Here is a 57,671-nt window from a genome sequence, read left to right on the forward strand (position 1 = left end):
AGGCTGTTACAAATGAAATAAATCGTTGAAAAAAACGGACAGCACCAAGAAAAAAGTTTGCAGTGTATCGGTAATAATTATGGTTTTTAATCCACCTTTAAATGTATACGACCAAATTAAGGCCAGTGAAATTAAAACTGTTAACCAAAATGGAATGCCATAATTATCGAAGATAAAGCGTTGTAAAACAATCACCACCAGGTATAATCTTGTTGCAGAGCCTAATGTTCGGCTCAATAAAAATATAGATGCTGCTGTTTTATAACTGTAGTGGCCTAATCTTTTCTCTATGTAGCTATAAATAGAGGTTAAATTCATCCGGTAGTAAAGTGGAAGCAAAACCGTGGCTATGATGATAAAACCAACTGCATTGCCGAGTACGAACTGGAAGTATTGAAACTGGTTTCCGCTCGGTGCACCAACCTCGCCTGGCACAGATATAAAGGTAACACCTGATAGGGCTGTGCCAATCATACCAAAGGCCACGAGGTACCATTTAGAATTTCTGTTGGCTATAAAAAATGTAGAATTGTCGGATGAGTTTTTTGAAGTTACAAATGAAATAATAATCAGCAATAGAAAATAACCGATCAGAAAACATAAGAGAATGGTTGGAGACATAGTTTTGTGTTAAGCTGATAAATGTAAGAAATTCGGATTTAATGTCAATGGGTTTAGTTTTGCTATTTGGTTGATAGCTGATTTGGATTAAGGTGACGCACTACATGAGTTTAGTTTTATTATTTGGTCGATAGCTGATGGTTGATAGCCGATTTGCATAGACATAACGCCCAAAGTATAGGGCTCAATGGGTTTAGTTCTGCTATTGGGTTGATGGTTAAATGGTTGATAGTCGATTTGCATAAAGATGACACCAAAAGTATATCGGGGTTAATTAACCATCTGCTATGTAAATATCACTTCGCAATTGCCAGTTACCGATAAATAAAGAGAACTAAATGCTGAAACATCAAGACATGAACTATGATCCATTTAACTATTAACCAATAAACTAATGCCTATTGAACTAACAAAGCATTTTACCTATTTTTGCATTATGAATTTTTCATCCAAACTGCTCGAAGATGCGGTAAACGAATTCTCGAAACTTCCTGGTGTGGGGCAAAAAACGGCTTTACGCTTGGTCTTACATCTTTTAAATAAAGAACAGGAGGAGGTAAATCAGTTTGGCAATACATTTATAAAGCTTAAACAACAGATTAAACACTGCACTACCTGCCATAACATTTCGGATTATACCGTGTGCGAAATCTGTACTTCGATTAAACGCGATAAAGAAACCATTTGTGTGGTAGAAGATACCCGTGATGTAATGGCCATCGAAAATACCGGACAATACTTTGGGGTTTACCATGTTTTGGGTGGGTTAATTTCGCCTATGGATGGGATTGGTCCTTCTGATTTATTTATAGAAGGATTGGTGTCGCGGATGGCAGTAGGAGGAATTAAAGAAGTAATTTTAGCGTTAAGTCCTAATATGGAGGGCGATACCACGCTTTTCTACCTTTATAAAAGATTAAAAGAATTTAATGTTCCTGTAACTACCATTGCAAGAGGTATTGCTTTTGGTGGCGAGTTAGAATATACCGATGAAATTACGCTCGGCAGATCCATTGTAACCCGCGTGCCTTACGAAACAGCAATGATGAAATAATGGTACAGCGTTTCCTGGTTTTCTCCCTGCTAATTTTATCCGGATTGTTTGTTCAGGCACAGGTTAAAATTCACTCACATAACGATTATACCCATCAAAAACCTTTTTATGATGCTGTGCAAAACAAGGCTTTTTCTATAGAAGCTGATGTTTTTGTAGTTGGCAATTCGTTAATTGTGGCACATAGTAAAAAAGAAATTAAAACAGGCAATACTTTAGATGCGTTGTATTTAAAACGGATAAAAACCTTATCTCACAGTAATGAATATTACGCTTTTCAATTGATGATTGATATCAAGGGAGATTGGGATTCGACATATCGTTTACTGAATAAGGATTTAAAAAAATATCAGCAATACTTTAATAAGCAGGGTAAAAATAGCATTGTAGTAATTAGTGGAAACCGCCCGGCTGATAGCAGTTTTCATAATTACCCAAATTTATATTTCGATGGTTTGCCCAACCATATTTATAGCCAGGCCGATTTAGCGAAAGTGGCAATGATCAGCGATAATTTTGCCACTTATTCCAAATGGAAAGGTGTTGGAGAAATTTCAACAATGGATAAAGCTAAATTGTTAAACCTGATTCAAAATGCGCATAAAATCGGTAAACCATTCCGTTTTTGGGGTGCGCCCGATACTAAAGCTTGTTGGAAGCTGTTGCATGAAGCTTGGTACAGATATCATCAATACCGACGAAGTTACCGAAGCCACAAACTATTTTAAACCAAACTAATCAAATCGTTCTACTCAAAATGAATCTAAAAAATAAAGTAATCATTATCACCGGAGCATCCAGCGGAATTGGAAAAGCCTGTGCCCAAGAATTTGCCAAACGTGGTGCCAACCTGGTTTTAGCTGCCCGTCAATATGTAACACTTTGCGAAATTACTGCCGGACTGGAAAAAAAATATGGCATCAGGGCGGTGGCTGTTCAGGCTGACGTGAGTAAAGAAGCAGATTGTGAACTGATTATTAGACAAGCTTTGGTTTCGTTTCAACAGATTGATATTTTGGTTAATAACGCTGGTTTATCAATGCGTGCGCTGTTTAACGATTTAGATTTATCGGTACTTTAAAACCTGATGGATGTAAACTTTTGGGGAACAGTATACTGCACAAAATATGCCTTGCCTGAAATTCTTAAAACCAAAGGAACGGTTGTAGGTGTTTCATCAATTGCAGGTTTCCGCGGTTTGCCGGGCCGAACCGGTTATTCGGCCTCTAAATTTGCAATGAACGGTTTCATGGCATCCCTACGCACCGAATTATTAAAAACGGGTGTAAATGTGTTATTGGCCTGCCCGGGCTTTACCGCATCAAACATTCGCGTAACCGCTTTATCTAAAGATGGTGCCGCACATGGCGAAACCAGTATGGATGAAGGTAAAATGATGACATCAGAAGAGGTAGCAAGCATTATTGCCGATGGGATTGAACAACGCAAACGCACCCTCATCATGACCGGACAAGGTAAATTAGCCGTATGGATGAATAAACTCTTTCCGGCTTTTGTTGATAAAAAGGTTTTTGATTTGTTTGCGAAAGAAAAGAATCCGCTGATTAAAGGATAGTGTATTGCGGTTAATGTTTAGTAAATTAAACTGCATTGGATTTAACTTCAATTACTTGTAATTCTGAGTGGAGTCTAAGATCAATTATTAAAAATCCACTTTTACAACAATTTCGTTTATTGAGTGAAGAGATAAATCTTTATTATGTACAAATCCCTTGTTTTATTAATGCTTCTTTTTCAAACGATACTTTCTTCTGCACAGGTTAAAAAAGTAAAAAATATCAATTATGCAGCCAATGCTGATGAGGCCAATACGCTGAATATTTTTTATAAAAATGACAGTATAAAAAACAAACCTGTTCTCATTTTTATTCACGGTGGCTCCTGGAGCAGTGGCAAAAAAGAAACCTATTGGTGGTTGGGCAGAAACTTTGCACGTAAGGGCGTTGTTACCGTAATCATCAATTACCGTTTGGCACCAAATGTTCAGTACGAGAAAATGGGCGATGATTGTGCCTTAGCAGTTAAATGGGTAAAAAGAGCACATTGCTGATTACGCAGCAAGCCCGGATAAAATTTTCGTAATGGGCCATTCTGCAGGCGCGCACTTAGGTGAACTGATCAACGCAGATCCTAAATACTTTAAAAAGCTGGTATCCAAAATCCGATTAAAGGATTAATCCTGAACGATCCTTTTGGCTTAGATATGCAGGAATATTTAACCACAGCAGAAAAAGATCATTTTTACTTCGATTTCATCAGAACTTTTACTGATCAATCTGCCGTTTGGAAACTGGCTTCACCATTAAATTATGTAAATAATATTAAAAATCCGCATTTACTCTTTTTTGGAAGCAAAACTTACGGAGCCATTAAATTACAAACGCCAAGGTTATACGAAAAACTTAAAGCCAACAACATTCCTGTAGAAATTAAGGAAATTAAAGGCAAAAGCCATGTACCAATGATTAGTCAGATGATTTTTGGTGGAAATGATTTGTATAAAGATATTGTTGGGTTTATACAAAAGTCATCTTTATAAGAGTTGTCAACTTTCTAGCCTATTTGCTATTCAAGTAGACAACTCTGGAGAACATGCAACTAAGGCGATAGTAATTTTATTGCACCGACCCAGGTTCCATAAACCTGGCAGCAGCGGGCATCCCGATTCCTTCAATCGGGATAAAGCGTATGGCGGGAAGCTATAACCGATTAGCATGGCATTTGCTTTCCAAAAACAAAAAAAAGTTTAACATAAGAAAAAGAAACTTACACCGTACGGCTAACCTGATCGAGTTTGCTATAATCCATCACCATTTTACCTTCTTCATTGTGGTAATACATTTTCTCAAATCGGGCATCCATTTCTATTTCCTCATCCTGATAACTGGTTCTGGTATGGATGGTTTGCGAAAAGGTATCGTCAAAAGCTTTAAGGATTACAAAAACTTCTACTTCGGCAAGCTGCAATTCGGTTAATGATTTCTCGTAAAACGGACTTTCTTCGGTTATAGGATGCACGAGTGTCCAGTTTAAAGAAAGAATCCCAATTTTATCACGTTCTAAAGCCAACGGATAAAATCTCCGCACTTGTTTATTATCAACCGTTTCGTTATACGACATTACCATTTGCACTTCTACTTCAATGAGTTGATTGCGGCGTAAATTTACTAAACGGCACATTAAACCGTGGCCTTTTTCGTAAGGGGCAATAACCATTTTTTTACTGAAACTCACTTTAGAAGTGGGCCGACTGAAACGGCCATATAATAATCCGGTGGCCAGTGCAAAAGCGAGCAAACCCAGCATACTTTCAAAAGCTGCAAGCACACTGGTAACAAAACCTTGTGGCAAAATATGGCCATAACCTACGGTAGAAATGGTTTGGGCTGAGAAGAAAAAGGCATCAAAAAACTGATCGCGAAATGTAACGCCATTAGCACCATTTAAATTTTCTATTCCTACTGCATTGTATAAAACTGCAAAAATCGTATTTACGACAAGGTAAGCGAGTAGGATGACGAAGAAAAACCGCGGCCAGCTTCATGGTAACCAATCGGGTATAAGTATCATCGAACTTAAACCATGGCAAGCCTGTACGTTCGATATTTGCAGAACCATCGGGGTTTAGCATGCGCTGATTTTTGGTTACCGGATTGGATCCGAAGCCCAAATCATCATTAAACTGTACTTTTCTTTTGAAGAAAGACATATATTTTTAGAAAGATTTTGGAATATTAAAAAACTATATCAATATTTGCTTTATACAAACATGATAATTAAAAACTTAAATAACAATTGGTGGTGGCATAACGAAATTCGTTAGGCAAATTCTATTGTTATATATTTTAAAATATTTTAAACACAATGAAAAGGATTGCCCAAAAAGCAATCCTTTTTTTATGCCTTCCCCTCCCGTGGAGGGGTGTCCGGAGGACGGGGTGGTTAAGGAGCAAAATAATAAATGGTCTGTGAGTACACAGACCATGGAGATAAATGAGAAATGAACCACAGATAAAAAAGATGAACACGGATAAAATCTGTGTGTATCCGTGTTCATCTGTGGTTAAATAAGATTGAACAATAAACATGAAAAAAATATTAAACCATTTATTCGAGAACAAGAGTTTTAGCAGGGAAGAGGCAAAGAACATTTTAATTTCCATTTCTGAAGGGGCTTTCAATTCTTCGCAGATTGCAGCTTTTATAACTGCCTATGCCATGCGCAACATCACCGTGCAGGAGCTACAGGGGTTTCGTGATGCGATGCTTGATATGTGTGTGAAAGTAAACTTATCGGGTTACGATCTTATTGATCTTTGTGGAACGGGTGGCGATGGTAAAGATACTTTTAATATATCTACCTTATCATCATTTGTGGTTGCAGGTGCAGGGCACCATGTGGCTAAACACGGTAACTATGGCGTATCATCTGGCTGCGGTTCTTCTAACGTGATGGAACATTTAGGTTATACTTTTACTAATGATGAGGATACCTTAAAACGCAATTTGGATAAAGCGGGTATTTGTTTCTTACATGCACCATTGTTTAATCCCGCTATGAAAATTGTGGCACCTATCCGTAAAGAACTGGGTGTGAAAACATTTTTCAACATGTTGGGGCCAATGGTTAACCCCGGGCAGCCAAAATACCAGATGGTAGGCGTATTCAGTTTAGAGCTGGCCCGTTTATATGCTTATTTATATCAGGATACTGATAAAAGTTACACCATTGTACATGCCTTGGAAGGTTATGACGAGGTTTCGTTAACCTGTGATGTGAAAACCTTTTCGAATAAAGGAGAGCAGATTTTAACGCTTCAGGATATGGGTTTTGAGCGGGTTGAGGTAAATGCCATAAAAGGTGGAGATACTGTAGAATCATCAGCAAAAATATTTATGGATGTGTTAAATGGTGAGGCTACAGATGTGCAAAACAATGTGGTGCTTTGCAATTCGGCATTGGCAATTAAGACTATTAAACCTGAATTATCTTTTGCCGATTGTTTTTACGCAGCGGAAGAATCGTTAATGAGCAAAAAAGCATTGGAGAGCTTTAAAAACCTATTGGCATGCTAAAATTAAAAGTTTGCGGAATGCGTTTGGCAGCCAATATTGCTGCGGTTGCAGAGCTTCAGCCAGATTATATGGGCTTTATTTTTTATGAAAAATCGCCGCGCTTAATCAGTGATGTTTCTGCTGAATTGATTAAGTACATTCCTTCTGAGATTAAAACTGTAGGCGTTTTTGTAAATGAAGATATTGAAAAAGTAAAAGATAAGGTAAACACTTTGAAGCTGAAGGCTGTTCAGTTACATGGCAGCGAATCGCCCGAATACTGTGAAACATTAAAATTAAGCTTTACTGCTTTGGAGGTAATCAAAGCATTTGGAATAGATGAGGATTTTGATTTTACAGCATTAAAACCTTATTTAAATGTTGTTGATTACTTTTTGTTTGATACCAAAACCAAAGCACACGGTGGATCGGGAAAAACATTTGATTGGTTAGTATTAGATCGATATAAAGATCAAAAGCCTTACTTTTTAAGCGGTGGAATTGACCTTGAACACACCGAAGCAATAAAAAACATAAATGATGAGCGTTTATATGCGCTTGATATTAATAGCAGGTTTGAAATTGAGCCTGGTTTGAAGGATGCCGGGAAGATTAAAGAATTTATTAAAGAAATGAACACGAAATAATGTCATCCTGAAGGTGATTAAGTATAAGTTGATCCGTTATTCTCAACTTGATTGGGAATAGTAATCCTATAGGCTTTAAGATTCCCGCCTGTGCTGGAATGACGACTTATCTTGAGCAGCTTTCAATGTGGCAAACTAGTTGATAAAAATATTATGAAATACAAAGTAAACGAAAAAGGATATTATGGAGATTTTGGAGGTGCGTACATCCCCGAAATGCTTTATCCAAACGTAGAAGAATTGCGTCAAAACTATTTAAAGATTATTGATGATGCCGATTTTCAAAAGGAATTTCATCAATTGTTAAAAGATTATGTTGGCCGTCCTTCCCCTTTATACCTTGCTAAAAGATATTCTGAGCGTTTTGGTGCCAATATTTTCTTAAAAAAGAGAGGATTTAAATCATACCGGAGCACACAAAATCAACAATACCATCGGGCAGATTTTATTGGCCGAAAAATTGGGCAAAAAAAGAATTATTGCCGAAACAGGAGCGGGGCAGCATGGGGTAGCTACGGCCACAGTTTGTGCTTTACGTAACCTGGAGTGTGTTATTTACATGGGTGAGGTAGATATTGAACGCCAGGCACCAAATGTAGCCCGTATGAAAATGTTGGGCGCAAAGGTTGTTCCGGCAAGTTCGGGAAGTAAAACTTTAAAAGATGCCACCAATGAGGCCATGCGCGATTGGATTAATAACCCGGTTGATACGCATTATATTATCGGTTCGGTAGTTGGTCCACATCCATATCCTGATATGGTTGCCATTTTCCAGTCGATTATTTCTGAAGAAACCAAAAAGCAATTGTTGGAACAAACCGGCAGCGATCAACCTGATTATGTGTTGGCCTGTGTAGGTGGTGGAAGTAATGCCATGGGTATGTTTTACCACTTTATGGATGATGAAAATGTAAAGCTGATTGCTGTTGAAGCTGCCGGAAAAGGGGTATCGAGCGGGTTTTCTGCTGCAACCACTTATTTAGGTAAAGAAGGTGTATTACACGGAAGCAGGAGCATTTTAATGCAAACGCCAGATGGCCAGGTTGTAGAACCACATTCGGTATCAGCCGGATTGGATTATCCGGGTATTGGACCACAGCATGCACATTTGTTTAAAACCGGTCGTGGCCAGTATGTTTCCATTACCGATGAAGAAAGTTTAGATGCTGGTTTGCTTTGTACACAATTGGAAGGAATTATCCCGGCCATCGAAAGCGCACACGCTTTGGCTTATTTAGAAAAAATGGAGTTTAAAGGGGGCGAAAATGTAGTGGTTTGCCTTTCAGGCCGTGGTGATAAGGATTTGGATACTTATATTAAATATTTTAACTTATAACCCCTAAATCCCCTGAAGGGGACTTTTGAGGTAATTTTTCACACAATTAATAGCCCCTTTAGGGGTTTGGGATATGAATCGAATTAAACAACTCTTCCAGGAGAAGAAAAACATATTATCAATTTATTATACTGCCGGTTATCCAAATACCGGCGATACCTTGAAAATTGCAGAGGCTTTGGAGAAATCTGGTGCAGATATGCTTGAGATCGGGTTTCCTTATTCGGATCCTGTTGCCGATGGACCGGTAATTCAGGCCAGCAGTAAACAATCGCTCGATCAGGGCATGACGCTTAACTTGCTTTTTGAGCAGTTGAAAGATTTACGTAAAACGGTGAGTATTCCTGTGTTATTAATGGGTTATGTTAATCCTGTTTTGCAGTTTGGTGTCGAAAAATTTTGTGAGGCTTGTGCCGAAGTAGGTGTTGATGGTTGTATAGTACCCGATTTGCCGATGGTAGAGTACGAAGAGTTTTATCAAGATTGCTTTGAGAAACATAACCTGAGCAATGTGTTTTTAATCACGCCTCAAACCGCTGAAGAGCGTATCCATAAAATTGATGGTCTAACCAATGGATTTATCTATCTGTTATCCTCATCAGCTACTACAGGTAAAAACCTCGAGGTTGGAGATACTACAGAAGCTTATTTCGGCAGGATTAAAAACCTTAACCTAAAGAACCCAACCATGATTGGTTTTGGGATCAGTGATAAACAAACTTTCGATAAAGCCTGCTCTTACGCAAATGGAGCTATTATTGGTACCGCATTCGTTAAAGCCATTGCTCAAGGAAATTTAGAGGAGCAAGTGAGTAGTTTTATGAAAGCGTTTAAAGCTTAATTGTTTACCACAAAGGCACTAAGATTGCATATTTTATTCTTTGTGCCTTTGTGGTTATTTATTCCTTGCCCATATCATCATTCCCAACCTGATTGGGAATAGTAATGCTCTGGTAGGGTTTTTATGCTGCATTAGGATTTACGCCTGAGTGGGAAAAACGACTTATCTTATTAAGCTTTAGTGGTATTCCTTCCTAGGCCATATCGTCATTCCCAACTTGATTGGGAATCGTAATGCTGTGGTAGGATCTTTATGCTGCATTAATGTTCCCGCTTGCGCATGCAAGTCCAACTACCTCAATATAAACTTCATTGCCTTTGTGCCTCTGTGGTTATACCCCTTTCTGCACATCGAGGCAAACAAACTGCCAAATTGCGCATCATTATCCTAAACCTGTCAATCTGAATAGCACATCTGTCAGTCAGTTTTGCCACGCAGAAAATCACATTTCATCATCTCAATAAAAAATGTTTTAAATTAATAATATGCGTTTAACAGCTTTAATCGCTGATTTACACCTGCCAAACTGTGCCTACAAATGTTTATGACAAATGAATGATTGTGAATTCTGTAATTGGTTCTACATTTGTTTAACGGTGTTAGATTATTTACACCTAATATTCCAATCATGGGAAGTAAAGAAAGAATTCTACGTTTAAAAGATGAAACCAGAACAAAAATTCTGGATGCTGCCTTGAACATTGTTCAAACTGAGGGTTGGCAGGCATTGAGTATGCGTAAAATTGCCGACCAGATTGAGTATACTGCACCAATTATTTACGAGTACTTTTCTAACAAAGATGGCATCTTACTGGAACTTACCAGACGGGGTTATTTGATGTTGGCCAAAGATATCCGCGAGGCCCGCGACAAACACGAATCTCCGGAAGATAAAATGGAAGCCATGTGGATTGCCTACTGGAACTTCGCTTTTAACCATAAAGAATTTTATCAGTTGATGTATGGTGTGGATATGGTTTGTTGTACAGTAAAAAATTCAATGCCCGAAGCCGAAAACGTAGGTGGTATGCTTGGCGATGTAATTGAATCATTATTCGAGAAGAAACCAGTATCAGATGATGATATCTGCATGAAGTATTACACTTACTGGTCTATCATCCATGGCTTGATTTCCATTAACCTGGTTCGCCCTAATGGAAGAACAACCGACGAACTAAACCAACAAATTTTAAAAGATGCCATCAAAGGCATTACATTATCCATTAACAGCTAATTTTTTTTTATCCCTTAATTTAACACTGTTAAATTATTTATACACTTTAATTCCAATTAAATTTAATCATATGAAATCTCTACATCGCTTGTATCCCTTACTTAACACCGTTAAATGGTTTAATAGTATTAAGTTATTGTTAACAATTTCTCTTCTTTCCATTGTTTTGGTGAGTTGCAAATCTGCTCCCGATCAGGCTGCAGCTGCACCACCGCCACCAGTTTTACCTGTAACCTCGATTAATGCGAGTACAGAAACTACGTTTGTAGATTATCCGGCATCGATACAAGGTGCTGTTGATATTGATGTACGGCCGCAGGTTAGTGGTTATTTACAAAGTGTACTGGTTAACGAAGGTGCTTATGTAACTGCAGGCCAAACGCTTTTTAAAATAAACGAAAATCCTTTCCGCGAGGCTTTAAACAATGCAAAAGCAAGCTTACATGCTGCTGAAGCTGCAATTTTAAATGCACAGCTGGAAGTAGATAAGTTAACCCCGCTTGTGCAAAATAAGGTAGTATCTGATTTTCAGTTAAAAACTGCTAAAACAGCACTTAAAATAGCACAGGCTAATGCCGAGCAGGCTAAAGCCGGTGTGGCTTCGGCACAAATTAATTTAGGTTATACCAATGTTAAGGCTACCGTAAGTGGTTACATTGGCCGTATCCCTAAAAAACAGGGCAGCCTGGTTTCGCCGACTGACCAGGTTGCTTTAACGCAGTTATCTGATATACATGAGGTACATGTTTATTTCGCGCTTGCGGAAAACGACTTCAATAACTTTAATGTAAACTACCCTGGCAAAACCCCTGCCGACAGGATTAAGCATTTACCTGCTGTTGAACTTTTATTATCGGATAACAGTGTTTACCCGCTTAAAGGTAAAATTGATATGATTGATGGTCAGTTTGATAAAAACACGGGTTCTATTACACTCAGGGCTAGTTTCCCTAATGCAAGTGGTGTGCTCCGCTCGGGTAATACGGGCAAAATCCATTTAGGGTTACAACATGATGATGCCATTCTGGTACCGCAATCGGCTACGGTAGAAATGCAGGATAAGGTATTTGTATTTACCGTTGGCGATAGCAGCAAGGTTAAAAAACAGGCCATTGGCATTGTGGGTAAAGCAGGTGAAAATTACCTGGTTAACAGTGGTGTTAAAGCGGGCGACCAGATTGTATTGAGCGGCATTGATAAATTACAGGAGGGCATGGTTATCCAACCTCAAAAGGCAGCTGATAAGGTAGCTGTGGCAAAAACAAAAAACTAATACAACACTTAAAGTTTAAGAAGTCATGTTTCAGAAATTTATAAACAGGCCGGTACTTTCAACAGTAATTTCCATCTTATTGGTAATTGTTGGTATACTTGGCTTATCAAAGTTGCCCTTAGAGCGCTTTCCAAATATCGCACCTCCGTCGGTATTGGTTACTGCGGTGTACCCTGGGGCAAATGCCGAAACCATTTTACGTTCGGTAACTCCTTCGCTGGAGGAAGCAATTAACGGTGTGGAGAACATGACATACATGACCTCCAGCGCCAGTAACGATGGTACCCTGGCCATTACAGTGTACTTTCAACAGGGAACAAACCCCGACCAGGCTGCTGTTAACGTTCAAAACCGTGTATCGCAGGCTACAAGCCAGTTGCCTGCAGAGGTTGTGCAATATGGTATCACCACTACCAAGCAGCAAAACAGTTTTATCGGTGCAATTGGTGTTTACTCTGAAGACCCTAAGAAATATGATGCGGTTTTTGTAAACAACTATGCGCAGATTAACATTATACCGGAGCTTAAACGTATCCCTGGTGTAGGTTCTGCAAGTGTATTTGGGGGTATTAAAGATTACTCGATGCGGATTTGGTTAAACCCAAGTCAGTTGGCTACTTATAAAATAACGCCTAATGAGGTTATCAGTGCCATACAGGATAAAAACCTTGAGGCTGCTCCGGGCAGGCTTGGCGAACGTAGCGATGAGGCTTTTGAATATGTAATTAAATATAAAGGTAAGCTTACCAAACCTGATGAGTATCAGAATATCGCGATCCGCTCTAACGCCGATGGTTCTATTTTGCGCTTAAAAGATGTGGCCCGTGTAGAGCTGGGTGCTTATAGTTATGGTAGTGTAAACCGTTTAAACGGGCACGATGGGATTACGATTGGTGTAATTCAGTTATCGGGTTCGAATGCGAATGAGATACAGATTTCGATTGATAAACTGTTGGCTAAACTATCTAAAGATTTTCCGGCAGGGATTAAATATAACCAGTTTTACCGTACCAAAACGGATCTTGATGAATCCATCAACCAGGTTGAGCATACTTTGATTGAGGCTTTCTTGTTGGTGTTTATTGTAGTATTTATTTTCCTTCAGGATTTTAGGTCTACTTTAATTCCGGCTATTGCGGTTCCGGTTGCTATTATCGGTACTTTCTTTTTTATGCAATTGTTCGGTTTCTCTGTTAACCTTTTAACGTTGTTTGCACTTGTACTGGCTATCGGTATTGTGGTTGATGATGCGATTGTGGTGGTAGAAGCGGTGCATGCCAAAATGGAAGAAGACCCCACGCTTTCTCCTAAGGAGGCCACAACCCAGGCCATGAGCGAAATTACGGGGGCAATTATATCGATTACACTGGTTATGGCTGCGGTATTTTTACCGGTAGGTTTTATGACGGGTTCTACTGGTATATTTTACAAACAGTTTGCTTTAACTATGGCTATTGCCATTATTATATCGGCTGTTAACGCTTTAACTTTAAGCCCGGCGCTTGCTGCTTTATTTTTAAAGAATAAGCATGCCGATGGGCATAAAGCACCTAAGAAAGGCTTTGTAGAAAAGTTTTATGCTGGCTTTAACGGTAGCTTTAACTATATGACTAACCGCTATGTTGGCGGCTTAAAGGTGCTTATCCGTAATAAATGGTTAAGTATGGGCGGGCTTTTGTTAATTGTATTGGTTACGGTTTTCCTGGTAAGCAGAACCAAAACTGGTTTTATCCCTACAGAGGATCAGGGCTTTGTGGCTATTGCGGTTGCAAGTCCATCGGGAACTTCGTTAGCGAATACGAACAAAATGTTAAAACAGGCCGAAAAGGAGTTAAGGGCTATGCCATCGGCAAGGTTCGTAATGTCGTTGGCTGGTTATAACTTTTTAACGGCATCCAACAGTTCGTCGGCAGGACAGATTTTCTTATTGTTGAAACCGAATGAGGAGCGGGGCGAAGTTAAAAACATTGATGAGATACAGAATATTGTAAGGGCCAAAATGGCGGCTATATCTGCTGGTACTTTCTTTGTATTCAGTTTTCCTACGGTGCCTGGTTTTAGTAACGTTGAGGCAATGAATGTGATGTTGCAGGATAAAACAAACGGCAGACTGGATAAATTTAGTGGTGTAGCGAATAACTTTATTGCGAAGTTAATGGCTAAACCTGCAATTGCTTATGCTTTTACTTCGTACAAAGCAGATTATCCGCAGTTACAATTGGATGTTAACGATGAAAAGGCTGATCAGCTGGGTGTAAGTAAAAAGGATATTCTGCAAACGATGCAAACTTATTTCGGTACTGCACAGGCATCAGATTTTAACCGCTTTGGTAAATATTACCGTGTGGTGGTGCAGGCTGATATTGCCGACAGAACTGATCCTTCGGCTATTGACCGTGTGTTTGTTAAAAACAAAGCTGGCGAAAGTGTGCCAATTGGTACGCTGGTTAAATTAACCCGTGTATATGGTTCGGAAACGGCTTCGCGTTATAACTTGTTTAACTCTATCGAGGTTAATGCAATTCCTAAACCTGGCTTTAGCTCGGGTGATGCGATTAAAGCGATTGAGGAAACGGCCAAAGAACAATTGCCAACTGGTTATGCTTACGAATTTTCGGGCCAAACGCGTGAGGAGATTTCTTCGGGCGGGCAGTCTACAGTGATTTTCCTGTTGTGTTTGGTATTTGTTTATTTCTTATTATCGGCACAGTATGAGAGTTATATCCTGCCATTGGCGGTAATACTTTCTATCCCTACTGGTATATTCGGTGTGTTTGTGGTATTGGGTTTAACTGGTATCGAAAATAACATTTATGTACAGGTAGCGCTGATTATGCTTATCGGTTTGCTGGCCAAAAATGCGATTCTGATTGTGGAGTTTGCGGTACAGAGACGAAGGGCAGGGCTTAGTTTGGTAGATTCGGCCATTGAGGCTGCGCGTTTAAGGATCAGGCCGATCATCATGACATCACTTGCGTTTGTATTCGGCTTATTCCCGATGAGTATTGCAACGGGTCCATCAGCACAGGGTAACCACTCTATCAGTATCGGTGCTGCGGGTGGTATGGTTTCGGGTGTAATTTTAGGTTTGTTCATCATCCCGGTACTTTTCGTGATCTTCCAGGCTTTACAGGAAAAACTATCAAAAAAATCATCAAATGAGGTTGTTCATCACCATGGAGAACCTGTAAATAATCATGCAGTTTATGAAACGGTTTAATCTAATTACCATCCTGCTCCTTGCTTTAATATGGAGCGGATGTTCGGTTTCGAAAGATACAGCTTTGCCTAATGTGGTGCCTGGCTTGTTTAGAAACTCATCACCTAAAGATTCTTCGAGTGTGGGCTCTCATGCCTTTGAAGAGTTTTATTAACGACCTTACTGTGCAAAATTTAATTGATACGGCTTTGGTTAAAAATTACGATATGCAAATTGCATTGAAAAATATCGATGCAGCTGAGGTATTGTTTAAACAATCGAAACTGGGCTATTTGCCTGAGCTTAAACTGCAGGTTGCTGCAAGCTCGAGCCGCCCATCAGATAATAGTTTAAATGGCTTAAGTTTAAACCAGTTTACGGGTTCTACGCACATTGAAGATTACAATGCTAATTTGGGTGTGGTTTGGGAAGCGGATATCTGGGGTAAAATACGCAATCAAAAAGCTGGCGCTTTAGCCAGTTTTTTGCAAACAGAAGAGGCACGTAAGGCTGTGCAAACGCGTTTGGTAAGTAATGTTGCCCAAGGCTATTATAATTTGCTGATGCTTGATGCGCAGTTGGAAATTGCTAAAAAGAACCTTAAACTGAATGATAGTACACTTAGGATTATCAATTTACAGTTTGATGCGGGGCAGGTTACCTCACTGGCCATACAACAGGCGCAGGCTCAACAGTTAAATGCAGCACAGCTGATACCGCGTTTGGAGCAGAATGTAACTTTACAGGAAAATGCTTTGAGTGTATTGATTGGTACTTTGCCTAAGGCGATTAACCGCGATAGCCGTTTGGATAAAATGAATATTCCGCAGGATTTAAATGCTGGTTTCCCATCGTCGATGTTGAGCCGCAGGCCTGATATTAAAAGTGCCGAACTGGCTTTAACAATTGCCAATGCTAAGGTTGGGGTTGCAAAAGCAAGTTTATACCCATCGTTGGTTATTACCGCAAGTGGTGGCATCAACTCGTTTAAAGCAAGCAACTGGTTTAACGTGCCTGCATCGTTATTCGGCCTGGTTGGTGCGGGGATTACGCAACCGATTTTCCAAAGAGGGCAGTTAAAAACTTCTCTTGAACTGGCTAAAATAGACCGTGAGAAATCGGTAATCCAGTTTCGCCAGTCGGTATTAAATGCTGTAGGGGAAGTATCGGATGAGTTAACGAAAGTAGAGAAACTTAAAGCGCAATATAGTATTGCCGAAAAAAGGGCACAAACTTTACAACAGGCTTCTAAAAATGCCAGTATGTTGTTTAAAAGTGGTATGGCTAATTATTTAGAGGTTATTACCGCACAAGGCAATCTACTACAAAGTGAACTGGAGTTAACTACCATTAAAACTGAACAGCTTAATGCTGTTGTTGGTTTGTACCGCTCGTTAGGGGGGGGATGGCAGTAAGCGTACATCGCTCGTGATTGCTGAGGTTTTACTAGTGTAAGCTGAAGTAATTTATAAAAAGAATTTAAAGCAATTTTTTTACAAAGACACTAAGATTGCCAGGTATTAACTGGTGATTTTGGTGTTTTTGTTTTTTTAAAGTATTAGGGGATGCATTCATTCGTCATCTCGACCGTATTGGAGAGATCTTTGGATTTGCTATCACTATAAATCCGTCATTGCGAGGCTGGGGGAGAGCGAGCCGAAGCAATCTTTGTTGTAAATCCCTATTACTGTCGTCATTCCCGCGCATGCGGGAATCGTAATGCGGTTGCTATTTTGGCTAGTTTGCTCGGGCTTGCCATTCTCGCAGTCTTGCCTCGGCTCACCGCCACCGAGGGGGCTCTTACTTTTGGCTTGGCCCAAAAGTAACAAAAGTCCAAGGCTTGGAACTGATGTCGAATAAATTCGTTAAAGCTTTTTAGTCGTCAGCACAAGTTCCGCCGAAGGGGGCGGAAAGTGTGTGCTGCCTTAATTCAATGATGAAAGAAAAAGGTAATGATAAAGCTTTAACGTTTTCTCCTTCCATCATTTCCTATGCCGGAAAGCAGGGAGGAGATAGCATAATTCAAATAGCGAGGTGCAAATAGCATGATGCAGGGAATGCGTTAAATTCGTCATCTCGACAGTAGTGGAGAGATCTTTGAATTTGCTATCTATATAAATTCGTCATTGCGAGGCTGGGGAGAGCGAGCCGAAGCAATCTTTCTAGTAATGTTTTTAACACGGCCGTCATTCTCGCGCATGCGGGAATCGTAATGCGGTCGCTCCGCTGGGTCTTGCCTCGGTTACCGATGTAAAATCGGTACAGGTCAGCCGCCGCCGAGGGGGCTTTTACTTTTGGCTTGGCCCAAAAGTAACAAACCTGAGCGCAGCGAAAGCATGACTACCTATAAAAACAACAAACAATAAGGCATAACTGAAAGGCTTGGAACTGATGTCGGATAAATTCGTTAAAGCTTTTTGGTCGTCAGCACAAGTTCCGCCGAAGGGGGCGGAAAGTGTGTGCTGCCTCAATGCAGTTATAGAGGAAAAAGGTAATGATAAAGCTTTAACGTTTTCTCCTTCCATCATTTCCTATGCCGGATGAGCAGGGAGGAGATAGCATAATTCAAATAGCGAGGTGCAAATAGCATGATGCAGGGAATGCGTTAAATCCGTCATTGCGAAGCTGGGAGAGAGCGAGCTGAAGCAATTTTTGTTGTAATGTTTCTAACACCATCGTCATTCCCGCGCATGCGGGAATCGTAATGCGGTCGCTATTTTGGCTAGTTTGCTCGGGCTTGCCATTCTCGCAGTCTTGCCTCGGCTCACCGCCGCCGAGGGGGCTCTTACCTTTTTCTTGATAAAAAGGTAACCAAAAATCAAGGCTTGGAACTGATGTCGGATAAATTCGTTAAAGCTTTTTGGTCGTCAGCACAAGTTCCGCCGAAGGGGGCGGAAAGTGTGTGCTGCCTCAATTCAGTGATGAAAGAAAAAGGTAACGATAAAGCTTTAACGTTTTATCCTTCCATCATTTCCTATGCCGGAAAGCAGGGAGGAGATAGCATAATTCAAATAGCGAGGTTCAAATAACATGATGCAGGGAATGCGTTAAATCCGTCATTGCGAGGCAGGGAGAGAGCGAGCCGAAGCAATCTTCTAGTAATGTTTCTAACACGGCCGTCATTCTCGCGCATGTGGGAATCGTAATGCTTTCGCTCCGCTCAGGCTTGCCTCGGCTCACCGCCGCCGAGGGGGCTCTTACTTTTGGCTTGGCCCAAAAGTAACAAAAACCCAAGGCTTGGAACTGATGTCGGATAAATTCGTTAAAGCTTTTTGGTCGTCAGCACAAGTTCCGCCGAAGGGGGCGGAAAGTGTGTGCTGCCTCAATGCAAGGATGGAAGGAAAGGTAATGATAAAGCTTTAACGTTTTCTCCTTCCATCATTTCCTATGCCGGATGAGCAGGGAGCATATAGCATAATTCAAAAAGCGAGGTTCAAATAGCATGATGCAGGGAATGCGTTAAATCCGTCATTGCGAGGCTGGGGGAGAGCGAGCCGAAGCAATCTTTCTAGTAATGTTTCTAACACGGCCGTCATTCCCGCGCATGCGGGAATCGTAATGCGGTTGCAATTTTTGCCCTTGGCTCGGGCTTGCCTCGGCTCACCGCCGCCGAGGGGGCTCTTACCTTTTTCTTGATAAAAAGGTAACCAAAAATCAAGGCTTGGAACTGATGTCGGATAAATTCGTTAAAGCTTTTTGGTCGTCAGCACAAGTTCCGCCGAAAGGGGCGGAAAGTGTGTGCTGCCTTAATGCAACGATGGAAGGAAAGGTAATGATAAAGCTTTAACGTTTTCTCCTTCCATCATTTCCTATGCCGGATGAGCAGGGAGCAGATAGCGAAGTGCAAGTAGCGAAGTGCAGATACAGGCATATGTAAATTGATTATTCTAAAACTATGAAGGAAAGCATTCATCCATCATCTCGACCGTAGTGGAGAGATCTTTGGATTTGCTATCACCAAGTTTCTACAACGGTCGCAGTTGATAGTTCTGAAGTCGCAGTAGGTAGTTCTATACTCGCAGTAGGTAGTTCTGAAGTCGCAGTAGATAGTTCTGAAGTCGCAGTAGATAGTTCTGAAGTCGCAGTAGGTAGTTCTGAAGTCGCAGTAGATAGTTCTGAAGTCGCAGTAGATAGTTCTGAAGTCGCAGTAGATAGTTCTGAAGTCGCAGTAGATAGTTCTGAAGTCGCAGTAGATAGTTCTGAAGTCGCAGTAGCTAGTTCTGAAGTCGCAGTAGATAGTTCTGAAGTCGCAGTAGATAGTTCTGAAGTCGCAGTAGATAGTTCTGAAGTCGCAGTTGATAGTTCTGAAGTCGCTGTAGATAGTTCTGAAGTCGCAGTAGATAGTTCTGAAGTCGCAGTAGATAGTTCTGAAGTCGCAGTAGATAGTTCTGAAGTCGCAGTAGGTAGTTCTGAAGTCGCAGTAGATAGTTCTGAAGTCGCAGTAGATAGTTCTATACTCGCAGTTGATAGTTCTGAAGTCGCAGTTGATAGTTCTGAAGTCGCAGTAGACAGTTCTGAAGTCGCAGTAGATAGTTCTATACTCGCAGTTGATAGTTCTATACTCGCAGTAGGTAGTTCGGGTCTGTTCAATAAACTGTGTCAAAAGAAAAACAGCAACAGGTTTTTATTTCTGTTGCTGTTTATTCTGAAAATTGGAGTGGGATGAACATTTCTATTGAATTGGTTTTACACTTTTACGTTTTTAAATGTGATGCCCGAAATCTGTTTATATTGAGGACTGGTTGATCCAAAAACAGATTTGACATAGTTTTTTACATCTAAGGCCAGGGCAACTAAGCCGGTTTCGGCATCGTAAAGTATTTTGTCGCGATTAAGGCGAAGGGTACTTAATTGGGAGGTATTGGTCACTACTTCGCGGTTTTTCTGCAATAAATCACCATATAATGTAGTAAGTGTAGCCAATTGTAAATCTACTTCATTGGGTGCGTATTGTGGTATGGTGGCCAATACTTTAATTTGTTTGTCGAGGCTATCAATAAGGTTGTCGTAACCAAGTTGTGCAGCTGTTTTCTGGTTCACAATGGTTCCTTTCGCCTCGAGTGCTTTCTTTTCTTCTTCGGTTAGTTTTGGCGATGCCCTTTGGCCGTGGATCTTCCGGTTATTGGTAATCGCGTTATCTAAAACCTGTAGGGGTACATTAACTGATTTTACCGCATTCAAAACCCTGGTGCTTAACGTTTTCAGTGGTTCAAATGCAAGGTCGCGGGCAGCAATGGCGTTGCTGTTTTTCGCAATCAGATCGTTTACCTGTTCATTTACGGCCCTGGCTGCGGCTGCTTTCTCAGTTAAGCTGTTAAGCTGAATGTTTGCATTGCTCGGATTGTAAGGGGCGCCGTAACCTGTTAAGTAGGTGATTAACATTTCGCCGTTTACCACGTTTCTGCCGTGGCCTGTGTCATTGGATTTAGACATAAGATAATTTTTAAAAAGTAAAATAATATTATTAATTATTTGTAAGGTAGTATAATTTTCTTTACAACTAAAAATATAGGTTTATTTTTTTTATTAGGTTACGGGAAACCGTATGGAATGGGTGTTAAAAATTAGGAGGTTTGATTGTATAAACATTTATAACCTAATATTATTATGGCCAGTTACAGATTAAATTTGAACCAACAAGCCAATGGCGATTATGAGGTTCACGAAGCAGGATGTAGATATTATCCTGAGCAAAATTATGATGAGCTAGGTGCGTTCAGTTCTTGCGAGCCTGCGGTAGCAGAGGCAAAAAGAAAAAACTCTTCTTTGCATCGGATTAATGGATGTTATTGGTGTTTGGAGCCGTGCCATACCACTTAAAGGGGTTGTGATTTTAAATGGTAATATCTGAGAGATGGCTGTGGTTTTTGTTACTTTAAATGATTACAATAAAAGAGTGAACCCCTAATAGCTTATAGTCTCATTAAGTAAATAATATAAATCAATTGTAAAGCAATGGATTAAGACAATAATATGCTAAAATGAACTGATAAAAGTGCTGACACAAATAATTTCCATATTTTAGTGCGGAATGTTTAAGAAAAAATGAATAATATAAGAGAGATCGAAAAGACCCTTTGGGCAGCTGCTGATAAATTACGTAGTAATATGGATGCAGCAGAATATAAACATATTGTGTTAGGGTTAATTTTTTTAAAATATATTTCTGATGCTTTTGCCGAATTACACGAAAAATTAGTGAATGGACAAGCAGAGTTTACAGGTGCAGATGCTGAAGACCCAGATGAATATTTGGCGTACAATGTTTTTTATGTGCCTGAAAAGGCTCGATGGGCATTTTTGCAAGCAAATGCAAAACAACCAACTATTGGCGTACTCATCGACCAGGCGATGGATAGCATTGAGAAAATCAATGACAACCTAAAAGGTATTTTACCTAAAAACTATGCCGACCCTGATTTGGACAAACCTCGTTTGGGCGAATTGCTTGATTTGATCGGAAACATTGGTTTTGGTGGCGAAGGCCATAAAGGAAAAGATTTATTGGGGCAAGTGTATGAATATTTTTTAGGCATGTTTGCCGATGCTGAAGGAAAGAATGGTGGCCAATTTTACACTCCACAAAGCATTGTAAAAGTTTTGGTTGATATGCTCGAGCCATACAAAGGCAGGATTTATGACGGCTGTTGTGGTAGTGGAGGAATGTTTGTACAAAGTGAAAAATTTATTGAAAGCCACCAAGGGAAAATCGGTGATTTAAGTATTTACGGACAGGAGAGTAACCCAACTACTGTGAAGTTGGCTAAAATGAATTTGGCTATTCGTGGCATTGATGCTAATATACAATTTGGCGATACATTTACCAACGACTTGCATCCCGACTTAAAAGCTGATTATATAATAGCGAACCCCCCATTTAATATTAGTGACTGGAAAGGTGAGGCAGTTAAGAGATGACAAACGTTGGAAATATGGAATACCACCGGTTGGTAACGCCAATTATGCTTGGTTACAACATTTTATTCATAAACTAAGCCCTAACGGAACCGCTGGTATTGTTTTGGCCAATGGAAGTATGAACAGTAATACAGGAAGTGAGGGTGAGATCAGGAGAAATATGATTGAAGCCAAGGTGGTGGACTGTATGGTCACGCTACCCGCAAATTTATTTTACAATACAACTATTGCAGCATCATTATGGTTTTTGGCAAAAAACAAAACCAATGGGAAATTCAGAAACCGTGAAAATGAAATTCTTTTTATAGATGCCCGAAAATTGGGCATAATGATTAATAGAAGAAATCGCAGGTTGACCGATGAAAATGATGGAGAAAGTAATGATATAAAGCTTATAAGCGAAACCTATCATAAATGGAGAAATGTAAACGGTGGATATGAAGATATTGCAGGATTTTGCAAATCTGCCACCATGGAAGAAGTGGTGCAAAACAATTATGTGTTAATGCCAGGAAGATATGTTGGAACGGAAGAAGAAGAAACAGATGCAATACTTTTTGATGAAAAAATGCAAAATCTTACCGCAAAACTTTCAGTTCAGTTTAGCAAAGACAATCAATTGGAAAATACTATTCGCGAAAACTTAAAGGGAATTGGTTATGGGTTCTGACGAATGGAAAGTTTATTCATTGGAAGATTTGTGTTCTAAAATAACTTCTGGAGGAACACCAAATACTCAAATAAAAGAATATTACGGTGGAAATATTCCTTGGTTGAAAACACAAGAAGTAACATTTAATAGAATTTATAAAACTGAAACTTTTATTACAGAGGATGGACTAAACAATTCTTCAGCAAAGTGGATACCTATCAATGCTGTTATTGTTGCAATGTATGGAGCAACTGCTGGCAGAATTGCAATAAATAAAATTCCGCTTACAACAAATCAAGCTTGTTGTAATTTGATTGTAGATGCTCAAAAAGCAAACTACAATTTTATTTATTACAATCTACTTTCAAGATTTACAGAAATTGCAGGAATGGCAGTTGGTGGTGCACAACCAAATTTGAATGCAGGTATGATAAAGGATTTAAAAGTATCATTACCTGAAATAAATATTCAAAATCGAATTTCTTCAATACTTACTTCTATTGAAGAAAAAATTGAGAACAACATAAATACAAATGAAACCCTTGAAGAAATTGGAAGGACAATTTTTAAAGAATGGTTTTTAAATTTCAATTATCCAAGTTCTGATGGAAGCAGAAAACATAGTGAATTTGGAGAAATTCCATCTGACTGGGAAATTGGTAAATTAGGCGATATTTATAAAACCACTTCAGGAGGAACACCAAGCAGAAGCAAACCTAGAGTATTACAATAACGGAACCATTGGTTGGATAAAATCAAAGGAACTTAATAACACGTTTATCTTAAATACCGAAGAAAAAATTACAGAAGAGGCTCTGAAAAATTCATCTGCAAAGCTACTTCCAAAACATTCTGTTTTAGTTGCTATGTATGGTGCTACAGTTGGTGAAATTGGAATTACAGTCCAAGATTTCACCTGCAATCAGGCAATCTGTGCTTTTCTTCCTAATGAAAATTATCCTTATACTTACATTTATCATTTCCTATTACAAAGCAAGCAGGATATAATTGGACAAGCCGTTGGTTCAGCACAACAAAACATTAGTCAGCAACTTTTACTTCAATACAAATTGTTAATTCCGCCAAGTGAATTGGTGAAAGATTTTCATAAAATCATTGAACCCTTATTTGAGAAAATAAAAGACAATATTGAAGAGAACGAGACACTTAAAGAGTTAAGAGATGGCTTACTGCCAAAATTAATGTCTGGACAGATTCCAATAAATATTTCAAACGCATAATTTAAAGTATGGAATTAGACGATTTGATATATGAAGAACACGAAGACTTTAATCAGTATCTTGATGAAACTGAAAATGAAGTTAAAATTGCGAATATCGAGTTTAGAGCTAGTAAAGTACTGTATACTTTAGAAAAAGAAACTTATCGAATTGCGTTAACCGACTATTTAAATCAACAATCTGAAGAATTCAAACAAAAGGTTTTTGACAGCTATCCAACGCCAATAGCGTACTATTTCAGGCAAACTCATTTCGGCTTTCTTGATAATAACAACAGGCTTCATTTGCTTCGTTCTACTTGGGAGGCTATGATATTTGTTCTTTATGCAATAGTTGTAGGAGAAGCAAGAAAGAAATCATTTCCACTCAGAACAGCGGGGATTCGAGAAGCTGATTTGTATAATTTTTCAGTAGATAAAAAGTTAAGCATAATAGAAAAAGTTCTCACTTATGATAGAGATAATGCTATTGGTCTAAAGTGTGGGGCTTTATTTGATGTTGAAGAAATAGTAAAAATAAAAACAGCTCAATTATCAAAGAAACGGATTTCAGCACGTTGCCGCATTATCTGAAGAACAGGCAGCTGCATTATTTGCAGAACTAATTCCAGAAGTCTTAGGAGCTTTAAAATCAATTGCCGAAATAGAAAATATTGAAATTTTCCATTTTTTAAACACAGATGGAAATCCTTTTTTCCTTAGATGTGAAACTTTTATTGGACAATCTCCTAATAGAACATTAAAGACTTATATAATTACACCGGCTCAATTAGCATTTACAAGTGTCGAATTAACGAACATGAATGTATTAGCCAAAATTGAGGATGATATATTTTCGATTTCACCTTTTTTACATTTCAAATCTGATGATGATGGGCACTTAACTAACCTTTGCTATCTGCATCAATACAATCCTGTAAATGTATTAGAGTTCAAATTTGAAATAGCAAGAAGAGCCGCATACTACATGGAACCTATTGCAACATTCAATGACAGAATACTCGAATTGCGAGTTTTATCAACTTAATATTTGCAAATGAATATACTCAGAGAAGAAGAAATAGAACAAATTGCTTTGCAAACGTTGCAAGAGCAAGGCTATGAAATTATAAATGGTGCAAACATAGAAAGATCTTACAACGAAGTTGTTTTAACTAATCATTTGCAAAATGCTATTGATAAAATAAACCCTGAAATCCCTGTCGATATAAGAGAAGAAGCATTCAGAAATGTGTTAAGAGTTCAGTTTACAACTTTATTGGCAAATAACGAAGCGTTCCATAAATTACTCACAGAAGGTGTTGATGTAAAAGGTAGAGATGGCGAACAAATTAAGACGTTTAAAGTGTGGTTAATAGATTTTCAAAATCCAGACAATAACGATTATGCAGCCGTTAATCAATTTACAATTTTAGAAAACCACAACAACAAAAGACCTGATGTAATCATTTTTGTAAATGGCTTACCATTAGTTGTAATAGAAATTAAAAATGCAACAGATGAAAAAGCAGATATAAAAGCTGCATTTAATCAATTGCAGACATATAAACAAGCCATACCAACAATTTTTAATTTTAATAGTATTTTAATTGCAACAGATGGCTGGTTCGCGAAAGCAGGAACAATTACTAGTGATTATAGTCGTTTTAGCGGTTGGAAAACCCCTGTTAAGAAACAGGAAGTATTAAGGATTGCAGAAGAACCACCTTCAACATATAATTCAACTTTGTTTGCGAAAGAGCCTGCGAAGATAGAAATGAATGTCCTACTAAAAGGTATGTTGGATAAAAACACACTTATAGATCTAATTAGGTATTTCATCGTTTTTGAGAAAACAAAGGAAAAAACAGTAAAGAAAATAGCAGCTTATCATCAGTATTATGCTGTAAACAAAGCCATTCGTTCGACTATAAGAGCTGCATCTGTAACAGGTAATCAACGGGCTGGCGTGGTGTGGCATACTCAAGGTAGTGGAAAAAGTTTAAGCATGGTTTTTTATTCAGGTAAAATGGTGCTGGCACCAGAATTGAATAATCCAACCATTGTTATTTTGACTGACCGTAACGACTTAGATCAGCAACTTTTTGAAACTTTTAGTAACTGTCAACAATTAATCAGGCAAACACCAGTACAAGCAGAAAATAGAAATCATTTACAAAGTTTATTATCCGTGGCATCCGGCGGCGTAGTTTTTACTACCATTCAAAAATTCATACCCGATGAAAAAGGCGGTACTTATCCAAAGTTATCAGACAGAAGAAATATTGTGGTAGTTGCCGATGAAGCACATCGCAGTCAGTATGATTTTATTGATGGATATGCTAGGCATATGAGGGATGCTTTGCCAAATGCCTCATTTATAGGTTTTACAGGAACGCCAATAGAGAAAGAAGATAAAAATACACAAGCCGTTTTTGGTGATTATGTAGATATTTATGATATACAGCAAGCTGTTGAAGATGGTGCAACTGTTCGTATTTTTTATGAAAGTCGCTTAGCTAAGATTGAACTTAACCCCGAGGAACAAAAGATAATAGACCAACGAATAGAGGAAGTTACTGAAGAAGATGAATTAACCGAACGTCAGCAACGTTTTGCAAAATGGACACAGCAGGAAGCTATTGTTGGGAGTGATAAGCGTTTGCAACAAGTTGCTGCCGATATTGTAAAACACTTTGAACAACGTAGTGAAGTATTTGATGGGAAAGGGATGATTGTATGTATGAGCCGCAGAATTTGTGTGGCTTTATTTGGTGCGATTATTAAAATAAGGCCTGAATGGTATAGTGGAGAAGACGACAAAGGTGCCATTAAAGTAATTATGACTGGTTCATCATCCGACCCGTTGGATTGGCAAGAACACATTAGGAATAAACCAAGAAGAAAGGCTATTGGAGACCGATTGAAAGACCAGAAAGATACTTTAAAGTTAGTTTTAGTTCGGGATATGTGGCTAACTGGTTTTGACGCACCTTGTTTGCATACTTTGTACGTTGATAAACCAATGACTGGACACAATCTCATGCAAGCTATAGCTAGAGTAAACCGCGTTTTCAAAGATAAGAAAGGTGGTTTAATTGTAGATTACTTGGGTATCGCACAAGATTTAAAGAAAGCTTTGAGTGTTTATACAGCTAGTGGTGGTAAAGGTAAAATAGAGTTCGATCAGGAAGAAGCTGTTGCCAAAATGGAAGAATTATATGAAATAGTTGTGGATTTGTACCACGGTTTTGACTATAAGAAATTCTTTGATTTACAGCTAAGAGAAAAACTTAGTTTCCTTTTAGATGCGACTGATTTTATATTGGGTTTAGATAAAGGGCAAGAACGTTTCAGTACTCATGTTTCTAACCTTTCAAAAGCATTTGCTATTTCAGTTCCTCATCCGAAAGCTTTAGCAATTAGAGATGATTTAAGTTTCTTCCAGGCTATTAAAGCAAGGATTTCTAAGCTGAGAGAAAGTAACAAAAAGAGTAGTGATGAAGAAGTAGAAACAGCGATTCGACAAATTATTTCTGATGCACTAATTTCAACTGAAGTAATCGATATTTTTCAGGCTGCAGGTTTACAAAATCCTGAAATATCAGGTTTGAATATTCTTTCTGACGAGTTTATGGCTGAATTAAGGGATATGCCAAGAAAGAATTTAGCCTTAGAACTTTTGAGAAGGATATTAAATGATGAAATTAAAAAACGCTCAACGAGGAATATCATTCAAAGCAAGAAATTTTCTGAAATGCTTGCTGAGGCAATAACGCGATACCAAAATAATGCAATAACTGCTGCCGAAATCATAGAAGAATTAATCAGATTAGCTAAAGATTTAAAGGACGCTGATAAACGTGGTGACAATTTAAATCTTGATTTTCGGGAATTGGCTTTTTATGATGCATTAGAAGTTAGTGATAGTGCCGTAAAGGTTTTGGGTGATGAAATATTAAAAACCATTGCCAGAGAACTAGTTGAAAGCGTTAAGAATTCAGTAACTATAGATTGGGAGAAAAAGGAAAGTGTTCAAGCGAAAATGAGGGTAATAATTAAAAGGATCCTCAAAAAATATGGTTATCCTCCAGAAAAACAAGAACTGGCTGTGAAAACAATTTTAGATCAAGCTAAAATTATTGCAGATGAATTTTCTAATAATTTTTAATTAACGCCTGATTGAGTAGATAATGAAATCAAAAGACGCTAAGATTGTACCTGCTAAACAGATTGGAGCAAAAACTATTTTTAAGTCCTTCGGACTTTTAAGAGACGCTGATGGTGTAGATGAACTCGACAAGGAGTCTTACTAATAGATATCATTCTCTGGGGGATGCTAAAGAAGTTTTAGGCAGTGTAGCGAATATTAGCTCATTGTTTGTTGAGTTTGTAAAGCATTTATATCAGCAGGGGGTGGCGTAGAATAAAATATAATAATAATCTAAATCGAATAATTCGAGAGCTAATTTTTATGAAAGTTAGTTGTTAACAAATCTCAAAAAAATGACAGAAAAGAAAGTTGAAGTAGTTCAAGTAAGAATTAAAACTATTGATGAAACCGAATTTAAGTTTGAACAGATTCTACTAAATCCTGATTTTCATAATGTAGATATAAAAATTGGAGGCAGCCATAGGTCATTGGTCTATGTGCAGGACTATGAAGATTATTGTCTCGGCCTCATTCAATCTACTAAAATGGACTCTACTCCACCAAAGCGTAATATTCTTACTAATGAAACATTAGCATTGGGCCTAAAACGTGAGGAAGGTTTATTGTACGGCAATGTTTTTCTTTTCGATAAGCTAAAGCAGGTTCTACTTTATGAGGTTACAAGAGATGGATTATTTATTGGTCAATTGGATGATTTGTTTTATTCTCTAATAAGAGATTATCCAATAGTTAAGATTGATATAAAATTCATTCCACTTATGAATGCTAACGCTATGCAAAAACTATTATCTATGGGCGATCGAAAGGCTATTCATATCCAGTTTGCCCATCCTGATGAAATGTTAAAGAAAATAAAGGGTGAACAGAGTGCTATAAAAGAGATAATAAAACCAGGGAAAGATATTGGCGCAGAATTAATCGATGTTATTTATAAAGTGACTACAACCAAAGGTAAATATCTTCACAATGGAAAAATTAACAATATGCTTGAATACATTAATAACAAATTTGATTTGTTAAGAGATAATGTTAAAAAATTTGAAATTAAAGGTTATGAAGAGGATGTAGAGAAAATTACTGAAGTCGATTTTATTAGAGATAAAATGATAGAGAAAATTAAATATTCTGATGGCAAAAATATGTCAGATCTTAAACCGACAGCTCGAAAACAAGAAATTATTTTAGCTTATGAACGTTTAAGACGAGATATTTATCAATATTTATAATAATGACTTTTCAAAAGATTATTCAAAATTATTTGGGATTATTTTCTGCCTTATTGATGTTAACTCTCAATTTGATTTATGATTGGAGTACAAATATCGATATGGACAAGATTATGGATAAATCTATAGATATTTCATCAATTAGTTTTGGGTTTCTTCTAGCAGTTTTGGCTATACTTGTTCAGGCGAATAATCAAGCCATCACAAGTTTAAGAGCAAGTGGTAGTTATCCTACCTTAATTTCATTAAATAAAAAAGCTGTAATATCCTGTGGATTGCTAATTGTAGCTGCACTAATTTTCATAGGATTTGATTTGTCTAGTTATATGGGAATAATAGCTAATCACAGTGTTAGAAATATTTTTGATTCAATTTGTCTCAGTATTTTAATTCATCAACTAATTGTAGTGTTTTTATTTTTAGATATATTCTATGCAATAATCAAAGAAGGTTAAATAATAGTCTATTTAAATACAACTTTGGCTGGTGTCATGAGTGGTAAAGAATGTTAATTTGAGAAATAGGGAGGCACCAAGACCATTTTAAGTAAAGAATTTTACAAGTAAAAAGAAAAATTATATATATAATGCTCACAGAAAATCACATTACAGAATTATTTGTAACCCACTTAAAAAAAAATAATTACACAGAAATAACGGCGCTCACTACCAAGCAAAAAGGCTTCGATATTACCGCTATTAACCCTGATGGTAAGAAATTTTATGTAGAAGTTAAAGGCGAAACCAGTGCCAATGAAAATTCCAAACGATATGGTAAGTATTTTACTGGAAAACAAATATGGTCACACGGAGCGGTTGCGTTATTTACGACGCTAAGATCAATGGATAAACCAGAGCATCAAGATGTTCAATTTGCAATGGCATTTCCGATGAATCATGAACCGATGATGTTATACATTAAGAAATCAATGGATAAGTTAGGCATTCAGGTTTATTTTGTATCGGAGGATGAGGTGAGAATGCTTTAACAGCAAAAAGCTCAATCATCACTGATCGGGCTTTTACTTTTATAGTTATTTTTTTATTTATTCTTCAATATCTCTACTTTCTCTCTTTCGCTAGCCAATAATCTTTCGTACAATTCTTTGTTCGCATCCAGTGCTTCCATTAACTTATCAATGGGATTAAAGTTCAAAGTACAATTATTATTAACCGAACCTGCATTATCATGAAGGGTGCTTGATATTATATTAATAACAGCTTCTTCGCTAAAGTTTTTAATGGCATCAACGGTGAAGCCCAACACCTTTGCTACTTTTTCTAAAGTGCTATCTTCAATTTCTTCGCTTTGCTCTAATTTGCTAATGGCCTGCTGGCTAATGCCGAGTTCGGTTGCAAGGGCTTCTTGTTTCATTCCACGGAGTTCGCGGATGCGGCTAATTTTACGGCCTAAATGATTGCGGTTGGTTTTTTGAGCGGTTTCCATAGCCAAATATATCTAAATTTTTTGTGGGGTAAGAAACAACGTCAACATTGTTTTAAACAATTGCCTGTGGTTCGGTACCGGGTTTTTCTGTCGAAAATTGTAAGTGTTAAGGATGAAGATATGAAACAGTAGTGCTTTATTGATCAAAAACTATTGATGAATAAAGCATGGTAGCTTCATCACCACTGAAAATAAAACGACCTAGATGAAAAATAACCCATTAAAGCCTTTAGCAGTGGACAAAGAGGTGCCTGCGCCAATTACAATTACAGGGAAACCACTTTCGCAGTTTTATGAGCTTCCTTTCGAAAATGGGAGTAGGGTGTTAAGGTTAGCAACGCTCGATATGCATAGCGCGTTTAGGGCAGAGAAAAAACCTAACCTGTTAGCAAAGAAAATGCTTTCTTTTAGTCGGGGTTTGTTAACTGTTAGCGTTAAGCTGGGTAATGAGCCGCCAGAAAGGGTTTATATTATGGTTGCACACAATAATTTGTTGGTGAGCTGTAGTGTAGATACTGATAAAACGTACCTCGGGCGTTATGCTTACCATACGCTGCGGGCCATGATGTTTGAGGGTGGCTGCGATTTTAAGCCTTATTACTGGCCCGAATGTTTCGCGCCCAATGCGGAGCAACCTAAATATGTAACTGTTGTTAAAAAACCTAACGGACCGGAGATTAAATTAAAGAAAAAGTTTATCGGTTTATTTAGACCTGGTGATTACTTCCCCGAAGTTAAAGAGCGGGTGCTTATGCCGCGCACAACTGTGGCTACCCCGGCCGAACCTGCTTTGGCACCAATGGGTGTTGGCTATTGTTTTGCCAATACAGATTTGCTACATTACCACAACAATCATTATCCTTTTCTTATCCCGTATGTGTATGTGGCTACTGCTTACTTTAAAACGGTAAAATCGTACAAGGGTTTTGTGTTTAATGAGCATGATGTTGAGGGTATAGGTGTTTCGCCACAACAGCAGGAACTGAACCGCATTTGCTTTGCCATGAAAAAGGTTGCTGCAATACAGGTTAACCCGCCTAATGCAGCACCCGAAAGCATTGCCGAAATTAAAGCGGTTAATAGGGCTAACCACCATGAAATTTTTAAGCTTTGGCACCTTGCCTTACCTTTGTTAATACAGCAGCCTTTTACGCATTACCTGTATACTTACGGCCTTCGGAATGTTGCGGGCAAGCCAGTAAGGAGCGATATGAAGCTTACATTTTACTCGATAGAGGTTCCGGTTTTAAGCTTTACCTTAAAGGATAAGGGTGATTATTATGAACTGCAACTGCGGCTTAAGGTTAATGGCAAGCTGTTGAAATTAAGTAACAAGAGTATGGGGCTGTTTCTGGTTTGCGATTGCGTTAAAACGTACCTGTGGTATTTGCTGCGGGCTGAAATGGATTATAGGTTGGTGTGGTTTTTTAGTAGGGTTAATTTTAGGGTGCAGGTACCGAAAGGGTATTATAAAGCGTATTTTGAAAGTTATGTTGAAGGGTTGGAGGGGTGGTATGAGGTTGTTAGACTGTAGTGATTTTTGGGAATGGTAATGTTTTCGCTCTCGCTCGGGCTTGCCTCGGTTACCGATATAAAATCGGTACAGGTTAGCCACCGAAGGGCTTTTACTTTTGGCTTGGCCCAAAAGTAACAAACCTGAGCGCAGCGAAAGCATGACTACCTATAAAAACAAGAAACACCTAGGCATAACTGAAAGGCTTGGAACTGATGTGGGATATCCTTCCATCATTTCCTATGTCGGATTGCAGGGAGGAGATAGCAGGGAGCAAAGAGCATAATGCAGGGTAGGCGTTAAATGCGTCATTGCGAGGCTGGGGAGAGTGAGCCGAAGCAATCTTTTTAGTTTTTTAACATACCGCCGTCATTCTCGCGCATGCTGGAACCACGTAGTGCTCAGCGTAACTAATCGTAATGCTTTCGCTATGTTTTCGCTCCGCTCGGGCTTGCCTCGGTTACCGATATGAAATCGGTACAGGTCAGCCACCGAAGGGCTTTTACTTTTGGCTTGGCCCAAAAGTAACAAAAGTCCAAGGCTTGGAACTGATGTCGGATAAATTCGTTAAAGCTTTTTGGTCGTCAGCACAAGTTCCGCCGAAGGGGGCGGAAAGTGTGTGCTGCCTCGATTCAACGGTGGAAGGAAAGGTAATGATAAAGCTTTAACGTTTTCTCCTTCCATCATTTCCTATGCCGGATAGCAGGGAGGAGATAGCGAGGTGCAAATAGCGAGGTTTAAATAGCATAATGCAGGGTAGGCGTTAAATCCGTCATTGCGAAGCTGGGAGAGAGCGAGCTGAAGCAATCTTTCTGGTAAGGTTTTTACTGCGGTCGTCATTCTCGCACATGTGGGAACCACCTAGTGCTCAGCGTAGCTAATCGTAATGCGGTTGCTGTTTTTCGCTCCGCGGGCTTGCCTCGGTTACCGATGTAAAATCGGTACAGGTCAGCCACCGAAGGGCTTTTACTTTTGGCTTGGCCCAAAAGTACCAAACCTGAGCGCAGCGAAAGCATGACTACCTATAAAAACAACAAACAATAAGGCATAACTGAAAGGCTTGGAACTGATGTCGGATAAATTCGTTAAAGCTTTTTGGTCGCCAGCACAAGTTCCGCCGAAGGGGGCGGAAAGTGTGTGCTGCCTCGATTCAACGGTGGAAGGAAAGGTATTGATAAAGCTTTAACGTTTTCTCCTTCCATCATTTCCTATGCCGGAAAGCAGGGAGGAGATAGCGAGGTTTAAATAGCAAGGTGCAGATACAGGCCTCCGTAATGGATTATTCGTCAACTCTGAGGGAACGCATTCATTCGTCATCTCGACCGTAGTGGAGAGATCTTTGGATTTGCTATCACCATAAATCCGTCATTCTCGCGCATGCGGGAATCGTAATGCGGTTCCTGTGTTTTCGCTCCGCTCGGGCTTGCCTCGGTTACCGATATGAAATCGGTACAGGTCAGCCGCCACCGAAGGGCTCTTACCTTTTTCTTGATAAAAAGGTAACCAACCTGAACGCAGCGAAAGCATGACTACCTATAAAAACAACAAACACAAAGGCATAACTGAAAGGCTTGGAACTGATGTCGGATAAATTCGTTAAAGCTTTTCGCCAGCACAAGTTCCGCCGAAGGGGGCGGAAAGTGTGTGCTGCCTTAATGCAGCGATGGAGGGAAAGGTAATGATAAAGCTTTAACGTTTTCTCCTTCCATCATTTCCTATGCCGGAAAGCAGGGAGGAGATAGCGAGGAGCGTATGGAGCGATGCAGCTAAAAGCCTCCGTAAATGGATTATTCGTCAACTCTGAGGAAACGCATTCATTCGTCATCTCGACCGTAGTGGAGAGATTTTTGGATTTGCTATCACCATAAATATGTCAATCTTGCTCATGCGGTTGCTGTTTTTCGCTCCGCTCGGGCTTGACTCGGTTCGCCGCATAAAATCGGTAACATCAGCCGCCATACTATTGTGAAACCTTCCTCACCGATTTCAGAAACACAAAACCCACTACTCCCGAAAGGATTGAAGCGGTTAAAATGGCAAACTTAGCTTCCGAAACATGCAATGCATCACTAAAAGAAAGCAGGGCTATAAAAATCGACATGGTGAAACCGATTCCAGCGAGGATGCCTAAACCTAAAACATGTTTCCAGCCTGCACCTGTAGGGAGGTTGGCCCATTTCAATTTTACGGCTAACCAACTAAAAAGGGTTACGCCAATGGTTTTACCTGCAAATAAACCTACAATAATGCCCAGGCCAAGGGGTGAAACGAGGCCGGTAAGCATTTCTTTTTGGAAAGTGATATTGGTGTTTGCCAGTGCGAAAACAGGCATAATGATGTAGTTTACGGGAGTGGTTAAAAAGTGTTCGAGTTTTTCTAATGGCGATTCTACATCTGTTTCGTTAGTAGGAATAGTGAATGCCAGTAGTACCCCTGCAATAGTGGCATGGATGCCGGAGTGGTGGATGAAATACCAAAGGAAAGCACCAGGGATAAGGTAAAACACGAGTTTTTTTACGCAGAAATAATTCATCAGGCTTAACAAGATTAAAATCCCTCCGGCCATGGCCAGGTACTCGAAATGAATTTGCTTGGTATAGAAAATGGCAATGACTAAAATGGCACCTAAATCATCCACAATAGCCAAAGCAGCCAGGAATATTTTTAAACTGGTTGGTACGCTTTTACCTAACATCGCAATTATAGCGAGGGCAAAGGCGATATCGGTAGCCATGGGGATGCCCCAGCCTCCGGCGGTTTCGTAACCTTTATTAAACAGGGAATAAATAATTGCTGGTACAAGCATTCCGCCCAGGGCGGCAATTACAGGCAGTGCAGCACTTTTTATGGATGACAGCTCTCCTTCTATAAGTTCGCGTTTAATTTCTAAGCCTACAAGGAGGAAAAATATGGCCATTAGTGCGTCGTTTATCCAGGCGAGGATGCTGTAATTAAGGGAGCCAAATCCTAATCTGGTTTCTAAAAAGGCTTCGAAACTTTCTTTTGAAGCGGTATTTGCAATGAGTAGGGAGATGGCAACGCAAATGAGCAATAGGAAACCGCCCACTTGTCCAGAGCGGAAAAAACGTTGAAATACTTCTAAATTAATGATTTTAGGCATAATGGTAAAAATAGTAAAATGAAGGGGGATAGAGGGGATGTTTTTTGTTTTTTTTGAAGAGGAGAGTGGTGATGTGAGGGATGGGGAGTTGTAATGCCATCGCTTTATTTTCGCTTCGCTCGGGCTTGCCTCGGTTACCGATATGAAATCGGTACAGGTCAGCCGCCACCGAGGGGCTCTTACCTTTTTCTTGATAAAAAGGTAACCAACCTGAGCACAGCGAAAGCATGACTACCTATAAAAACAACAAACAATAAGGCATAACTGAAAGGCTTGGAACTGATGTCGGATAAATTCGTTAAAGCTTTTTGGTCGTCAGCACAAGTTCCGCCGAAGGAGGCGGAAAGTGTGTGCTGCCTCAATTCAATGATGAAAGAAAAGGTAACGATAAAGTTTTAACGTTTTCTCCTTCCATCATTTCCTATGCCGCATAGCAGGGAGGAGATAGCGAGACGCAGATACTGGCATCCGTAATATTGATATTTCTTAAATTATGAGGGAATGCATGAATCCGTCATCTCGACCGTAGTGGAGAGATCTTTGGATTTTCTATCATCATAAAATCGTCATTGCTGGCTGGGGAAGAGCGAGCCGAAGCAATCTTTGTTGTAAATCCCTATTACGGTCGTCATTCTCGCGCATGCGGGAATCGTAATGATTTCGCTTCGCTCGGGCTTGCCTCGGTTACCGATATGAAATCGGTACAGGTCAGCCGCCACGAAGGGCTTTTACTTTTGGCTTGGCCCAAAAGTAACAAACCTGAGCGCAGCGAAAGCATGACTACCTATAAAAACAACAAACACAAAGGCATAACTTAAAGGCTTGGAACTGATGTCGGATAAATTCGTTAAAGCTTTTTGGTCGTCAGCACAAGTTCCGCCGAAGGGGGCGGAAAGTGTGTGCTGCCTCAATTCAATGATGAAAGAAAAGGTAACGATAAAGCTTTAACGTTTTATCCTTCCATCATTTCCTATGCCGGATGAGCATAGAGCAAACAGCATAATTCAAACAGCGAGGTGCAAATAGAATGATGCAGGGAATGCGTTAAATTCGTCATTGCGAGGCTGGGGAGAGTGAGCCGAAGCAATCTTTTTAGTTTTAACACACGGTCGTCATTCTCGCGCATGCGGGAATCGTAATGATTTCGCTCCGCTCGGGCTTGCCTCGGTTCGCCGCCACCGAGGGGCTCTTACCTTTTTCTTGATAAAAAGGTAACGAAAAATCAAGGCTTGGAACTGATGTCGGATAAATTCGTTAAAGCTTTTAGGTCGTCAGCACAAGTTCCGCCGAAGGGGGCGGAAAGTGTGTGCTGCCTCAATGCAACGATGGAAGGAAAGGTAATGATAAAGCTTTTAACGTTTTCTCCTTCCATCATTTCCTATGCCGGATAGCAGGGAGGAGATAGCAGGGTGCAGATAGCGAGGTTTAAATAGCATAATGCAGGGAATGCGTTAAATCCGTCATTGCGAAGCTGGGAGAGAGCGAGCTGAAGCAATCTTTTTTAGTAGATTTAATACCGCCGTCATTCTCGCGCATGCGGGAATCGTAATGCAGTCGCTATGTTTTACAAATATATTTGCCCTACGCATAAAGCGATCGTCATGCTGATCCGATAAGCTATCGGATTCTGTTCAGTATCTTTCATGCAATTTAAAACGCTCAGGGGCCAACTAGTATCATCACCGATTAACGAAAAGCTTTTATAGGCATTGGGCGAGGTAATGCGGAAGGTAAAAACTCATCCAAAAAAAAAGCCATCCCGATATTAGATTCGGGATGGCTTTAATGCGCCAGGGTGACGTAAGAGGAATATTTATGGTTTCTTACCAATATTTACCCTGATGTTTACTTCAAAATCGCCATCGGTATAACCACTAATTGCAGAGGTTGCGGTATTGTAATAAGCCATGAAATATAGGGTAGATTTATAGTTCATCCCGAAACCTACAGTGGCGTTTTGTGTATTGTGGTACATCGCCATCAGGTATAATTTATCGTTGGCAAAGTTGGCATTTAAACCGGCATCCCATAGGTTATCGAAGTTTTTAATGCCCCTGAATACGCCTTTTGGTTCGATACTGATTCCGTTGATGCCTGAGCCTAAAGCAAATTTGTAGCTTACTGCTGAATAAAAAGTAGGCTTGTCGGCATAATTTAAATCATCTTTTCTGAAAACGGAACGCATATTCGGCACGGCTCCTTCAACAGTTAATCCCCTGGATGTATAGGAAATTCCGAAATCGCCATCAAGATAATAACCCCTGTCGTTAAAACGGGCAATGGATGGATCGTTGATGTCGCTGTTTCTTACACTGCTTAAATCAAGTTTATCCTGACTTGCACCAAAAGAGATTCCGAAATTTAATTTCTGGTCTTCGTTACTCAATGGCAGGTGGTAGGCAAAGGTTCCTACGGCTTTGGTGCGCTGGATACCGCCCGATTTCTCGTTGTAAATGTTTATTCCCCAGCCTACTTTGTTTACCTGCTGATCTAAAGTTACGCTTTGTGTGATGGGGGCACCGGGAATGTTAGACCATTGCTTGCGGAAACTTCCATTGATATTAAAACCTTCGTTTATACCAGCCATTGATGGGTTAACGAGGTAACGGTTTTGGAAATATTGTGCATTTAGTGGAAGGATCTGCGCTTTTACGGAACCTAAAAATAATGTGCTTGCAGCAAATAGAAACGTTACGCGACGCATTTGCTTTATGTTTTTTGTAATTGCTCTCATGTCTGTAATTAGTCTCTAATGATGTTGATGTAACCTTTAAAATTGCCGATACCATTACCTAAATCAATAATGTAATAGTAGGTGCCTTCGCTTAACGGACTACCATTTATGGTTCCGTCCCAATCGTTGGCATAAGTGTGTTTGGTGTACAGCATCCGGCCGGCTTTATCGAATATTTTTAAGGTATTGTTTGGGTAATAATCGATGTTTTTCACAATAAACTTATCGTTATATCCATCTCCATTAGGGGTAACTACGGTACTGGCCTCCAGCTTATAATCATCTATTACGGTAACCGCAATGGTTTGATCGCTCACACAACCGCTTGCATTGGTAACGGTTACCCTGTACGATCCACTTTGTTTCGGGCGGATGGTTAATGCTGAAGTGCTTTGTCCGCTGATGATTTCTGAGCCCGACCAGCTGTACTGTGTACCGCCTGTTGCTGTTAAAATGATGGCATCTCCTTTAGAAATCGATAATCCTTTATTGCTGCTGATGGAAACCACTGGTAAAGCATTTACGGTTACTGTTGCTGTTCCGGTTTGTAACTGGCTGGCATAAGCATCGGCCACGCTTACCAATGTGTAAGTAAAGGTGCCAGTAGTATTGGTGGGCACGCTAAGGGTAGCAATGGTTGTGTTTGTGGTTACGGTACGGTTAGCACCTCCGTTAATGGTGTAGGTAAAAGTGTATGGTGCTGTACCCACTGCGCCTGTAAAGGTGATGTTTGGGGTATTGCCAAAATTACATACGGATGTGCTGCCAGATAGGGTTGCCACTGGTAAAGGGCGGATTAATACTGTTGCGGTACCGGTTTGTGGCTGGCTACAGTTTACATCGGCCACGCTTACTAAGTTATAAGTAAATGTACCCACTGTTGTTGTAGGTGCTGTAACGGTTGCAGTATTACCGGTAGAGGTTACTGTTCGGTTTGTACCATTATTAATGTTGTATGTAAAGGTGTATGGTGCGGTTCCGTTGGCTCCGGTAAAGGTAATGGTTGGTGCGGGTGCCAGGTTTGGTACTGCTGTAGTGCCTGCAATGCTTGCGGTTGCCAGGGTGCGTACGGTTACGGTAGCTGTACCACTTTGGTTTTGGCCTGCATTTACATCGGCAACACTAACGAGGTTGTAATTAAAGGTGCCCGCAACGTTGGCTGGTGCCGCTACGGTTACTGTGGTATTGGTACCTGTAGTGCTGATGGTTTTATTTGCCCCACCATTAATGTTATAGGTAAATACGTAAGGCCCTGTGCCGTTACCGCCTGTAAATGTAATGTTTGGTGCGGTACTGTTTAAGCACAATGCGGTAGTGCCCGAAATACTGGCTACCGGAACCGGGTTAATTTTAACTGTTGTCGAAACGTTTTGTGCCTGTGTACTGTAAGCATCGGTGATGCTGGTAACGGTATATACAAAGGTACCCACCACATTTGTTGGCACATTTACCGTGGCTGTATTGGTGTTTGTAGTTAGGGTTTGGTTTGCGCCGCCATTAATGTTGTATGAAAAGGTAAAAGGGGCATTGCCTGTAGCTGCTGTAAAGGTTATTACAGGGGCAGTTGTATTTACTGGCACAGCGATGTTGCCGCTTATTGTGGCAACAGGTTTTGCATAAATACGAAGGTTTGCTGGCGTGTAATTAATGGTGTAGTTGGTGTTTAAAGCCAATGTACCTTGTTGAATGGCATAATCGCCAGCGGTTTCGCCCGGCAGGCGGGTTAAGCTGCCTGTAAAAACATCGGTGCCGATTAAGGCCGGAGCAGATACGTATGTAAATGCAGGGTCGGTTGTTGCTTCTACCTTGGTTTTGGCATCGGCTTTTACGGCAATGGTTTTTGGCACAATGGTTAATAGCTGTTGTTTAGCCACTGCGGGATTAAAAAAAGTATCGCCAGCCTGATTGGCGGTAATGGTAACGGTACCTGCTTTAACAATATGGATGTCGTTATTGCTAATGGTGGCAATATTGGTATCGCTGCTGGTATATTCGATATTGATGGTGTTGTTATCGCTTGTGGCACCTGCAACCAGGTCGGGATCGCCATAGGTAGCGGTTCTTGTTGCTGTGAAAGTGATGTTCTGGTCTTTTTTTACCGTGGCATCATCCCGTGTATACCAAATGGGTGATGTAATGATGCGGCTGCCATCTGTTTCTACAATATCGGCATAATAATACCCTGTGGCTAAATTTGCCAATGCATTATCGGTATAGGTTAAACCTGGTGTTGCGCTTGTTATTAACTCAACCGGGTTGGTGCCGCTTCCTGGTGTGCCGAATAAAATTTTAATACTCGCTATGGCACTGGTTGTAATGGAACTTACCGAAATCTGTGGTGCTCCGGCTGTTTTAAATATACTGCCTACGGGCTGTTTGTTAATGGTAAAAATTACTTTGGCGGCCGAATCTTCTGAGGCATAAAACCGCATTTTTTTAATGGCATCCAATAAATCATTTTCGGTAAGGGCAGGGGCCAATACCACTAAACGGGCACGGGTATGTTTACCAAAGGTTAAATTGTGGTTATCGTGGTCGATGGTTGCACCCAGGTGATACCCCTTGGCGAGCATGCGGTTATAGTAACTTAAATAACTCATTGAGCTGGCAGGATCGGAGTAGGTTACGTTTGTAGAAAAGGCGGGGCCGCTTTCTAAAGCTGATCCTACTATGGCACTATCGGCACTTAAATCGTAAGTTGCAGAGATGTTGTTGTAATCGGTTGTGTTGGGATGGGCCAAGGTTGCAATGGCATTTAATCCATGTCTGTTTATAATTCTGAATAAACCTGCAGGCCCTGTATAGGTGCTTTTTGGTACATAGATCTGGTTTTCGCCTGATTCCCATCCGATCAGTGAATCGATACCATATACGATTACGTGTCCGCCGCCACTAATTACGCCCCATTCCATGCCGTGCAAGGCAACAAAATTGGAGGTGGTTGCTTTTTTAGCAGCATCGATACCTGGCTGCCAGTTGGCTAGCGACATGCCGGCCTGGGTATGGTTATGTTCTGATATGCCCAGGAAATCCAGATTCATTGCTGTTTTGGCAAATGCATAATCATCTTCGGGTTTTTTGGTTAAATCATCTTTGTTACCGTCTGAATAACTGCTGTGGCTGTGTAAGTTGCCGTAGTAAAAGTTCAGTTTGTTTACATCGAGGATTCCTGTTTTAAAGTTTCCTAAAAGGGGTTGTGCAGTTAAGTATAACGGGCCACCGCTACATGCACTGTTTAGCGCGTAGGTAAAGAAATAGTAATTGGTGTTCTGCGTTAATCCATTTCTGATGAATGATGTTCCGGTTCCTCTTTTTACCACGATACCACCACCAAGCTGATCGCCAACATTGTAAACGGTTTGGTTTACGGGTGCTGCGGTTAGGGTGTTGCTGGTACTCATTACCACCAAATATTCGTCGGCCGCATTTGGTGCTGTAAAACTTGCCTGTATAAAATTGTAGTTAGATGAGGTTACACTAAAGTTTGTGGGTTGTGCTGTTGGGGTTGCACAGGGCAATAAGGTTTTAGTGGTTTGTGCTGCACTTAAAATATTGGCTGTTAAATATTTGGGGCCGCCCGTACACGAAAGGTTATTTAAAGGAACAATAAAATAGTTGTAGGTGGTAGAACTGTTTAAAGCATTATCGGTAAAGGTATTGCTCACAATTTTGTTGATTACTGTACCACCTCCAAAAGCAGAACCAATGGCGTATGCTGTACCATCAACCGGTAATGTGCTTAATGTAGCATTTTGGCTCCTGATGATGAGGTATTCGTTTGCATCAGCCGATTTGGTGAAGGTTGCAGTAATGCTTCCGGTAGTTACCGCGCTGAATGTTAGTGCTGTTGCAGGGCTGGTTGGCGCTGCACAGGTTGGCAGGTTTGGTGGGAAATGTACGCCTAAACGGTCGGCATCATCATCATCAATGGCGTTTTGAACGGTAGCCAGTGGTGTTCTGGTCCAATCATCAGCTATAAAAGTTGGACTTGGTGCGGTAACATTGAGGCTTCTTACATAAGAAACGTCTTTAGCGTTAACCCCTTGTCCGAATGCATCGATAATGTTGTTGTTGGCATCTAAAAGTGCTACTCCATCGTTACCATTAAAGTTGATAACGGTATTGCTGATGAGTATGGCATTTGCCTGTGTTAGGTAAGGAACTTCGGTGGTATTGCCTGAGTTGCCCAAAAGTACCGACCCCAATGCTGGAATGGTGAAATTTAAGTTTACCGTTTGTGAGGGTGCTCCGGTTATGTTGATGTTACCTGCATCGCCCGAAATATTGTATAAAGCTAATTTTAACTGTGGTGATGCGGTATTGATAGGGGCATTGGTGAGGTTGGTTAATTCGATCCATTTGTTTACAGATGCGCCTTCGTAATATTGACTGATGATTACTGGCGAACTCACCAACGGAGGGTTAGCTGTAGTGGCATCAACCGTGGCCACAGTGTTTTGCAGGTTGCCGGCATTATCTTGTGCCACTACATATAAGGTGTAAGCGGTGCCGATGTTTAAGCCTGAAATTGTTGTGCTGGCATCGGTATTGGCCGTGTTGGTAAATGAGCCTGATTTTAAGGCTGCAGAGCCACTACCATCTTGTGCAGCTTTAACCTGTGCAGGTGTTGGGGCTGTTCCTCCCGATAGGGATAACACGTAATAGGTGGTGCCTGCCTCGTTTATGTTGTTTGCAAATGCTACTGAAGTTGTGGTAACGGTTGTTGTTTTTGGGTAGGTTGCTGCGGTAATGGGTGGGGTTACATCGCCCGCAACGCCTGTACCACTTACGGCAACATTGATGGTAGTTGCGCCAGTGCTGGTAATTTGAACATTGCTTGCCGATGGGCCCATAACTGTTGGGCTATACCTTACATAAACGGTTGGCGCTGCTGTAACTTCGCCACTACTATAAGCGATAGCTGTACTAAAGGTGCTATTATCTTTCGATATTGTGAAAGGTGATGTGGTGGTAACGTTGGTACTTGCTGTGGTATTACTGCCGCTAAGTGTAAAACTCTGTGCTGTTGAATTTGTTGCTATACTTTGGTTGCCAAATGCCAAACTGGTTGGTGATGCTGCCAATGCAGGGGTTGCAGAACCACCTCCAGAGGTAAAGCTTAGGTTAAAATTATCAATAGCGGTTGATGGCCTGTTGCCTGAACCTGTTGTGGTATTTAAAGATACTATGCGGATCCAAATGGTATTTGCATTGTTATCCAATGCATTTCCGAAATCTACATTTACCACATTATTTGTAAATAAATTGTTTCCGGTTGTTAATGTGCCTGTAGTAGTTGCTGCTGTAAAGGTTGATGGTGCAGCACCTATCCCATAATCAATACGCCAGGTTGCCGTACGTGGAGAGGTAGCATCAACAGATTGTAGGTTGAAACTTAACTTAAAACCTGTTTTCCCTGTGGTATTGGCCAATTGAAAAACAAATGCCCCACTGCCATCTCCAAGCGCAGCGGTTTGTCTTAAGCCTAAAGCCCTGTCGGTTGCAGCAGTTTGTGCTACTGGTGTTGCTGTGGCCCCTGCGGTAGCCGATGCAAAATTTTTAAATGCACCTGTACCATTGTTCCATGCGGTAGCTGTATTTGTAAATGGAGAAATTGTACCCAGTGCTGTGGCTGTGGCATTAACTCTGGTAGAAAAACCAGCGGGTAAAGCTGTTCCGATACCATCGAAGGTTTCTACATATGGAGAAGTGCCAAGCGTTACTTGCGCCAGTAATCTGCCTGTTATGAGAAATAATAGGGAAAAGAGTAAAAGTTTTTTCATATAAGTTTTTTAGGGATATGAAATGATGAATGATTTTTATAATAAGTTGTTTAAGCGGGTGTAGGGTAATTGCTTAAGGTTGTCGGGAACGATGCCGAAAGGATGTAGATAACTAGGAGTAACGTTTTACCATAAGTGGATAATAAGGGTATTGATTGGATAATTTTGATTATTTGGTAAAAGCAATGCACTCAAAAATAAGATATACAGTATACCAAACTGCCTGAAGGAACAAATTTGCCCTACAAATGCTTTTTTTTTAACTGAAATGCAGTTTTATTGGAGTAATTGTAGCGCCATATTAGATGATTAGGTTACGAAAATAAGTGCTGGGTATTAATTTAGTATTATAGTTTTATTAATTTTAGTTGTTTTTAGGTTAAAAGCTTGGGGAATAAACTTTTAATGTTATAAAAGTATGTATTTCTTTGGTATTTAGATTGGATGTTGATAAAATTCGTTGTTGTGAAGTGGGGAGAGAGAGGTGGAGCAATCTTTTTAGTTTTTAACACAGTCGTCATTATCGAGAATGCGGGAATCTTAATGCTTTCGCTTCGCTCGGGCTTGCCTCGGTTACCGATATGAAATCGGTACAGGTCAGCCAACATCGAAGGGATCTTACTTTTGGCTTGGCCCAAAAGTAACAAACCTGAGCGCAGCGAAAGCATGACTACCTATAAAAACAACAAACAATAAGGCATAACTGAAAGGCTTGGAACTGATGTCGGATAAATTCGTTAAAGCTTTTTGGTCGTCAGCACAAGTTCCGCCGAAGGGGGCGGAAAGTGTGTGCTGCCTTAATTTAGTGATGGAGGAAAAAGGTAATGATAAAGCTTTAACGTTTTCTCCTTCCATCATTTCCTATGCCGGAGAGCAGGGAGGAGATAGCATAATTCAAAGCGAGATACAAATAGCATGATGCACGGAATGCGTTAAATTCGTCATTGCGAAGCTGGGGAGAGCGAGCTGAAGCAATCTTTTAGAAATGTTTCTAACGCGGAAAGTGTGTGCTGCCTCAATTCAGTGATGAAAGAAAAAGGTAACGATAAAGCTTTAACATTTTCTCCTTCCATCATTTCCTATCCCGGAGAGCAGGGAGGAGATAGCATAATTCAAACAGCAGGGAACTGATAGCGAAGTGCAGATACAGGTATCCGTAAATTAATTCTTCTTAAACTATAAGGGGACGCATAAAATCGTCATCTCGACCGTAGTGGAGAGATCTTTGAATTTGCTATCACCATAAATACGTCATTGCTGGAGAAGAGAAAGCCGAAGCAATCTTTTAGAAATGTTTATAATACGGCCGTCATTCCAGCGCTTGAGGGAACCGCGTAGTGTTTAGCGTAGCTAATCTTAATATGGTCGCTGGGATTTAAAATCTTTTAAGTTGCACCTGTTTTCAAGCATTAACAGATAAAATATTATCAGGATTGCGAAGCTATAATACCCTAAACAACAACTACAAATATTCTTCTATATTTCCTTTTCCTTCACGGATGATGTCGAATTCTCCGGTAGTGCAATCGATAACTGTAGAAGCCTCATTATCGCCATAACCCCCATCAATGACTAAGTCTACCAAATCTTCATATTTTTCATGTATCAATTCAGGATCGGTAGAGTATTCGATCACATCATCATCATCTTTTATTGAGGTAGACAGAATAGGGTTGCCTAATTCTTTTACAATACAACGTGCAATGTTATTGTCGGGCACACGGATACCCACTGTTTTTTTATTCGAACTTAATAATTTGGGTACATTGTTGTTCGCATTAAAAATAAATGTAAACGGCCCTGGTAAGGCTTTTTTTAATACCCTAAATGTGGTATTATCAATAGGTTTAATGTAATCGGAAATGTGCTTTAAATCATGGCATATAAAAGAGAAGTTCGCTTTTTCTGGCTTAATGCCTCTTATACGGCAGATTTTTTCGATTGCTTTAGGGTTCGTAATGTCGCAGCCCAAACCATAAATGGTATCCGTAGGGTAAATGATTAAACCACCTTTTTTTAGCACTTCAACAACTTGTTCAATGGCTCTTTCGTTGGGGTTCTCTGGATAAATCTTAATAAGCATAGCGTAAAAATAACAAATTAATGCGTTTGTTGTTTGAATAACATTAATCATAAACATTCTAAATATGTACAAATAATTGTACAGCTTTTTTATTATCTTTAATTTTGAAGATTATTAACAAGTAAATGGAAATCACAAATTATACTTCATTCAGGCAGAGCTTAAAGTCTTATTTAGATAAGGTTTTTACGAACCACACTCCTTTATTTGTTACCCGGGCAAAAGGAGAAGATGTTGTTGTGCTATCTAAAGCAGATTATGATAGTATGCAGGAAACTTTTTATTTGCTAAAAAGCCCAAAAAATGCAATTAGGCTTGAGCAGGGACTAAAAGATTATGAGAATGGTTTAGCCAAAGAGCAAGAGTTGATCGATAATGATTAAATTGTTTCTTAATGGTGCTTGGGAGGATTATCTCCACTGGAAATCGGTGGATAAATCGATCCACAAGAAAATAAATGCACTGATAAAAGAAATCGAACACACACCTTTTGAAGGTACCGGAAAACCTGAACCACTAAAACATACATATTCTGGATGGTGGTCGAGGAGGATTAATTTAGAACATAGACTTGTTTACAAAGTAGAAGATAACAAAATTATCCTCCTACAGTGCAGGTATCATACTTAACAATAACAACATGAGAAAAGCTTTCGTCGCAATTGCTGCATTTCTAATTGCCCTAACCATTATGTTAGGCTTATATCACCCTTTTTTATGGTGGACATTCATTTTTACAGGTCCTTTTGTAATCCTTGGGGTTTACGATTTATATCAACCCAAACACAGTATAGTAAGAAATTATCCTGTTTTTGGTAGGTTAAGGTACTTTATGGAAGAATTAAGGCCCAAAGTTTACCAATATTTTGTAGAAAGTGATACCAACGGAACGCCTTATAACAGGTTAAACCGTTCGCTTATTTATCAACGTGCTAAAAAAGACAATGATACCATCCCTTTCGGAACGCAGTTAAATGTTTACGATAATGGGTATGAATGGTTAAGTCATAGTATTGCAGCCATTTCGCACCACGAATTAAATCTGGATCCTCGTGTTACCGTGGGTGGTCCTGATTGTAAAAAACCTTATTCTGCCAGTATTTATAATATTTCGGCAATGAGTTTTGGTTCATTAAGTCAGAATGCCATTTTAGCTTTAAATGGTGGGGCTAAACTGGGTAATTTTGCTCACAATACGGGCGAAGGGGGAATCAGCGATTATCACCGTCAGCCGGGTGGCGATTTAATCTGGCAAATTGGTACCGGTTATTTCGGTTGCCGTAATGCGGATGGTACTTTCAATTATGATGCTTATGCAGAAAGGGCTCAAACTGATCAGGTGAAAATGATCGAAATTAAACTTTCACAAGGTGCAAAACCAGGTCATGGAGGCGATGTTGCCAGCTAAAAAGGTAACGCCAGAAGTTGCCAGAATCCGTTTGGTACCCGAAGGTAAAGATGTATTATCGCCACCTGCACACTCTGCCTTTAATACCCCTATCGGTTTAATCGAATTGGTTAAAAAGCTGAGGGATTTATCGGGTGGCAAGCCCGTAGGATTTAAATTGTGTATCGGGAGAAAGAGCGAGTTTTATGCCATCTGCAAAGCCATGGTAGAAACCGGAATTTATCCTGATTTTATTACCGTTGATGGTGGTGAGGGTGGTACAGGTGCAGCACCACAAGAGTTCTCCAATTCAGTTGGTATGCCGCTGCGAGAGGGTGTGGCTTTTGTATATGATGTTTTAAACGGTTTCGATTTAAAGAAACACATTAAAATTATCGCATCAGGCAAAGTAGCAACAGGTTTTGATCTGGTTAAAAATATAGCATTGGGTGCTGATATGTGTAATGCCGCCCGTGGAATGATGTTTGCCCTGGGCTGTATCCAGGCTTTGGAGTGTAATAGCAATACTTGCCCAACAGGTGTGGCCACACAAGATCAGAGTTTAATGAAAGGGCTTGTAGTTGAAGATAAAACCGTTCGTGTTAAAAATTTCCATAACCTTACCGTAGCCAGTGCTGTGGAGTTGTTGGGTGCTGCGGGTTTAAGAGAAACACATCAGCTAAGCAGGGCTTATATCAATAGGAGGGTAAGTCCGAGTGTTATGCAAAGTTATTTAGAGAGTTTTCCATACATTCCCGCAGGGAGTTTGTTGCAAACGCCTTATCCTACCCGATACGAATTGGGCATGGCTTTAAGTACTTCGGCCAGCTTTGCACCAACAGATTATAAAGTTTCGGCAGTTGATTATGCGCATGCCAATCCATATAGCGATACCATGCATGATGATGGAAGATAAGTAGGGAATATTTTCTGAAGTTTAATTGGGAGATACGGGCTTATGGGCTTCTGAAGTTTGTTATATGGCCAACTTAAAGGTTTTTTTTGGAAAATCAGGGGTAGTGGTTATTGGGTTTGTTCAGTCCCGCTTTTCTGCTTTATACCGATGAAAAATCGGTATGCTCGCGTCAATCGGGTTTAATTGGCAGAGATAGGAAAACTATTAATGGGTTTAAACACCAAACGTTCCTACGGAACGAAACCGCCAATTTTGCAATTGGCGGTTCTAACCATGAGGCGTCCCGATGGGACGATTGGTGATTTTAAAATTTTCCTTTGCCGTCCCATCGGGACGTTTCGTGGGTAGAAAAAAAATGGAATGTTTTTTTTCGTTCCGTAGGGATGTTTGGTGTTTTTTGCAACAATAAAGGATTCCTTCAGAAATATTTGCATAAAAAAAAGAAGTCAAGTTTTAAAAACTTGACTTCTTTGATATAGGGCTATTTGTTTTCCCTAAACCCTAAACCCTAAACCCTAAACCCTAAACCCTAAACCCTAAACCCTAAACCCTAAACCTTTCTAAAACTCTGCGTTTTTAGGGAATCTTGGGAAAGCAATTACATCGCGGATGTTGGTCATTCCGGTTACAAACAATACTAAACGTTCGAAACCTAAACCAAACCCTGCATGTGGAGCAGATCCAAAACGGCGGGTATCTAAATACCACCAAAGCTCATCTTGCGGGATATTTAAATCTTTCATGCGTTTGGTTAATCGGTCTAAACGCTCTTCACGTTGCGATCCGCCAATCATTTCGCCAATGCCCGGAAACAAGATATCCATAGCAGCAACAGTTTGTCTGCCTTCAGCATCTGGCTCATTTTGGCGCATGTAGAATGATTTAATATCTGCAGGGTAATCAGTTAAAATTACCGGTTTTTTAAAGTGTTTTTCTACCAGGTAACGTTCGTGCTCGCTTTGTAAATCAGCGCCCCATTCATCAATCAGGTATTTAAACTGTTTCTTTTGGTTCGGCTTAGAAGATTTTAAAATCCTGATCGCCTCTGTATACGTTAAACGCTCAAAATCGTTTGCAAGGCAAAAATCCAATTTTTCCAATAAGGTAAATTCGCTGCGCTCGTTCTGCGGTTTTTGCTTATCTTCTTCTGCTAAACGGGTGTTCAAAAATTCCAGTTCATCCTTGCAGTTGTCTAAAGCATATTTAATTACATACTTCATCATATCCTCTGCAAGTTGCATGTTGTCTTCTAAATCTGCAAAAGCAACTTCAGGTTCAATCATCCAGAATTCTGCCAAATGGCGTGTGGTATTCGAATTTTCGGCTCTGAAGGTTGGTCCGAAAGTATAAATCTGTCCGAAAGCCATTGCCGCTAACTCACCTTCTAACTGGCCGATACCGTTAAATTGGTAGCCCGGGCAAAGAAATCCTGCGAAAAATCTACTTTACCATCTTCTGTACGTGGTGTATTGTCGAAATCTAAAGTGGTAACCTTAAACATTTCTCCGGCACCCTCTGCATCGCTTGCTGTAATTACAGGGGTATGCATGTATACAAAGCCGCGTTCGTTATAAAACTGGTGGATTGCAAAAGCGAGTGCATGGCGCACCTTGAAAACAGCATTAAAAGTATTGGTGCGGAAACGCAGGTGTGCAATTTCGCGTAAAAACTCTAAACTATGTTTTTTGGGTTGTAATGGAAACTTTTCAGGATCACTATCGCCCAATATTTCTACGCTTGTTGCTTTAATTTCAACGGATTGACCTTTACCTAACGATTCGATCAGTTTACCTGTTGCAGAAATTGCCGCGCCTGTTGTTATTCTTTTTAACAGCTCATCAGGTAAATTATTAAAATCGATCACTACCTGGATATTGCCCATGCAAGATCCATCATTTAATGCAATAAACTGATTATTACGGAAAGTTCTAACCCATCCCATAACCGTTACTTCTGTGTCAAATGCTGTCGACTTTAATAAATCTTTAATTTGCTGTCTCTTAATCATATTGTTATTTGTAAAAGGCGCAAATTTAGAAAAAAAAACGTATCAGTTAGCAGTTTTCAATGTACAGTTTTCAGTTTTTTAATTTATAACTGTATTCCCAACTGCGAACTTAAAACCGCCAATGCCAAACTACTGCTGTTGTTTGCTGCTAATTCTAATCCTTAAAGGATTTTAATATTGAATTAATTTTGCCAGAATAAGGTTATATTTAACTTAATTTTTAGTTGATTATTGTTTTAACACCTGATATCCCTCATGAATACATTTGATATAGATAAACAAACCTTAACAGACCTGAATATATTTGAGGCATATGGTGTAAATAAAAGTATTTTCTCTTTATTCAATTTCACTTCAACGATTAAAGGCAACGATAAATTGATCGAAATTTTTAAATCAGCCACCACGGATATTAAAATCCTTAATGAACGGCAGGAATTGATAAAATATCTCTCTAATTATTCGGGTGCATTAAATTTTGACCGTACCAACATGGATTTTGTTGAGAGCTATCTGTTACAAAATTCTAAAATCAAATCTTACTCCAGGATATCGGCATTAACTAAAGCTGCTAACTATTTTTTTTATCCAAATCAGGCGTACTACCTAAAAGAGAAAGGTGTTGGGGAGATTGTATTTTTACTTAAAAAGCTCGCTGAAATTTTTGCTGGCCTGAGTGATGAAGTTAAGCCTGCATTGGTTAAAGCATTTGATGAGGTTATATTCACATTATTTAAGCATCAACTGGTTAAAGAAGTTGTTGAGCGTAGTGAAAGTAAGATTACAATATTCGAACTAGAGCAACTGGATCTTATATTAAGAGGCATTGAATTAAAAACCGTTAAGCTGTTTTTAGATTTAACCTATCAGGTTGATGCGTATTTTGCGGTAGTAAAAGCGGCTCGAAAATACAACCTCACGCTGCCTCATCTAAACTTAAAAGAACGTAATCTCATTATTAAAGGGGTATTCCATCCTTTTTTAAATCAACCCATCGCCAATGATATTGGATTTGAAGTGGGAAAGAACGTATGCTTTCTTACAGGAAGTAATATGGCCGGGAAATCGACCTTTCTGAAATCAGTTGGCATTTCCATCTATCTGGCGCATTTAGGACTTCCTGTTCCTGCAGAATATATGGAGACCGGCATATGGCAGGGGTTGGTGTCGACAATAAACCTGCCTGATAACTTAAACGAAGGCTACAGTCATTTTTACAATGAAGTTTTAAGGGTAAAACATGTTGCAGAGAAAATTAAAGTCTCGAAAAATATTTTTGTGATTTTTGATGAACTCTTTAGGGGTACAAATGTTAAGGATGCATATGATGGATCTTTATCTATCATTAAATCATTTTCCAAAATAAATGACTGTTGTTTTATGATTTCAACACATATTATAGAAGTTGCCGAAATGCTGACAGAGAACAAAAACATTATGTTCAAATACCTGTTTACCAAAATGATAAACAATAAACCAACATTTACCTATCAGCTTATGGATGGAATTACCGATGAGCGTATAGGAATGTGGATTATTGAAAATGAAGGAATTGCTGAAATCCTAAACAGCAGAGATTTGAATTAGATCTCTACTGTTTTATTCTGAACTGTAAATTACCAACTGTAGACTGAAAACTCTTAACTGAAAACTGCCTACTGTTGTTGTTGTTGCTGTTGTTGATGAATGGCCTCCATATACTGTTGATAGCTGTTTTTTGTTCTGGTGGTGGTTATCGTTCCCGAAGGTTTAGGATAGTTTACTTCTTTGGGTTGGAAATAAGTTTCATTATCATTAAAATCTTCATCGTTGTAGCCTACCGATACATTAACTTCCATAATATGTTCGAAACCGCCTTTGTAAACGCCTTTTACTGGCGAGCAATCGGTAAAATTCCGACCTACGGCTAAGCGTACATGGTTTTCATTGGCTATGCAATTGTTCGTAGGGTCCAGACCAAGCCAGCCATATTCGGGCAAATAGGCTTCAGCCCATGCGTGGGTTGCGCCTTCTCCACGCATGCCATCTCTATTCGGACATATATATCCACTTACATATCTTGCAGGAATGCCTGTTAAACGCAACATCGCTGTTAATACGTGTGCAAAATCCTGACAAACACCTGCCCTTAGTTTCAGAATTTCGTCAATAGTGGTATCTACAGCGGTTACACCTTTAATGTACTCGAAATTACTGAAAACATCTGAACAGTATTTTATTGCAGTTTGGTATGGCGTATCTTCCTGCTGTTTGATATTTAAGGCGGTTTCTTTAAGCTGGATAATGCCTTCGAAACTTTCCTGACGTAAATAATCAATATAGGGTACTTCGTATTTAAGGGCATTCAGGCTGTTCCATTGTTCGCTGCTAAACATATCATCTTGGGGCAGTGGTTTTGCAAAGGTTTCTACGCTTACTTTAGAAAAGATTTTAAGTTGGGTATGCGGTTCGTTTTGCGTAAACGTGCCTACTTCATTGCCGTAATAATCGATAAAAATTTCAATTTCCGGACTTCCGGAGATATTCAGGTCATGTTTTACCACTTTTTGATAATCATCTTTAATCGGAAATAAAATGATCTGGTTGGCACTATCACGTACCGGCAGTTCGTATTTGTAATTGGTGATATGTTTGATTTTGAAAATTGGCATAAGGCTCTTGTTATGTTTAACCGCAGATAAAATGGATGCGTACAGATTTTTTAAGTATAAGGGATATCTGTGTTAATTGGTGTTCATCTGCGGTTAATATTTATAATTTTTATGAGTTTGCGAAATAGTATTCGTTCAACAGATTTCCGATACCAAAAAGTTCTGCCCTTATTTCTGTAAGGTAATGGTGCAGCTGCCTCTTCGTCCATAGTGTTTACCGAACTATAGGTAATCATACTTTTTAGCCTACCTATTTTAAAAGATAGGTTATTGTAGTGGTCGATATTGCTTTCGCTTTTTAGGCGGTTAAAATACCTTTCAATATTGTGCATGGCATACAATGCCGACCTCGGAAAATCGTTATTGAGCATTACCAGTTCGATGATGTTTTTTGCATCGAAACCCTGCCGGTATGTTTTTAAATACAATTCATAACCACCTAATGAGAGTAGCAGGTGTTTCCAGTAGGCAATATCTGTGAGTAGATCCGGATTGCTGCTAATGGAACTGAATTTAATATCTAAAATGTCTATCGATTGTATACTCCTTTCCAGGTGCTTGCCGATTTTCATAAAACTTCTGCTTTCGCCACGTTCCATTACGCTATCTGCTGTACCATGGTATAACATTACCTGCTTAATTAAAACATCCAATGCGGTAATCGGGTCGTCCTGTTGTACATACCAGAGTAATTTTTCGTCTTTTACTGCATGGTAATATTCATTTAAACATTGCCATAAATCTTTTGGAATATGTTCCTGAACGCTTCTGGCATTTTCTCGGGCGAGGGTAACGATGTTTAAAATCGAATTCGGGTTATCGCGGTTGAGCAAAAGGTATTCAATTACGGCACGACTGTCATGCTGGATATTTAACAGTTCATTTTCATCATCAGAAGAAAAAATTCTGATTACAGGCTTCCAGGTAAATTCCTGTATGGTATCTTGTGAGGAAGCGTAATTTATTTTTAACATGCGCAGCATACCGTCGCTGCGCTCAACATATCTACTTAGCCAATATAAGCTTGAAGCAACTCTACTTAACATATTTCGTATTCTAAGAAGTTAAAACCCATGTATCTTTACTGCCTCCGCCCTGGGAGCTGTTTACCACCAATGATCCTTCTTTTAAGGCCACCCTGGTTAATCCGCCCGGTACAATTGAAATGCCATCTGGTCCGTTCAGTGCAAAAGGGCGTAGGTCTATTCTTCGTGGTGCCAGTTTTCCATTGATAAAGCATGGCGCTGAAGATAGGCTGATGGTGGGTTGAGCAATAAAATTGCGTGGATCTTTCAATACTTCAATTTTGTATTCTTCGGTTTCCTGTTCGCTCGCCTCATGGCCCATTAACATGCCATAACCACCGCTGCCATTTGTTTTTTTAATTACCATGGTATTGATGTTCGCAAACACGTAATCGAGTTCGTCCTGATTGCTGAGCTGATATGTGGGTACGTTTTTTAAAATAGGTTCTTCATTTAGGTAATACCTGATCATATCGGGCACATAGGTGTAAACCGCTTTATCATCGGCCACGCCATTTCCAACTGCATTTATAATGGCTACATTGCCTTTTCGGTAAGCGCCCATCAGGCCTGCAACGCCAAGCACACTGTTTGGATTAAATACTAACGGATCAATATAATCATCATCTACACGCCTGTAAATTACATCTACCTGCTGCAAACCCGTGGTGGTTTTCATAAATACTTTCTGATCTTTAACCACAAGATCTCGACCTTCTACCAGTTCTACTCCCATTAAACGGGCCAATGTAGTGTGTTCATAATAGGCAGAATTATACATCCCCGGGCTTAAAAGCACAATTGTTGGATTAGAAACGGCCCTTGGTGAGAGAGACATTAAATTTTTGTACAATAGGGAAGGGTATTCGGTTACGCTTCTTACGCCGCATTGTGGAATCAGATCTGGAAATAACCTTTTGGTGATTTCCCGGTTCTCGAGCATGTAACTTACACCCGATGGCGTACGGAGATTATCTTCGAGGACGTAAAAGGTACCATCGTGGTCTCTTATTAAGTCTATCCCCGCAATATGGATATAAATATCATGCAAAACATTTACGTTGTGCATCTCGCGAAGAAAATGTGGACATGAATAAATTACATTTATAGGTACAATTTTATCTTTTAATATAAATTGATTGCTATAAACATCTTTTAGGAAAAGATTTAACGCTTTTAAACGTTGTTTTATGCCTTTTTCTATAAAATTCCACTCTGTTGAGGTAATTATTCTCGGAATGATATCAAAAGGAAATATTTTTTCTATTCCTTCGCCACTATCGTACACCGTAAAGGTAATACCTTGACTCATGAAGAGTTTTTTTTGCGAGTTCTTCTTTTTTGTTTAGGTTTTCGAGAGACTCTTTAGAGAAATTTCTGATAAAATTTGAATAGTGATCTCGGTAATTATCTCCATTCAGAAACATTTCATCGTAAGTTTTGGGATGATTAAAGTAATTTTTTATAAAATCTTCTATCATTTTGCTTAAATATTTCTTTAAAGTATGATTTTATACCTAAAAAACTAGTATTTAATGTTAAATAATTGATGTTTATATATTTTTTATCTAATAATTTAAATTTTTATAGCTGAATTTTAGAGTTTTATGTGTTTTTATATAAAATATTTCAATTTTTTAATCAAAATGTTTGCTAGTATGAATAAAGTTTGTACTTTTGTAATGCTCGTTAATTATTATTATATATTTGGTTTAAAAAAAGCGCTGGTAACGGCGCTTTTTTTATAAAACTTTCAAGACTTATTCATAATCAACATAAACCAAACAACCTAAACTAAGGAAGCCCCAGCAAAACTGGGGCTTTTCTTTTTATTATCTTTTTTGTTTAAGTATAATCGCTATAGATCTGTATCTTTTTCTGCGTGATAAGCGGGAAACGACGTGACGTTTTCACTTAGATTTAAAAAGATCAAAAATGCAGATTAAGCAGGTTGCTAATTAGCGCGATAAAATCGATGTTCTCATGCATCACGTGACAAACGGGGAGGAAGTTTAAGGTGGGTTCCGGCTTTTTGGGTAAGCAAAGTTTCATGTTTGTGAGACTGGCGATAAAGATTGCTTCATCCAATGAAAAATTGGCTTCGCATCAGATAGCTATCGGATGACGATCGCTATCTGGATTCTGCTTATAAAAAAAAAAGCTATCCTGGTTTTATCCGGGATAGCTTCAATATATGTTTTGTTGTTGTTATGCTTCTGAATAACTGATTTTGTTAACGTGTTTATCAATTTCCCATCTTCCTGTACCTTCCTCACCAATTACTTCGAACAATTCTAGCTTTGCGTGCTTTATATTCTTCCTCGCGTTGTTCTTTTAAGAACCAGTTTAAGAATTCCATGGTTACAAAATCCTGTTCTTTATGGCATCTTGCAGCTAAGTTTTTAAAGCTTTGGGTAATCGCAATTTCTGCTTCCAAGGCATCTTCGAAAACTTCTCTAAATCCGGCAAACTCAGTTTTGATGCCGTTTACTTCTGGAGATATGGCATTTCCACCCATATCTAAAACGTATTTGAACAATTTTAACTGATGAACTCTTTCTTCTTCTGATTGCTTTAAAAAGTAATCAGCTGAGTAGTCGAATCCGTTTTGGTCACACCAAGATGACATTGATAAATATAGTGATGAAGAATGTGCTTCTTTTTTAATTTGCTGATTTAATAATGTTTCTATATCCTGAGATATTAAACATTTGATACGCATTAGATCTTTCATGTTTCTGTGCTTTTATAACAATACAAATGTAAATGGAATTTGTTCTCCATTATAATTTATTTGCAATATGAAATTAGTCTAAATTGCTGATAATAAGTTATTTGTAATGAGTTTAAATAAGAGCAGCAGCAGTACGAAATAGGGTGGGAGATATTGCAATAACGCGAAACGGATACTGGTTGAGGATCAGTGAGGTAAAGGTTATTTTTCGGTTTACATTGTTCAGCTGGAAGTTTTCAGTTGGTGATTTTAGTTAGCAGTTATCAGTCTTATGAAGCAGAAAGCAATTAAGCTTTTTAAAAAAATCAGCCATGAACTCGCATTTCGATTGCAAAAGTTAACCGATAAAAAATTTCACCGACTACTTAAAATTAATAAACCAGTCTATAAAGACAATCGCTGATGAGGTGATTGAGTTTAAACATGGTGAAAGTACCTTGAAGTAAATCTTTTAATGCAATAATTTCTAATGCACTTAACAGGTAGATGTGTTCACAACCATTAAACGTAACCAGTTCGAAGTCGGCTTTGTGGGTATTTAAAAGGAGCGCTTCAATATCAATCTGCTCTACAACCTTTTTTAATTTTTGAAGTGAAAGGCAATTGAAGCGGGCAAACTTACCGCCAAAATCTACATAAAAGCAATTTAATTTATCTGATTGATAAATAGAACCATGGGTATTTGAGAATACGTTAACCAGTTCGTTAATATCGATACATGCTTTTTCCATCGGTTACAAAAATTGGCATTATTTAGATTAAATACAAATAAAAATGGAAATAAATTTGATGATCAATTA

46 protein-coding genes and 3 pseudogenes are annotated in these 57,671 nt (G+C 39.3%); 32 read left to right on the forward strand and 17 right to left on the reverse strand.

Annotated elements, in window-relative coordinates; translation table 11 throughout:
• Window positions 1-6: 6 nt before the first annotated feature.
• Window positions 7-621, reverse strand: coding sequence for a sodium:solute symporter family transporter (locus AC0IWE_RS02935; RefSeq protein WP_471791848.1), 615 nt, complete (start codon window positions 619-621; stop codon window positions 7-9).
• Window positions 622-1,057: 436 nt separating this feature from the next.
• Here AC0IWE_RS02935 and recR point away from each other — a divergent pair, with 436 nt between their 5' ends.
• The 5 genes and pseudogenes from recR (at window position 1,058) to AC0IWE_RS02960 (ending at window position 4,235) form a co-directional block, all read left to right on the forward strand.
• A complete protein-coding gene (gene recR / locus AC0IWE_RS02940) occupies window positions 1,058-1,675 on the forward strand; it encodes a recombination mediator RecR (protein WP_055910908.1) in 618 nt (205 codons plus the stop codon).
• Entirely contained in the window at window positions 1,675-2,403 is a 729-nt protein-coding gene (locus AC0IWE_RS02945) for a PI-PLC domain-containing protein (protein WP_471791849.1), read from the forward strand. The genes recR and AC0IWE_RS02945 overlap by 1 nt, the downstream gene beginning before the upstream one ends.
• Before the next feature lie 29 nt (window positions 2,404-2,432).
• Window positions 2,433-3,251, forward strand: a pseudogene (locus AC0IWE_RS02950) (SDR family oxidoreductase).
• 144 nt (window positions 3,252-3,395) lie between these two features.
• On the forward strand, window positions 3,396-3,746 hold the full coding sequence (locus AC0IWE_RS02955; protein WP_471791850.1) for an alpha/beta hydrolase: 351 nt from the start codon (window positions 3,396-3,398) through the stop codon (window positions 3,744-3,746).
• Between the two features lie 153 nt (window positions 3,747-3,899).
• Entirely contained in the window at window positions 3,900-4,235 is a 336-nt protein-coding gene (locus AC0IWE_RS02960) for a hypothetical protein (protein WP_471791851.1), read from the forward strand.
• A gap of 227 nt (window positions 4,236-4,462) precedes the next feature.
• Here the strand turns inward: AC0IWE_RS02960 and AC0IWE_RS02965 are convergent, their stop codons facing one another.
• The gene (locus AC0IWE_RS02965; protein ID WP_471791976.1) at window positions 4,463-5,212 is read right to left on the reverse strand and encodes an ion channel; all 750 of its coding nucleotides are present in this window, start codon (window positions 5,210-5,212) and stop codon (window positions 4,463-4,465) included.
• A complete protein-coding gene (locus AC0IWE_RS02970; protein WP_471791852.1) occupies window positions 5,130-5,405 on the reverse strand; it encodes a hypothetical protein in 276 nt (91 codons plus the stop codon). Before AC0IWE_RS02970 ends, AC0IWE_RS02965 begins: the two co-directional genes overlap by 83 nt.
• Before the next feature lie 377 nt (window positions 5,406-5,782).
• On the opposite strand from AC0IWE_RS02970, the gene trpD reads away from it, so the two are divergent.
• From trpD to AC0IWE_RS03015, 9 genes and pseudogenes are all read left to right on the forward strand, one after another.
• Complete coding sequence (trpD, locus tag AC0IWE_RS02975) at window positions 5,783-6,772, forward strand: anthranilate phosphoribosyltransferase (RefSeq protein ID WP_471791853.1); 990 nt, start codon at window positions 5,783-5,785, stop codon at window positions 6,770-6,772.
• The gene (locus tag AC0IWE_RS02980; RefSeq protein ID WP_471791854.1) at window positions 6,766-7,398 is read left to right on the forward strand and encodes a phosphoribosylanthranilate isomerase; all 633 of its coding nucleotides are present in this window, start codon (window positions 6,766-6,768) and stop codon (window positions 7,396-7,398) included. Before trpD ends, AC0IWE_RS02980 begins: the two co-directional genes overlap by 7 nt.
• Window positions 7,399-7,551: 153 nt before the next feature.
• A pseudogene (gene trpB, locus AC0IWE_RS02985) lies at window positions 7,552-8,734 on the forward strand (tryptophan synthase subunit beta).
• A gap of 73 nt (window positions 8,735-8,807) precedes the next feature.
• A complete protein-coding gene (trpA, locus tag AC0IWE_RS02990; protein ID WP_471791855.1) occupies window positions 8,808-9,575 on the forward strand; it encodes a tryptophan synthase subunit alpha in 768 nt (255 codons plus the stop codon).
• A gap of 628 nt (window positions 9,576-10,203) precedes the next feature.
• Window positions 10,204-10,809: a TetR/AcrR family transcriptional regulator gene (locus AC0IWE_RS02995; RefSeq protein ID WP_055910893.1), complete on the forward strand. Its 606-nt coding sequence runs from the start codon at window positions 10,204-10,206 to the stop codon at window positions 10,807-10,809.
• A gap of 70 nt (window positions 10,810-10,879) precedes the next feature.
• Window positions 10,880-12,082, forward strand: a complete 1,203-nt coding sequence (locus AC0IWE_RS03000; protein WP_471791856.1) for an efflux RND transporter periplasmic adaptor subunit — start codon at window positions 10,880-10,882, stop codon at window positions 12,080-12,082.
• Between the two features lie 25 nt (window positions 12,083-12,107).
• Window positions 12,108-15,302 (forward strand): efflux RND transporter permease subunit, encoded by a 3,195-nt coding sequence (locus tag AC0IWE_RS03005; RefSeq protein WP_471791857.1) that lies wholly within the window; start codon window positions 12,108-12,110, stop codon window positions 15,300-15,302.
• A complete protein-coding gene (locus AC0IWE_RS03010; protein ID WP_471791858.1) occupies window positions 15,289-15,456 on the forward strand; it encodes a hypothetical protein in 168 nt (55 codons plus the stop codon). The genes AC0IWE_RS03005 and AC0IWE_RS03010 overlap by 14 nt, the downstream gene beginning before the upstream one ends.
• A gap of 10 nt (window positions 15,457-15,466) precedes the next feature.
• Window positions 15,467-16,696, forward strand: coding sequence for a TolC family protein (locus tag AC0IWE_RS03015; protein WP_471791859.1), 1,230 nt, complete (start codon window positions 15,467-15,469; stop codon window positions 16,694-16,696).
• Window positions 16,697-17,569: 873 nt separating this feature from the next.
• Here AC0IWE_RS03015 and AC0IWE_RS03020 read toward each other — a convergent pair.
• Window positions 17,570-17,809 carry a hypothetical protein gene (locus AC0IWE_RS03020; RefSeq protein ID WP_471791860.1) on the reverse strand — a complete coding sequence of 80 codons (240 nt, stop codon included), beginning with the start codon at window positions 17,807-17,809 and terminating at the stop codon, window positions 17,570-17,572.
• A 306-nt stretch (window positions 17,810-18,115) separates the two neighbouring features.
• Here AC0IWE_RS03020 and AC0IWE_RS03025 point away from each other — a divergent pair, with 306 nt between their 5' ends.
• A complete protein-coding gene (locus AC0IWE_RS03025) occupies window positions 18,116-18,310 on the forward strand; it encodes a hypothetical protein (RefSeq protein ID WP_471791861.1) in 195 nt (64 codons plus the stop codon).
• Between the two features lie 1,657 nt (window positions 18,311-19,967).
• On the opposite strand, the gene AC0IWE_RS03030 is transcribed toward AC0IWE_RS03025, so the two are convergent.
• Window positions 19,968-20,714 carry a hypothetical protein gene (locus tag AC0IWE_RS03030; RefSeq protein ID WP_471791862.1) on the reverse strand — a complete coding sequence of 249 codons (747 nt, stop codon included), beginning with the start codon at window positions 20,712-20,714 and terminating at the stop codon, window positions 19,968-19,970.
• 174 nt (window positions 20,715-20,888) lie between these two features.
• Between AC0IWE_RS03030 and AC0IWE_RS03035 the strand changes: the two genes are divergently transcribed.
• The 11 genes from AC0IWE_RS03035 to AC0IWE_RS03085 all read left to right on the forward strand — a co-directional run bounded on the left by AC0IWE_RS03035 (window position 20,889) and on the right by AC0IWE_RS03085 (window position 30,458).
• Entirely contained in the window at window positions 20,889-21,101 is a 213-nt protein-coding gene (locus AC0IWE_RS03035; protein WP_471791863.1) for a hypothetical protein, read from the forward strand.
• 225 nt (window positions 21,102-21,326) lie between these two features.
• On the forward strand, window positions 21,327-22,199 hold the full coding sequence (locus AC0IWE_RS03040) for an N-6 DNA methylase (RefSeq protein ID WP_471791864.1): 873 nt from the start codon (window positions 21,327-21,329) through the stop codon (window positions 22,197-22,199).
• Complete coding sequence (locus AC0IWE_RS03045) at window positions 22,168-22,869, forward strand: N-6 DNA methylase (RefSeq protein WP_471791865.1); 702 nt, start codon at window positions 22,168-22,170, stop codon at window positions 22,867-22,869. Before AC0IWE_RS03040 ends, AC0IWE_RS03045 begins: the two co-directional genes overlap by 32 nt.
• Window positions 22,859-23,584, forward strand: coding sequence for a restriction endonuclease subunit S (locus tag AC0IWE_RS03050; protein ID WP_471791866.1), 726 nt, complete (start codon window positions 22,859-22,861; stop codon window positions 23,582-23,584). The genes AC0IWE_RS03045 and AC0IWE_RS03050 overlap by 11 nt, the downstream gene beginning before the upstream one ends.
• Window positions 23,585-23,600: 16 nt before the next feature.
• Window positions 23,601-24,092: a restriction endonuclease subunit S gene (locus AC0IWE_RS03055; protein WP_471791977.1), complete on the forward strand. Its 492-nt coding sequence runs from the start codon at window positions 23,601-23,603 to the stop codon at window positions 24,090-24,092.
• An 8-nt stretch (window positions 24,093-24,100) separates the two neighbouring features.
• Window positions 24,101-24,664 carry a hypothetical protein gene (locus tag AC0IWE_RS03060; RefSeq protein ID WP_471791867.1) on the forward strand — a complete coding sequence of 188 codons (564 nt, stop codon included), beginning with the start codon at window positions 24,101-24,103 and terminating at the stop codon, window positions 24,662-24,664.
• A 463-nt stretch (window positions 24,665-25,127) separates the two neighbouring features.
• Window positions 25,128-28,241, forward strand: a complete 3,114-nt coding sequence (locus tag AC0IWE_RS03065; RefSeq protein ID WP_471791868.1) for a type I restriction endonuclease subunit R — start codon at window positions 25,128-25,130, stop codon at window positions 28,239-28,241.
• Window positions 28,242-28,263: 22 nt separating this feature from the next.
• Window positions 28,264-28,386: a hypothetical protein gene (locus AC0IWE_RS03070; RefSeq protein ID WP_471791869.1), complete on the forward strand. Its 123-nt coding sequence runs from the start codon at window positions 28,264-28,266 to the stop codon at window positions 28,384-28,386.
• A gap of 190 nt (window positions 28,387-28,576) precedes the next feature.
• Window positions 28,577-29,470: a hypothetical protein gene (locus tag AC0IWE_RS03075; protein WP_471791870.1), complete on the forward strand. Its 894-nt coding sequence runs from the start codon at window positions 28,577-28,579 to the stop codon at window positions 29,468-29,470.
• A 2-nt stretch (window positions 29,471-29,472) separates the two neighbouring features.
• Window positions 29,473-29,925, forward strand: coding sequence for a hypothetical protein (locus AC0IWE_RS03080; protein WP_471791871.1), 453 nt, complete (start codon window positions 29,473-29,475; stop codon window positions 29,923-29,925).
• 131 nt (window positions 29,926-30,056) lie between these two features.
• A complete protein-coding gene (locus AC0IWE_RS03085) occupies window positions 30,057-30,458 on the forward strand; it encodes a protein NO VEIN domain-containing protein (RefSeq protein ID WP_471791872.1) in 402 nt (133 codons plus the stop codon).
• A gap of 53 nt (window positions 30,459-30,511) precedes the next feature.
• On the opposite strand, the gene AC0IWE_RS03090 is transcribed toward AC0IWE_RS03085, so the two are convergent.
• Window positions 30,512-30,916, reverse strand: coding sequence for a helix-turn-helix domain-containing protein (locus AC0IWE_RS03090; protein ID WP_471791873.1), 405 nt, complete (start codon window positions 30,914-30,916; stop codon window positions 30,512-30,514).
• A 205-nt stretch (window positions 30,917-31,121) separates the two neighbouring features.
• Between AC0IWE_RS03090 and AC0IWE_RS03095 the strand changes: the two genes are divergently transcribed.
• Window positions 31,122-32,450 (forward strand): hypothetical protein, encoded by a 1,329-nt coding sequence (locus tag AC0IWE_RS03095; RefSeq protein ID WP_471791874.1) that lies wholly within the window; start codon window positions 31,122-31,124, stop codon window positions 32,448-32,450.
• A gap of 1,939 nt (window positions 32,451-34,389) precedes the next feature.
• Here AC0IWE_RS03095 and nhaA read toward each other — a convergent pair.
• The 5 genes from nhaA to AC0IWE_RS03120 form a co-directional block, all read right to left on the reverse strand.
• Entirely contained in the window at window positions 34,390-35,550 is a 1,161-nt protein-coding gene (gene nhaA, locus AC0IWE_RS03100; protein ID WP_471791875.1) for a Na+/H+ antiporter NhaA, read from the reverse strand.
• A gap of 1,813 nt (window positions 35,551-37,363) precedes the next feature.
• On the reverse strand, window positions 37,364-38,254 hold the full coding sequence (locus AC0IWE_RS03105; protein WP_471791876.1) for a PorP/SprF family type IX secretion system membrane protein: 891 nt from the start codon (window positions 38,252-38,254) through the stop codon (window positions 37,364-37,366).
• A 38-nt stretch (window positions 38,255-38,292) separates the two neighbouring features.
• Window positions 38,293-44,067, reverse strand: a complete 5,775-nt coding sequence (locus AC0IWE_RS03110) for a CehA/McbA family metallohydrolase (RefSeq protein WP_471791877.1) — start codon at window positions 44,065-44,067, stop codon at window positions 38,293-38,295.
• A 618-nt stretch (window positions 44,068-44,685) separates the two neighbouring features.
• The gene (locus AC0IWE_RS03115; RefSeq protein ID WP_471791878.1) at window positions 44,686-44,925 is read right to left on the reverse strand and encodes a hypothetical protein; all 240 of its coding nucleotides are present in this window, start codon (window positions 44,923-44,925) and stop codon (window positions 44,686-44,688) included.
• A gap of 604 nt (window positions 44,926-45,529) precedes the next feature.
• Window positions 45,530-46,150, reverse strand: coding sequence for an L-threonylcarbamoyladenylate synthase (locus AC0IWE_RS03120; protein ID WP_055910747.1), 621 nt, complete (start codon window positions 46,148-46,150; stop codon window positions 45,530-45,532).
• Window positions 46,151-46,275: 125 nt separating this feature from the next.
• Here AC0IWE_RS03120 and AC0IWE_RS03125 point away from each other — a divergent pair, with 125 nt between their 5' ends.
• From AC0IWE_RS03125 to AC0IWE_RS03140, 4 genes are read left to right on the forward strand one after another with little or no spacing between them, the layout of a single operon-like run.
• Window positions 46,276-46,533 (forward strand): type II toxin-antitoxin system Phd/YefM family antitoxin, encoded by a 258-nt coding sequence (locus AC0IWE_RS03125; RefSeq protein ID WP_471791879.1) that lies wholly within the window; start codon window positions 46,276-46,278, stop codon window positions 46,531-46,533.
• Window positions 46,526-46,780, forward strand: coding sequence for a Txe/YoeB family addiction module toxin (locus tag AC0IWE_RS03130; protein WP_471791880.1), 255 nt, complete (start codon window positions 46,526-46,528; stop codon window positions 46,778-46,780). The genes AC0IWE_RS03125 and AC0IWE_RS03130 overlap by 8 nt, the downstream gene beginning before the upstream one ends.
• Before the next feature lie 10 nt (window positions 46,781-46,790).
• The gene (locus tag AC0IWE_RS03135; RefSeq protein ID WP_471791881.1) at window positions 46,791-47,558 is read left to right on the forward strand and encodes a glutamate synthase-related protein; all 768 of its coding nucleotides are present in this window, start codon (window positions 46,791-46,793) and stop codon (window positions 47,556-47,558) included.
• Window positions 47,521-48,453, forward strand: coding sequence for a glutamate synthase-related protein (locus AC0IWE_RS03140; protein WP_471791882.1), 933 nt, complete (start codon window positions 47,521-47,523; stop codon window positions 48,451-48,453). The genes AC0IWE_RS03135 and AC0IWE_RS03140 overlap by 38 nt, the downstream gene beginning before the upstream one ends.
• A gap of 560 nt (window positions 48,454-49,013) precedes the next feature.
• Here AC0IWE_RS03140 and asnS read toward each other — a convergent pair.
• Window positions 49,014-50,461, reverse strand: a pseudogene (gene asnS, locus AC0IWE_RS03145) (asparagine--tRNA ligase).
• A 255-nt stretch (window positions 50,462-50,716) separates the two neighbouring features.
• Here asnS and AC0IWE_RS03150 point away from each other — a divergent pair.
• The gene (locus tag AC0IWE_RS03150) at window positions 50,717-52,048 is read left to right on the forward strand and encodes a MutS-related protein (protein WP_471791883.1); all 1,332 of its coding nucleotides are present in this window, start codon (window positions 50,717-50,719) and stop codon (window positions 52,046-52,048) included.
• Window positions 52,049-52,116: 68 nt separating this feature from the next.
• On the opposite strand, the gene AC0IWE_RS03155 is transcribed toward AC0IWE_RS03150, so the two are convergent.
• From AC0IWE_RS03155 to AC0IWE_RS03175, 5 genes are all read right to left on the reverse strand, one after another.
• A complete protein-coding gene (locus tag AC0IWE_RS03155) occupies window positions 52,117-53,112 on the reverse strand; it encodes a transglutaminase family protein (protein WP_471791884.1) in 996 nt (331 codons plus the stop codon).
• A gap of 83 nt (window positions 53,113-53,195) precedes the next feature.
• Window positions 53,196-54,158, reverse strand: a complete 963-nt coding sequence (locus AC0IWE_RS03160; protein ID WP_471791885.1) for an alpha-E domain-containing protein — start codon at window positions 54,156-54,158, stop codon at window positions 53,196-53,198.
• A 10-nt stretch (window positions 54,159-54,168) separates the two neighbouring features.
• Complete coding sequence (locus AC0IWE_RS03165; protein ID WP_471791886.1) at window positions 54,169-55,449, reverse strand: circularly permuted type 2 ATP-grasp protein; 1,281 nt, start codon at window positions 55,447-55,449, stop codon at window positions 54,169-54,171.
• A 960-nt stretch (window positions 55,450-56,409) separates the two neighbouring features.
• A complete protein-coding gene (locus AC0IWE_RS03170; protein WP_471791887.1) occupies window positions 56,410-56,871 on the reverse strand; it encodes a ferritin in 462 nt (153 codons plus the stop codon).
• Window positions 56,872-57,242: 371 nt separating this feature from the next.
• Window positions 57,243-57,602, reverse strand: a complete 360-nt coding sequence (locus AC0IWE_RS03175) for a hypothetical protein (protein WP_055910707.1) — start codon at window positions 57,600-57,602, stop codon at window positions 57,243-57,245.
• Between the last annotated feature and the right edge of the window lie 69 nt (window positions 57,603-57,671).

The sequence above is a fragment of the Pedobacter sp. AC402 genome, assembly GCF_979252805.1.

What these genes read in the sequence shown, in the direction of transcription:
- AC0IWE_RS02935 (WP_471791848.1), bottom strand. Translation starts at nt 621, where the DNA reads ATGTCTCCAACCATTCTCTTATGTTTTCTGATCGGTTATTTTCTATTG.
- recR (WP_055910908.1), top strand. Translation starts at nt 1,058, where the DNA reads ATGAATTTTTCATCCAAACTGCTCGAAGATGCGGTAAACGAATTCTCG.
- AC0IWE_RS02945 (WP_471791849.1), top strand. Translation starts at nt 1,675, where the DNA reads ATGGTACAGCGTTTCCTGGTTTTCTCCCTGCTAATTTTATCCGGATTG.
- AC0IWE_RS02955 (WP_471791850.1), top strand. Translation starts at nt 3,396, where the DNA reads ATGTACAAATCCCTTGTTTTATTAATGCTTCTTTTTCAAACGATACTT.
- AC0IWE_RS02960 (WP_471791851.1), top strand. Translation starts at nt 3,900, where the DNA reads ATGCAGGAATATTTAACCACAGCAGAAAAAGATCATTTTTACTTCGAT.
- AC0IWE_RS02970 (WP_471791852.1), bottom strand. Translation starts at nt 5,405, where the DNA reads ATGTCTTTCTTCAAAAGAAAAGTACAGTTTAATGATGATTTGGGCTTC.
- trpD (WP_471791853.1), top strand. Translation starts at nt 5,783, where the DNA reads ATGAAAAAAATATTAAACCATTTATTCGAGAACAAGAGTTTTAGCAGG.
- AC0IWE_RS02980 (WP_471791854.1), top strand. Translation starts at nt 6,766, where the DNA reads ATGCTAAAATTAAAAGTTTGCGGAATGCGTTTGGCAGCCAATATTGCT.
- trpA (WP_471791855.1), top strand. Translation starts at nt 8,808, where the DNA reads ATGAATCGAATTAAACAACTCTTCCAGGAGAAGAAAAACATATTATCA.
- AC0IWE_RS02995 (WP_055910893.1), top strand. Translation starts at nt 10,204, where the DNA reads ATGGGAAGTAAAGAAAGAATTCTACGTTTAAAAGATGAAACCAGAACA.
- AC0IWE_RS03000 (WP_471791856.1), top strand. Translation starts at nt 10,880, where the DNA reads ATGAAATCTCTACATCGCTTGTATCCCTTACTTAACACCGTTAAATGG.
- AC0IWE_RS03005 (WP_471791857.1), top strand. Translation starts at nt 12,108, where the DNA reads ATGTTTCAGAAATTTATAAACAGGCCGGTACTTTCAACAGTAATTTCC.
- AC0IWE_RS03010 (WP_471791858.1), top strand. Translation starts at nt 15,289, where the DNA reads ATGAAACGGTTTAATCTAATTACCATCCTGCTCCTTGCTTTAATATGG.
- AC0IWE_RS03020 (WP_471791860.1), bottom strand. Translation starts at nt 17,809, where the DNA reads ATGATGGAAGGAGAAAACGTTAAAGCTTTATCATTACCTTTTTCCTCT.
- AC0IWE_RS03025 (WP_471791861.1), top strand. Translation starts at nt 18,116, where the DNA reads ATGTCGGATAAATTCGTTAAAGCTTTTTGGTCGTCAGCACAAGTTCCG.
- AC0IWE_RS03030 (WP_471791862.1), bottom strand. Translation starts at nt 20,714, where the DNA reads ATGTCTAAATCCAATGACACAGGCCACGGCAGAAACGTGGTAAACGGC.
- AC0IWE_RS03035 (WP_471791863.1), top strand. Translation starts at nt 20,889, where the DNA reads ATGGCCAGTTACAGATTAAATTTGAACCAACAAGCCAATGGCGATTAT.
- AC0IWE_RS03040 (WP_471791864.1), top strand. Translation starts at nt 21,327, where the DNA reads ATGAATAATATAAGAGAGATCGAAAAGACCCTTTGGGCAGCTGCTGAT.
- AC0IWE_RS03050 (WP_471791866.1), top strand. Translation starts at nt 22,859, where the DNA reads ATGGGTTCTGACGAATGGAAAGTTTATTCATTGGAAGATTTGTGTTCT.
- AC0IWE_RS03060 (WP_471791867.1), top strand. Translation starts at nt 24,101, where the DNA reads ATGGAATTAGACGATTTGATATATGAAGAACACGAAGACTTTAATCAG.
- AC0IWE_RS03065 (WP_471791868.1), top strand. Translation starts at nt 25,128, where the DNA reads ATGAATATACTCAGAGAAGAAGAAATAGAACAAATTGCTTTGCAAACG.
- AC0IWE_RS03070 (WP_471791869.1), top strand. Translation starts at nt 28,264, where the DNA reads ATGAAATCAAAAGACGCTAAGATTGTACCTGCTAAACAGATTGGAGCA.
- AC0IWE_RS03075 (WP_471791870.1), top strand. Translation starts at nt 28,577, where the DNA reads ATGACAGAAAAGAAAGTTGAAGTAGTTCAAGTAAGAATTAAAACTATT.
- AC0IWE_RS03080 (WP_471791871.1), top strand. Translation starts at nt 29,473, where the DNA reads ATGACTTTTCAAAAGATTATTCAAAATTATTTGGGATTATTTTCTGCC.
- AC0IWE_RS03085 (WP_471791872.1), top strand. Translation starts at nt 30,057, where the DNA reads ATGCTCACAGAAAATCACATTACAGAATTATTTGTAACCCACTTAAAA.
- AC0IWE_RS03090 (WP_471791873.1), bottom strand. Translation starts at nt 30,916, where the DNA reads ATGGAAACCGCTCAAAAAACCAACCGCAATCATTTAGGCCGTAAAATT.
- AC0IWE_RS03095 (WP_471791874.1), top strand. Translation starts at nt 31,122, where the DNA reads ATGAAAAATAACCCATTAAAGCCTTTAGCAGTGGACAAAGAGGTGCCT.
- nhaA (WP_471791875.1), bottom strand. Translation starts at nt 35,550, where the DNA reads ATGCCTAAAATCATTAATTTAGAAGTATTTCAACGTTTTTTCCGCTCT.
- AC0IWE_RS03105 (WP_471791876.1), bottom strand. Translation starts at nt 38,254, where the DNA reads ATGCGTCGCGTAACGTTTCTATTTGCTGCAAGCACATTATTTTTAGGT.
- AC0IWE_RS03110 (WP_471791877.1), bottom strand. Translation starts at nt 44,067, where the DNA reads ATGAAAAAACTTTTACTCTTTTCCCTATTATTTCTCATAACAGGCAGA.
- AC0IWE_RS03115 (WP_471791878.1), bottom strand. Translation starts at nt 44,925, where the DNA reads ATGATGGAAGGAGAAAACGTTAAAGCTTTATCATTACCTTTTTCCTCC.
- AC0IWE_RS03120 (WP_055910747.1), bottom strand. Translation starts at nt 46,150, where the DNA reads ATGCTTATTAAGATTTATCCAGAGAACCCCAACGAAAGAGCCATTGAA.
- AC0IWE_RS03125 (WP_471791879.1), top strand. Translation starts at nt 46,276, where the DNA reads ATGGAAATCACAAATTATACTTCATTCAGGCAGAGCTTAAAGTCTTAT.
- AC0IWE_RS03130 (WP_471791880.1), top strand. Translation starts at nt 46,526, where the DNA reads ATGATTAAATTGTTTCTTAATGGTGCTTGGGAGGATTATCTCCACTGG.
- AC0IWE_RS03135 (WP_471791881.1), top strand. Translation starts at nt 46,791, where the DNA reads ATGAGAAAAGCTTTCGTCGCAATTGCTGCATTTCTAATTGCCCTAACC.
- AC0IWE_RS03150 (WP_471791883.1), top strand. Translation starts at nt 50,717, where the DNA reads ATGAATACATTTGATATAGATAAACAAACCTTAACAGACCTGAATATA.
- AC0IWE_RS03155 (WP_471791884.1), bottom strand. Translation starts at nt 53,112, where the DNA reads ATGCCAATTTTCAAAATCAAACATATCACCAATTACAAATACGAACTG.
- AC0IWE_RS03160 (WP_471791885.1), bottom strand. Translation starts at nt 54,158, where the DNA reads ATGTTAAGTAGAGTTGCTTCAAGCTTATATTGGCTAAGTAGATATGTT.
- AC0IWE_RS03165 (WP_471791886.1), bottom strand. Translation starts at nt 55,449, where the DNA reads ATGAGTCAAGGTATTACCTTTACGGTGTACGATAGTGGCGAAGGAATA.
- AC0IWE_RS03170 (WP_471791887.1), bottom strand. Translation starts at nt 56,871, where the DNA reads ATGAAAGATCTAATGCGTATCAAATGTTTAATATCTCAGGATATAGAA.
- AC0IWE_RS03175 (WP_055910707.1), bottom strand. Translation starts at nt 57,602, where the DNA reads ATGGAAAAAGCATGTATCGATATTAACGAACTGGTTAACGTATTCTCA.